Raw genomic sequence first — 57,671 nt, 5'->3', positions numbered from 1 at the left:
AACAGACCGCTAACGAACCCCAGGAGACGGGAAATCATAAGCCAGCGGCGGGAAATAACGCTTTGCTGTTTCAGCCAGCGTGTTAACTCTTGTTGACGGGTTTTTTCCATTGCGTACTTTGCAGGTGACGTTATTAGAAATTGGGCAGCGCAATGTTACAACGGGGAGACAATAAAGGCGACTTATCGCCGCCTTTATTTACGTTTGTTACTGACTTGTAAAGATTATTTGCCTTGTTCAGCCAGCCCGTCGAGGTAGCGTTCAGCGTCCAGCGCGGCCATGCAGCCGGTGCCCGCAGAGGTGATCGCCTGACGGTAGATATGGTCCATCACGTCGCCAGCCGCGAACACGCCTGGGATGCTGGTCTGGGTCGCGTTACCGTGAATGCCGGACTGCACTTTGATGTAGCCGTTTTCCAGCTCCAGCTGGCCGTCGAAGATGGCGGTGTTCGGGCTGTGGCCGATCGCCACAAACAGACCCGCCACGTCCAGCGTTTCGACCTTATCGGTGTTCTGGGTGTCACGGATGCGCAGACCGGCAACGCCCATCTGGTCGCCCGTCACCTCTTCCAGAGTACGGTTGGTGTGCAGCACGATGTTGCCGCTTGCCACTTTATCCATCAGACGCTTGATCAGGATCTTCTCCGCGCGGAAGGTCTCGCGGCGGTGGATCAGGTGCACCTCAGAGGCAATGTTCGCCAGGTAGAGCGCTTCTTCCACCGCGGTGTTACCGCCGCCGATCACCGCGACCTTCTGATTGCGGTAGAAGAAACCGTCGCAGGTGGCGCAGGCAGAGACGCCGCGGCCTTTGAACGCCTCTTCGGATGGCAGACCGAGGTAACGGGCAGAGGCGCCGGTGGCGATGATCAGCGCGTCGCAGGTGTATTCGCCGCTGTCGCCCGTCAGGCGGAACGGACGGTTCTGCAGATCGACCTTATTGATGTGGTCGAACAGAATTTCGGTTTCGAATTTCGCGGCATGCTCGTGCATACGCTCCATCAGCAGCGGCCCGGTCAGGTCATTCGGGTCCCCTGGCCAGTTTTCCACTTCGGTGGTGGTGGTCAGCTGACCGCCTTTTTCCATGCCGGTGATGAGTACCGGGTGCAGGTTAGCGCGTGCAGCGTAGACCGCTGCGGTGTATCCCGCAGGTCCAGAACCAAGGATTAGCAGCTTACTGTGTTTGGCCGTGCCCATGAGATCCCCATTGTTGTTGGCAGACATTTGGCTGGATTGTAGGGAATTTGTTGCCGTAAAAAAAGAGCACAGCAATTTTGATATCAATCCGTGTAATAGCCACAGACGATGAATGATGCGCTATAACATCACGTTTTCTCCTGAAAAGTGGTCGTTTGTAAGGCAATAAAATGAGGATTAATACCCCAGCGTAATGAATATCCGGCATGTTGTACTAAAAAACGATGTTTTGCTTTGACAATCCCCTGCGCTTTTGCGAAAACATTCAAGGAAGAAAAAAAACCGCGTTAACCGTATGCCGCATAGGCATGCACGTAAATGCCATTTTTACCGGGTCAGTGAAATCTACGCATGGCGTGGACAGACGCCATACGTGATGTCGGTGACGGCCTTCGGGCAACGGTCTTCTTACCAACAGAACCCGAATCCGCATCGCGTCTAATACAAAATCAGGCGATGTGATGACTAACGGGTACAGGCTCTGAACAGTGATGTGCACAGGGTCCAGGCAGGAGTAGGGAAGGAATACAGAGAGACAATAATAATGGTAGATAGCAAGAAGCGCCCTGGCAAAGATCTCGACCGTATCGATCGTAACATTCTTAATGAATTGCAAAAGGATGGGCGTATTTCCAACGTCGAGCTTTCAAAACGTGTGGGACTTTCCCCGACGCCGTGCCTTGAGCGTGTGCGCCGACTGGAAAGACAGGGTTTCATTCAGGGCTATACGGCTCTGCTGAACCCGCATTATCTGGATGCCTCACTTCTGGTATTTGTTGAGATTACTCTGAATCGTGGTGCGCCGGATGTGTTTGAGCAATTTAACGCCGCTGTACAAAAACTTGAAGAGATTCAAGAGTGTCACCTGGTTTCCGGTGATTTCGACTACCTGTTGAAAACCCGTGTGCCTGATATGTCCGCCTACCGTAAGCTGCTGGGTGAAACCCTGCTGCGTCTGCCAGGCGTGAACGACACCCGTACCTATGTGGTGATGGAAGAGGTCAAACAGAGCAATCGTCTGGTTATTAAGACGCGCTAACACGGAACAGGTGCAAAATCAGCGTAGTTTGATTACACTCCTGTTAATCCATACAGCAACAGTGCCGGGGAGCCCCGGCGCTGTTGTCCGTTTTAGCAAACAGGCAGGATATGCCTGATACCTGGAGAGCCTTTCTTGAGCCAGGAATACACTGAAGACAAAGAAGTCACACTATCGAAGCTAAGCAGCGGACGTCGTCTCCTCGAGGCTTTGCTGATTGTTATTGCCCTTTTTGCCGTCTGGCTGATGGCAGCCTTACTCAGTTTCAACCCCTCAGATCCCAGCTGGTCACAAACTGCATGGCATGAGCCTATCCATAATTTAGGCGGCGTCCCCGGTGCCTGGCTTGCGGACACGCTGTTTTTCATTTTCGGTGTGATGGCCTACACCCTTCCCGTCATTATCATAGGCGGATGCTGGTTTGCGTGGCGTCATCGTCAGAACGACGATTACATCGACTATTTCGCCGTGTCGCTGCGCCTGATTGGCGCGCTGGCGCTGATCCTCACCTCCTGCGGGCTGGCCGCAATCAATGCGGATGATATCTGGTACTTCGCATCAGGCGGGGTGATCGGCAGCTTATTAAGTTCCGCACTGCAACCGATGCTGCACAGCAGCGGCGGCACGCTGGCGCTGCTCTGCATCTGGGCGGCCGGTCTGACGCTGTTTACCGGCTGGTCCTGGGTGAGCATTGCCGAGAAAATTGGCAGCTTTATCCTCACCATTCTGACCTTCGCCAGCAACCGTACCCGCCGTGACGATACCTGGGTTGATGAAGAAGAGTACGAAGATGACGAGGAAGATGACGCGCCTGTGCAGCGTCGCGAGTCTCGTCGTGCCCGTATTCTGCGCGGCGCGCTGGCGCGCCGTCAGCGTGTTGCGGAGAAATTTGCCAACCCGCTGGGCCGTAAAACCGATGCGGCGCTCTTCTCCGGTAAACGCATGGATGAAGAGGAGCAGGTGGCGTATCGCGCTGCGGGTGTCGCCGTCGATCCTGACGATGTGCTCTTCTCCGGCAGCCGGGCCACGCCGGGTGATTTCGACGAATACGATCCGCTCTTAAACGGCCACTCGGTCACCGAACCGGTTGCCGCAGCCGCAGCCGCGACGACCGCTTCGCAGGCGTATGCTGCGCCTGTCGACGCCGTGACGCCATCCGCGCCGGTGTCGCCGCCGGAGTCCGTTATTCAGCAGCCTCAGGTTGACTGGCAGACCGCGCCAGGCGTTCACACGCCGGAGCCGGTTATCGCGCCTGAACCTGAAAGCTACATCCCAGTACAGCAGGAGCAGTGGCAGCAGCCTTATCAGCCGCCGCAGCCTGAGTATGAACCGCAGCCATATCAGCAGCCTGTTGCTCAGCCTTATCAGGAATATGTCCCTGAGCCGGTTGAGCCTGTGCAGCCTTATGCCGCACCGCAGCCTGAACCTGAGCCTGAAATCGTGGAAGAGGTGAAGCCTGCGCGTCCACCGCTGTACTATTTTGAAGAGGTCGAAGAGCGCCGTGCGCGTGAACGCGAGCAGCTGGCGGCCTGGTATCAGCCTGTGCCTGAACCGGTACAGGAGCCGGTGACGAGAACGTCTTCTGTTTCAGTGCCACCTAACGACCCGACGCCTGCCGTTGCCCCCGTAGCGGAAAGCGTGAAGCAGGCTACTGCGGCCGCTGCCGCGGCAGCACCTGTCTTTAGCCTGGCAACGGGCGGCGTGCCGCGTCCTCAGGTGAAGGAGGGCATTGGTCCACAGCTGCCTCGCCCTAACCGCGTTCGTGTGCCAACCCGTCGCGAGCTTGCTTCTTATGGTATCAAGCTGCCTTCCCAGCGTATGGCCGAAGAGAAAGCGCGCGAGTCTGAGTATGAAGACGACGCCGATGACATGCAGCAGGACGAGCTGGCCCGCCAGTTCGCCGCGCAGCAGAATCAACGCTACGGTGAAGACTATCAGCACGATGAACCTGCGGTGGAAGACGAAGATGACGCGGCAGAGGCCGAGTTAGCGCGCCAGTTTGCCGCCACCCAGCAGCAGCGCTATTCCGGTGAACAACCGGCTGGTGCAAATCCGTTCTCGCTGTCTGATTTCGAATTCTCGCCGATGAAGGATCTGGTGGATGATGGCCCGAGCGAGCCTTTATTTACCCCGAGCGTGATGCCGGAAGCAGAGCCGGTGCGCCAGCAGCCAGCGCCGCAGGCCTACGCGCAGCCGCAGCAGCCTGTTCAACAGCCGTATGCGCAACCGCAGCAGCCGCATCAGCAGGCGCCGCAGTTCCAGCAGCCTGCACCTCAGCCGCAGGAGAGCCTGATTCACCCGCTGCTGATGCGTAACGGCGACAGCCGTCCGCTGCAGCGTCCAAGCACGCCGCTGCCGTCTCTGGATCTGTTAACGCCGCCGCCGTCAGAAGTGGAACCCGTTGATACCTTCGCGCTGGAGCAGATGGCGCGTCTGGTGGAAGCCCGTCTGGCTGACTTCCGCATTAAGGCGGACGTGGTGAACTACTCGCCGGGTCCCGTTATCACCCGTTTCGAACTGAACCTGGCGCCGGGCGTTAAGGCCGCGCGCATTTCCAACCTGTCCCGCGACCTGGCGCGTTCGCTGTCGACCGTTGCGGTGCGCGTGGTGGAAGTGATACCGGGCAAACCGTACGTGGGTCTTGAGCTGCCGAACAAGAAACGTCAGACCGTCTACCTGCGTGAAGTGCTGGATAACACCAAATTCCGCGATAACCCATCTCCGCTGACCGTCGTGCTGGGTAAAGATATCGCCGGCGATCCGGTGGTGGCCGATCTCGCGAAAATGCCTCACCTGCTGGTGGCGGGTACCACTGGTTCCGGTAAATCCGTCGGCGTGAACGCCATGATACTCAGCATGCTCTACAAAGCGCAGCCGGAAGATGTGCGTTTCATCATGATCGACCCGAAAATGCTTGAACTGTCGGTCTACGAAGGCATCCCGCATCTGCTGACCGAAGTCGTGACCGACATGAAGGACGCTGCCAACGCGCTACGCTGGAGCGTCAACGAGATGGAGCGCCGCTACAAGCTGATGTCTGCGCTGGGCGTGCGTAACCTGGCCGGCTATAACGAGAAAATCGCCCAGGCGATGCGCATGGGGCGTCCGATTCCGGATCCTTACTGGAAGCCGGGCGACAGCATGGATGCCCAGCATCCGGTGCTGGAAAAACTGCCTTACATCGTCGTGCTGGTCGATGAATTCGCTGACCTGATGATGACCGTCGGTAAGAAAGTGGAAGAGCTGATTGCCCGTCTGGCGCAGAAAGCGCGTGCGGCCGGTATTCACCTTGTGCTGGCGACCCAGCGTCCTTCCGTGGACGTGATTACCGGCCTTATCAAAGCGAACATACCGACGCGTATCGCCTTTACCGTATCAAGTAAAATTGACTCCCGCACCATTCTTGACCAGGGCGGCGCTGAGTCGCTGCTGGGTATGGGTGACATGCTCTATTCCGGCCCGAACTCCACCTCTCCGGTGCGCGTCCACGGCGCGTTCGTTCGCGATGAGGAAGTTCACGCCGTCGTGCAGGACTGGAAGGCGCGCGGTCGTCCACAATACGTTGACGGCATTACCAGCGATACGGAAAGCGAAGGCGGCGGCGGTGGCTTCGACGGCGGTGAAGAGCTGGATCCGTTATTCGATCAGGCGGTTAACTTCGTTACCGAAAAGCGCAAAGCGTCTATTTCTGGCGTACAGCGCCAGTTCCGCATCGGCTATAACCGTGCAGCGCGCATCATCGAGCAGATGGAAGCGCAGGGCATCGTGAGCGAGCAGGGGCACAACGGCAACCGCGAGGTGCTGGCGCCGCCGCCGTTTGATTAACCTTCAGCGATTGCAAAGAAGGGTAAATCAGCCAAAATTAAGCATTTTCTTCTGTCGCCTGCCTGCGGGCAGGTCCAGAATAGAAGACGGAAACCCCATATCGGGAAGACGTATTTTAAGGAATAACAATGAAAAAAATCGCCATCGCCTGTGCATTACTCACCAGTTTTGTCGCCAGCAGCGTCTGGGCTGATGCGGCCAGCGACCTTAAAAGCCGACTGGATAAAGTAAGCAGCTTCCACGCCAGCTTCACGCAAAAAGTGACTGACGGCAGCGGCAACGCGGTGCAGGAAGGTCAGGGAGATTTGTGGGTTAAACGCCCGAATCTGTTCAACTGGCACATGACCCAGCCGGATGAAAGCATCCTGGTGTCAGACGGTAAAACCTTATGGTTCTTCAACCCGTTCGTTGAGCAGGCTACGGCGACCTGGCTGAAAGATGCCACCAGCAATACGCCGTTTATGCTGATTGCCCGTAACCAGGCCAGCGACTGGCAGCAGTACAATATTAAACAGACGGGTGACGAGTTTGTCCTGACGCCGAAAGGCAGCAACGGCAACCTGAAGCAGTTCACCATTAACGTAAGCACCAACGGTACTATTAATCAGTTCGGCGCGGTTGAGCAGGACGATCAGCGCAGCAGCTACCAGCTCAAGTCTCAGCAGAACGGCGCCGTGGATGCATCGAAATTCACCTTTACCCCGCCGCAGGGCGTAACGGTGGATGACCAACGCAATAAGTAAGAGGCGTGAGTGAGCAACCTGTCGCTCGATTTTTCGGATAACGCGTTTCAACCTCTGGCCGCTCGTATGCGGCCAGAAAATTTAGCGCAGTACATCGGCCAGCAGCACCTGCTGGCTGCCGGTAAGCCATTGCCCCGGGCCATTGAGGCCGGCCATCTTCACTCCATGATCCTCTGGGGGCCACCCGGCACCGGCAAGACCACGCTTGCAGAAGTGATTGCCCGCTATGCCAACGCGGACGTCGAACGCATCTCGGCGGTGACCTCCGGCGTGAAGGAGATCCGTGAAGCGATCGAGCGTGCGCGGCAGAACCGCAATGCCGGACGGCGCACCATCCTCTTCGTGGACGAAGTCCACCGCTTCAACAAAAGTCAGCAGGATGCCTTCCTGCCGCATATTGAAGACGGCACGATCTTCTTCATCGGTGCGACCACAGAAAACCCGTCGTTTGAGCTGAACTCGGCGCTGCTTTCCCGCGCGCGCGTTTACCTGCTTAAATCGCTGACGACCGAGGATATCGAAAAGGTTCTCACCCAGGCGATGGACGACAACGCGCGCGGCTACGGCGGGCAGGATATCGTTCTGCCTGACGAGACGCGTCGGGCGATTGCGGAACTGGTCAACGGCGATGCGCGTCGGGCGCTGAACACGCTGGAGATGATGGCCGATATGGCCGAAGTCGACGATGCCGGAAAGCGGGTGCTGAAACCGGAACTGCTCACCGAAATAGCCGGGGAACGCAGCGCGCGTTTCGATAACAAAGGCGACCGTTTTTACGACCTGATCTCGGCGCTGCATAAGTCCGTGCGCGGCAGCGCGCCGGATGCGGCGCTCTACTGGTACGCGCGTATTATCACGGCGGGTGGCGATCCGCTCTACGTCGCGCGTCGCTGTCTGGCGATAGCCTCAGAAGATGTCGGTAATGCCGATCCGCGCGCCATGCAGGTCGCGCTGTCGGCCTGGGACTGCTTCACCCGCGTTGGACCCGCGGAAGGCGAACGCGCCATTGCGCAGGCCATTGTCTATCTGGCCTGTGCACCGAAAAGCAATGCGGTTTATACCGCATTCAAAGCCGCAATGTCCGACGCCCGCGAACGGCCGGACTACGATGTGCCGGTTCACCTGCGTAACGCGCCGACCAAACTGATGAAAGAGATGGGGTATGGGCAGGAGTACCGTTACGCTCATGATGAACCCAATGCCTACGCCGCCGGGGAAGAATATTTCCCACAGGAGATGGCACAAACGCGCTATTATCGCCCCACAAACAGAGGTCTTGAAGGCAAGATTGGTGAAAAGCTCACCTGGCTCGCCGGACAGGATCAAAATAGCCCTATAAAACGCTACCGTTAGTTCAGTCGTTGCGGTAATGTTTGCAATTGTATCCTTGTGGCCGCAGGCTGTGGTCACATTTCCTATTTTAATTCGATAAGCACAGGATAAGCATGCTCGATCCCAATCTGCTGCGTAATGAGCCAGACGCAGTCGCTGAAAAACTGGCACGCCGGGGCTTTAAGCTGGATGTAGATAAGCTGCGCGCTCTTGAAGAGCGTCGTAAAGTTCTGCAGGTACAAACTGAAAATCTGCAGGCAGAGCGTAACTCTCGATCGAAATCCATCGGCCAGGCGAAAGCACGCGGGGAAGATATTGAGCCATTACGCCTGGAAGTGAACAAACTGGGTGAAGAACTGGATCAGGCGAAAGCCGAGCTGGACGTTCTTCAGGCCGAAATTCGCGATATTGCCCTGGCTATCCCGAACATTCCTGACGACAGCGTGCCTGCCGGTAAAGATGAAAACGACAACGTTGAAGTGAAACGCTGGGGCACGCCTCGCGAGTTTGACTTCGAGGTGCGCGATCACGTGACGCTGGGCGAAATGCACGCGGGGCTGGACTTTGCGGCCGCGGTTAAGCTGACCGGCTCCCGCTTCGTGGTGATGAAAGGCCAGATTGCCCACCTGCACCGCGCGCTGGCGCAGTTCATGATTGATCTGCACACCGAGCAGCACGGCTACAGCGAAACCTACGTGCCGTATCTGGTCAACCACGATACGCTGTACGGTACGGGCCAGCTGCCGAAATTTGCTGGCGATCTGTTCCATACCCGTCCGCTGGACGAGGAAGCTGACAGCAGCAACTACGCGCTGATCCCAACCGCGGAAGTGCCGTTGACTAACCTCGTGCGCGATGAGATCATCGACGAAGACGACCTGCCAATCAAGCTGACCGCGCACTCTCCGTGCTTCCGTTCTGAAGCCGGATCTTACGGTCGCGACACGCGCGGTCTGATCCGTATGCACCAGTTCGATAAAGTTGAAATGGTGCAGATCGTTCGTCCTGAAGAGTCCATGGACGCTCTGGAAGAGATGACCGGCCACGCTGAGAAAGTGCTGGAGCTGCTGGGTCTGCCGTACCGTCGTATGGCACTGTGCACCGGTGATATGGGCTTTAGCGCCTGCAAAACCTTCGATCTGGAAGTGTGGGTGCCTGCGCAGAACACCTACCGTGAGATCTCCTCCTGCTCTAACGTCTGGGATTTCCAGGCGCGCCGCATGCAGGCTCGCTGCCGCAGCAAGTCAGACAAGAAAACCCGTCTGGTGCATACCCTGAACGGTTCGGGTCTGGCCGTGGGACGTACGCTGGTTGCCGTGCTGGAAAACTATCAGCAGGCGGATGGCCGTATTGAGATCCCTGAAGTGCTGCGCCCATACATGAAAGGCCAGCAGTACATCGGCTAATAATTTGTCATAAAACAAAAAAGCGCCTCAGGGCGCTTTTTTTATGCCTTTGATTTGATACGAAGCAATAACCTCTCCCACTAAAGTAGTAATACTCCTCCGAATGAAAGCCAGCATAAAAAGCTGAAAACGAAGAAATTCGTTATATATAAAACTATATAGCGGTTTGCGCCGCCTCTCTTTTCTTTGTGAGCAACCAAAGTGAGTTTCTATGAAAATCAACGCGCCTGAAGAATTACTGGCTGCCGAGGTCACTCGCCGTGGGTTGATGAAAACCACGGCAATTGGCGGCCTGGCCGTCGCCAGCAGCGCCTTCACGCTCCCCTTTGCCCGACTGGCGTCAGCGGCGGATGCGTTATCTCCAGCCTCAGCACCGGAAAAAGTGGTCTGGAGCGCCTGTACGGTAAACTGCGGTAGCCGCTGCCCGCTGCGTATGCACGTGGTGGATGGCGAAATTAAATATGTCGAAACCGACAATACCGGAGACGATAATTACGAAGGGCTGCACCAGGTTCGCGCCTGCCTGCGCGGCCGCTCCATGCGTCGCCGCGTCTATAACCCGGATCGCCTGAAGTATCCGATGAAGCGCGTCGGTAAGCGTGGAGAAGGGAAGTTCGAGCGCATCAGCTGGGACGAAGCCTACGACATCATCGCTACCAACATGCAGCGTTTGATCAAAGAGTACGGCAACGAGTCCATCTACCTGAACTACGGCACCGGGACGCTCGGCGGCACGCTGACCCGCTCCTGGCCACCGGGAAAAACGCTGGTGGCGCGCCTGATGAACTGCTGCGGCGGTTATCTCAATCACTACGGCGACTACTCTTCCGCGCAGATTGCCGCTGGTCTGAACTATACCTACGGCGGCTGGGCGGATGGCAACAGCCCGTCCGATATCGAAAACAGCAAGCTGGTCGTCCTGTTCGGAAACAACCCGGGCGAGACGCGCATGAGCGGTGGCGGGGTGACCTACTACCTCGAACAGGCGCGCGCTAAATCCAATGCCCGCATGATCATTATCGATCCGCGCTATACCGACACCGGTGCAGGGCGCGAAGATGAGTGGATCCCCATCCGTCCCGGTACCGATGCGGCGCTGGTCTCCGCCCTGGCGTGGGTGATGATCACCGAAAACCTCGTCGATCAGCCTTTCCTGGATAAATACTGCGTCGGCTATGACGAGAAAACCCTGCCAGCCAGCGCGCCTGCCAACGGCCATTACAAGGCCTATATCCTTGGCCAGGGCAGCGACGGCGTGGCAAAAACGCCGGAGTGGGCCTCCACCATCACCGGCATCCCGGTCGAGCGTATTGTTCAGCTGGCGCGTGAGATTGGCTCCGCGAAACCGGCCTACATCAGCCAGGGCTGGGGCCCGCAGCGTCATGCGAACGGTGAAATCGCGACCCGCGCCATCTCCATGCTCTCCATTCTGACCGGTAACGTCGGCATTCACGGTGGTAACACCGGCGCGCGCGAAGGCTCATATGAGGTGCCGTTCGAACGTATGCCGACGCTGGATAATCCGGTTCAGACCAGCATCTCTATGTTTATGTGGACCGATGCGATTGAACGCGGCCCGGAAATGACCGCCCTGCGCGACGGCGTGCGCGGCAAGGATAAGCTGGACGTGCCGATCAAGATGATCTGGAACTATGCCGGTAACTGTCTGATCAACCAGCACTCAGAAATCAACCGTACCCATGAAATCCTGCAGGATGACAAGAAGTGCGAGATGATTGTGGTCATCGACTGCCACATGACCTCCTCGGCGAAATATGCCGATATCCTGCTGCCGGACTGCACCGCTTCTGAGCAGATGGATTTCGCGCTGGACGCCTCCTGCGGAAACATGTCCTACGTGATCTTTACCGACCAGGCGATCAAACCGCGCTTCGAGTGCAAAACCATCTATGAGATGACCTCCGAGCTGGCGAAACGTCTTGGCGTTGAGCAGCAGTTTACCGAGGGACGTACCCAGGAAGGGTGGATGCGCTATCTGCATGAACTCTCCCGCAAGGCGATCCCAGACCTGCCGGACTTTGACACCTTCCGCAAGCAGGGAATGTACAAACAGCGCGATCCGGAAGGGCACCACGTGGCGTATAAAGCGTTCCGTGAAGATCCGCAGGCGAACCCGCTGACCACGCCGTCGGGCAAAATCGAAATTTACTCCGAAGCGCTGGCAAAAATCGCGTCGACCTGGGAGCTGCCGGAAGGGGACGTCATCGATCCGCTGCCGATCTACACGCCGGGCTTTGAAAACTATAACGATCCGCTGACGGCGAAATTCCCGCTGCAGTTGACCGGCTTCCACTACAAAGCGCGCGTGCACTCTACCTACGGTAACGTCGACGTGCTGAAAGCCGCCTGCCGTCAGGAGATGTGGATCAACCCGATGGATGCCAAAGCGCGCGGTATCAGCAATGGCGATCGCGTACGTATCTTCAACGGACGCGGTGAGGTGCACATCGAAGCCAAAGTAACGCCGCGCATGATGCCGGGCGTCGTGGCGCTGGGGGAAGGGGCATGGTACAGCCCGGATGCCAACCGCATTGACCAGGCAGGCAGCATTAACGTGCTGACCACGCAGCGTCCGTCGCCGCTGGCGAAGGGCAACCCGTCTCACACAAACCTTGTTCAGGTTGAAAAGGTTTAAGGAGTAACCGATGACAACCCAGTATGGATTTTTCATTGATTCCAGCCGTTGCACCGGTTGCAAAACCTGCGAGCTGGCCTGTAAAGATTACAAAGATCTCACCCCGGACGTGAGCTTCCGCCGCATCTACGAATACGCCGGGGGCGACTGGCAGGAAGATAACGGCGTCTGGCATCAGAACGTCTTTGCCTATTACCTGTCGATTGCCTGTAACCACTGCGAAGATCCGGCCTGTACCAAGGTTTGCCCGAGCGGTGCGATGCACAAGCGCGAAGACGGTTTTGTGGTGGTGGATGAAGATGTCTGTATCGGCTGCCGCTACTGCCATATGGCCTGCCCATACGGCGCCCCGCAGTACAACGCCGCTAAAGGCCATATGACCAAGTGCGACGGTTGCCACACCCGCGTCGCGGACGGCAAAAAGCCGATCTGCGTCGAGTCCTGCCCGCTGCGCGCGCTGGACTTTGGTCCCATTGAAGAGCTGCGCCAAAAACACGGTCAGCTTGCCGCAGTGGCGCCGCTGCCGTCTGCGCACTTCACGAAGCCGAGTATTGTGATTAAACCTAACGCCAACAGCCGTCCTACAGGTGACACCACCGGCTACCTGGCAAACCCGAAGGAGGTGTGAGATGGGAAGTGGATGGCATGAATGGCCGCTGATGATCTTCACGGTCTTTGGTCAGTGCGTGGCGGGCGGCTTCATTGTGCTCGCGCTGGCGCTGTTAAAAGGGAACCTCAATGCCGAACAGCAGCAGCGTTTAGTGTTGAGCATGTTTGGCCTGTGGGTGCTGATGGGGATTGGCTTTATCGCTTCTACGCTGCACCTGGGTTCACCGATGCGCGCGTTTAACTCTCTGAACCGCGTGGGGGCATCGTCCCTCAGTAACGAGATTGCCAGCGGGGCAATTTTCTTTGCCGTCGGTGGGCTGGGCTGGCTGCTGGCCGCATTGAAGAAGCTGCCGGCGGGGCTGCGCAGCCTGTGGCTGATCGTAACCATGGTTCTGGGCGTGGTGTTCGTTTGGATGATGGTGCGCGTCTATAACACCATCGACACCGTTCCAACCTGGTACAGCGTCTGGACGCCGATGAGCTTCTTCCTGACGATGTTTATCGGCGGGCCGCTGCTTGGCTACCTGCTGCTGCGCGTGGCGGGAGTAGACGGCTGGGCAATGCGTTTGCTGCCCGCGGTTTCGCTGCTGGCGCTGGTGGTGAGTGCGATAGTCGCCCTGATGCAGGGGGCCGAGCTGGCAACCATTCACAGCTCTATCCAGCAGGCTTCTGCCCTGGTGCCGGACTACGGTGCTCTGATGGCCTGGCGCATCGTTTTGCTGGTCGCCGCGCTGGTATTCTGGATCGCTCCTCAGCTCAAGGGCTATCAGCCCGCGCTGCCGCTGCTGTCACTGGCTTTTGTGCTGGTCCTGGCGGGTGAGCTGATTGGCCGCGGCGTGTTCTACGGGTTGCATATGACTGTAGGTATGGCTGTCGCCAGCTAACGCTGCTTTTGGTTATATCAAGCCGGGCCTGAGTGCCCGGCTTTTTCTTTTTCGATCATGAAATTTTTCGACTGTCGTTTTGTTTTAATTTTACCCATTAATAAATGAAAACAGAGACATAATTAATATCTATAGCAGGCGTGGCATTAGCAGGATAAGTTTTTTAAATCGACAGGGAACATATTGTGCGAGGCGGCTAAATCCGTGGATTGACTTTGTTTTTGCCAGTGGCATGATGCGCACGAAATCTGAACTTCCGCACGGTTTTTAATCCATGACCACCTATACCCGGCCAGTGCTGCTGTTGCTCTGTGGCCTGCTTTTGTTGACCCTGGCGATCGCAGTGTTAAATACGCTCGTCCCGCTGTGGCTCGCCCATGAAAACTTACCGACCTGGCAGGTGGGTATGGTCAGCTCGTCCTTTTTTACCGGCAACCTGCTGGGTACGCTGGTGACCGGTAACCTGATTAAACGCTTTGGCTTTAATCGCAGCTATTATCTGGCTTCGCTGATTTTCGGCGCCGGATGTGCCGGGCTGGGACTGATGGTCGGCTTCTGGAGCTGGATGGCATGGCGCTTTATCGCTGGCGTAGGCTGCGCGATGATTTGGGTGGTGGTTGAAAGTGCGCTGATGTGCAGCGGTACTTCCCGCAACCGTGGACGCCTGCTGGCTGCCTATATGATGGTTTATTACGTCGGCACCGTGCTGGGTCAACTGATGGTCAGCAAGCTGCCAACCGACCTGATGAGCGTTCTGCCGTGGGTGACGGGCATGGTGCTGGCCGCGATCCTGCCGCTGCTCTTCACGCGCATTGTGAACCAGAACAGCGAGCACCAGGAAGCGACCCACGTCTGGCCGATGCTGAGACTGCGTCAGGCGCGTCTGGGCGTTAACGGCTGCATTATCTCCGGGATTGTACTCGGCTCGCTCTATGGCCTGATGCCGCTCTATCTGAATCATCAGGGCGTCAGCGATTCCGGCATCGGTTTCTGGATGGCGGTCATGGTGAGTGCGGGTATTGTCGGACAGTGGCCGATTGGCCGCCTGGCGGACCGCTTTGGCCGTCTGCTGGTGCTTCGCGTTCAGGTTTTCGTGGTGATCATGGGCTGTCTTGCCATGCTCAGCAACGCCGCGATGGCGCCTGCGCTGTTCATTCTCGGGGCGGCCGGCTTTACGCTCTATCCGGTGGCGATGGCCTGGGCCTGTGAGAAAGTCGAGCATCACCAGCTGGTGGCAATGAACCAGGCGCTGTTGCTGAGCTATACCATCGGCAGCTTATTAGGGCCGACGTTTACCGCGATGCTGATGCAGAATTACTCCGATAATTTACTGTTTATCATGATCGCCAGCGTGTCGTTTATTTATCTCTTAATGCTGCTGCGCAAAGCGGGCGAGCATCCAACGCCTGTGGCACATGCCTGATTAAATAAAAGCCTGTCAATGACAGGCTTTTTTGTCCCCATCACAACTAAGAGTTTTACTTATTGTTTGTTTATTGCGCCAGACGATAATTCATGTGAGTCCTACCACTTAAGGCAGCAATCATGTCTATTCGTCGTTTTTCCACTACCGCACTTGCCGTAGTGTTGTCTTTAACGTTTGCAACGGCTCCGGTCATGGCTAATCCTGGAAACGGGAATGGCAATGGTCACGGAAACGGTGGCGGACAGGGTAACAGCGGCAATCATGGTAACGGGAATTCTGGTAACCATGGTAGTAAGCAAAATAACGGTCAGGATAACCCTGGCAATTCGAATAAGAGCGTTAAAAACAGCAAAGATGTCGGTAACGATGTCGATGCTCGCGTGAGTTTCGATCGTGCCCGTCATCTGGCGCTGAATTACGGCTTAACGGGCTATAAGTCTCTGCCTCCGGGGATCGCAAAAAACCTGGCGCGCGGTAAACCACTGCCTCCGGGTATTGCGAAGAAAACCGTGCCGGCCTCTATGCTGGGTCAGCTTCCTTCCTATCCGGGCTATGAATGGCGGGTAGTGGGTGACGACCTGGTCTTAATTGCGCTGAGTACTGCGATTGTGACGTCCATTATTAACGGCGTCTTTAAATAGAATATAAAAAGGCCCGGTTCTCACCGGGCCTGTTCTTTAATACATGACCTTGTGGCCGTACTGCTCAAGAATACCTTTGACGCGTTCCATCGTCTCTTTTTTCGGCGGCTTCACGCCATCAAGCTTGTACTCTTCACCCATGGCCACCCATTTGTGTTTACCCAGCTCGTGATAGGGCAGAAGCTCAATTTTCTCGACGTTGCCCATGTCGCGGGTAAATTCACCCAGGCGGTGCGCGGAGTCATCGTCATCTGACCAGCCTGGCACCACCACGTAGCGGATCCAGGTTTTAATGCCTTTATCGGCAATATATTTGGCAAACTCCAGCGTACGGTGGTTTGACACGCCAACCAGGTTCTGGTGGATCTCATCGTTCATCTGTTTGAGGTCGAGCATCACCAGATCGGTCACTTCAAGCAGCTCGTCAATGACCGGATCGTAGCGGCGCACAAAGCCGTTGGTGTCGAGGCAGGTATGAATGCCTTCTTTGCGGCAGGCGCGGAACCAGTCGCGGACAAATTCAGCCTGAAGAATGGCTTCGCCACCGGAGGCGGTCACGCCGCCGCCGGACGCGTTCATAAAGTGACGGTAGGTCACCACCTCTTTCATCAGGTCTTCAACGGTGACTTCTTTACCGCCGTGGGTGTCCCAGGTGTCGCGGTTGTGGCAGTACAGGCAGCGCATCAGGCAGCCCTGGAAGAAGGTGATAAAGCGGATGCCCGGGCCATCGACGGTGCCACAGGATTCAAAGGAGTGAATGCGACCAATAGTTGACATTGCGGTGATATCTCCGAATTTGGCCCATCCGGGGCCTATGTAGATGCACAGCTCAAAGGCTATGTCGAGTCTGTTTTGGCTGTTATCCATTCAGTATAGATAGCGGACAAAAGAGACTGATAAAGCGAGGGTGTTAAAAAGGCCCCACTTGCGTGGAGCCTTTATTGTACGCCTTTTAACGCGTGATTTCAGTCAATTCCACTTACATGGACTGAGTGAAAGTACGGGTGATAACGTCCTGCTGCTGTTCTTTAGTCAGGGAGTTAAAACGTACTGCGTAGCCAGATACGCGGATGGTCAGCTGAGGATATTTCTCAGGGTGTTCCATCGCGTCGAGCAGCATTTCACGGTTCATGACGTTCACGTTCAGGTGCTGACCACCTTCGATGGACGCTTCGTGGTGGAAGTAACCATCCATCAGGCCTGCCAGGTTAGTCTTACGAACTTCGTCATCTTTACCCAGCGCGTTTGGCACGATAGAGAAGGTGTAAGAGATACCATCTTTCGCGTAAGCAAACGGCAGTTTAGCAACGGAAGTCAGAGAGGCAACTGCACCTTTCTGGTCACGACCGTGCATTGGGTTAGCACCTGGGCCGAATGGCGCGCCAGCACGACGACCGTCTGGGGTGTTACCGGTTTTCTTACCATACACCACGTTAGAGGTGATGGTCAGAACAGACTGAGTCGGGATAGCGTTACGGTAGGTAGTGAGTTTCTGAATTTTCTTCATGAAACGTTCTACCAGGTCAACCGCCATGTCATCAACGCGAGAATCGTTGTTACCAAACTGCGGATATTCGCCTTCGATTTCGAAGTCTACGGCCAGGCCGTCTTCGTCACGAATGGGTTTAACTTTCGCATATTTGATTGCAGACAGGGAGTCAGCAGCAACGGACAGACCTGCGATACCACACGCCATGGTGCGGATAACGTCACGGTCGTGCAGCGCCATCAGAGAAGCTTCGTAGCTGTACTTGTCGTGCATGTAGTGGATAACGTTCAGCGCAGTGACGTACTGTTTCGCCAGCCAGTCCATGAAGTGATCCATACGTTCCATGACTTCGTCATAGTTCAGCACGTCGCCTTTGATTGGCTCAGACTTAGGACCAACCTGCATTTTCAGTTTTTCATCAACGCCGCCGTTGATAGCGTACAGCATGGTTTTCGCCAGGTTTGCACGCGCACCGAAGAACTGCATTTGTTTACCAACAACCATTGGGCTTACGCAGCAAGCGATAGCGTAATCGTCGTTGTTGAAGTCCGGACGCATCAGGTCATCGTTCTCGTACTGCAGAGAAGAGGTGTCGATGGACACTTTAGCGGCGAATTTCTTGAAGTTCAGAGGCAGTTTTTCAGACCACAGAACGGTGATGTTCGGCTCCGGAGAAGGACCCATGGTGTACAGGGTATTCAGGAAGCGGAAGCTGTTTTTGGTTACCAGAGTACGGCCGTCAACGCCCATACCGCCGATAGATTCAGTAGCCCAGATTGGGTCACCGGAGAACAGCTCATCGTATTCTGGGGTACGCAGGAAGCGAACCATACGCAGTTTCATGACCAGGTGGTCAATCATTTCCTGAGCGTCTTGCTCGGTGATTTTGCCTGCTTTCAGGTCACGTTCGATGTAGGCATCCAGGAAGGTGGATACGCGACCGAAGGACATTGCTGCGCCGTTCTGAGACTTAACCGCGGCCAGGTAGCCGAAGTAGGTCCACTGGATAGCTTCCTGAGCGTTGGTAGCCGGACCAGAGATATCGCAGCCATATTTCGCCGCCATCTCTTTGATCTGACCCAGCGCACGGTGCTGTTCAGCAATCTCTTCACGCAGACGGATAGTCGCTTCCAGGTTTACGCCGTTTTCCAGATCGGACTGCAAGGAAACAAACTGCGCGTACTTGTCTTTCATCAGGAAGTCGATACCGTACAGCGCAACGCGACGGTAGTCACCGATGATACGGCCACGGCCATACGCATCTGGCAGACCGGTCAGAACGCCAGACTTACGGCAGTTCAGAATGTCTTTGGTGTAAACATCGAATACGCCCTGGTTGTGGGTTTTGCGGTATTCGGTGAAGATTTTTTTCAGCATTGGATCCAGCTCGCGGTTATACGCTTTGCAGGAACCTTCAACCATTTTGATACCACCGAACGGGATGATTGCGCGTTTCAGTGGTGCTTCAGTCTGCAGACCAACGATTTTCTCAAGGGCTTTGTTGATATAGCCAGCATCGTGAGAAGTGATGGTGGAAGCAACGGAGGTGTCAAAATCAACTGGCGCGTGAGTGCGGTTTTCCAGTTTAACGCCTTCCATTACGCTGTCCCACAGCTTGGTGGTCGCGTCAGTGGCGCCAGCCAGGAAGGATTCGTCACCTTCATACGGGGTATAGTTTTTCTGAATAAAGTCACGGACGTTGACTTCATTCTGCCAGTCACCTTTCGCAAAACCTTCCCAGGCTGTGGCTAACTTTTCATTAAGCTCGGACATGTAACACCTACCTTCTTAAGTGGATTTTTTATTTACTGCCTGAGAAAACCATCAATGATGATCGTCGCCACGCAGGTAAATGACCCAGTATGTCAACCCAACTAACAGACCCCCACCGATAATGTTCCCGATAGTGACAGGGATCAGGTTATCAGTAATGAAATTCATAATAGTCAGGTGAGAGAAACTTTCCGGGGATGAACCAACTGCGGTCCAGAACTCCGGGCTCGCAAAGTCGCGGATAACAATGCCCATTGGGATCATGAACATATTCGCGATACTGTGCTCAAAGCCGCTGGCAACAAACATCGCAACCGGCAGAACCATAATTAAGGCTTTGTCCATCAGGCTACGACCCGAGTAGCTCATCCATACAGCCAGGCAGACCATCAGGTTTGCGAGGATGCCAAGAGCAACGGCTTCGATAAATGTGTGGTGCATTTTGTGGTCGGCGGTTTGCAGGACGTTGAGGCCCCAGCCGCCGTTGGCGGTCATGTACTCGCCAGAAAGCCACATCAACAAAACAAAGAGAAGACAGCCAACCAGGTTACCCACGTAGACGTTAAGCCAGTTACGTGCCAGTTGACCCCAGGTAATCCTTCCGCTGGCCTTTGCCACGACAATCAGCACCGTTGAGGTGAAGAGGTCGGCGCCGCAGATGACGCAGAGAATCAGACCCAGTGAGAAGCAAATGCCGCCAATCAGTTTGGCCATGCCGAAAGGCATTCCGGCGGTACCGGTGGTGGCGGTGATGTAGAAGACGAAAGCGATAGAGATGAACACACCAGCCGTGATCGCCAGATAGAACGTCTTCATCGGGTGTTTCGTTGCTTTATAGACACCCGCTTCTTCGGCCACTTTGGCCATCGCGGCGGGGAGTAAAAGATCAAAAGGGTTGTCAGCTTTCACACTAACTCTCTCTTTATTAAGTCGGCGACGAGATACTAACAAAGCATTATAGAAGAGAAATTGATATAGATCATATCTCGCCTGGCTTATAGGCCCGCAGTGTGTATGGTTTTACGACAAATGCGGAGTAAGTATTTGATTATCCGTATAAAAATAAATTTTAAAAGTTATGAAAAGAGTTGAATTTTTTCGTTCAGCCACCTCTGAAACAGTTAATTAATATGGAGTATTAACCATAAAAAGTAACAGTAAAGCCCAGGTGAATATTATTATATTTACCCATGTTTAACTTTATTATTACAATCAACAGTCATTGCCGAAGAAAATAAAAAACGGGGCAATGAAATTGCCCCGTAATATAGCCCAGACGATTGAATACGCCTACTGCTGGTAATGTTATGTGCGCTTATTTTGACCAGTAAGCGGCTTTTGCTTTCTGCAGCTTCTCATAGGCTTTCAGCAACGACTGATGCGCCGGGAAGGCGTGAAGGTCGCTGTCGACAGCCTGCAAACCGTAGAATGGCTCTTCACCGCTCAGCGCCGCGCTGGCGGCTTCTACCGCCTCTGCGCCGTACATACGCACGAAGGCATTAAGATACTGCAGCGGCTCGCGGTCTTCTTCCTGAGAGAGCAGCAGCAGCGTCTGCAGGCAGCGGTAGTAGTTAGTGCGCTCGGCAGAGAAGACGGACTGGTTGAATTCCATCGTCCATTCCGTCCACGCAAGCGCCTGATCTAGGTCGCCGCCTGCCAGCGCCAGCATGGCCTTCAGCTCGCCAATGCGCAGGGTATACCAGCCGTTGTCTTTTCCGGTTGCCAGACCCAGCAGTTCACGCACGCGGGTGAAGTCATCGTCACCTTCTTCGTCCAGCTGGGCGATCAGGTTCAGATAATCTTCTTTCTCCCACTCGCTGCCCGGCAGGGACAGGAGCGTTTCGCGCAGGTGCGCACCCATGCTGTTATTCGCCAGCCACAGATCTTCGGCCGGATAGATGTCGGACATGCCCGGAACAATAATGCGGCACGCGTAGACGCCCAGGTGTTCGTAATCCGCGATGTAAACTTCCTGGTCTTCCGCTTCAAAGATGGCCATTAAGGTGGCGAACTCTTCTTCAGTGGTACCCGCAAAGCTCCAGTCCACGAACGGATAGTCCGCGTCCTGCTTGAACATATCCCAGGAGATCAGGCCGCTGGAATCGATGAAGTGCGTTTCGAGGTTGGTATGCTCGGCCACTTCTTCATCGTCAAACGTTGGCGGCGTAAACACGTCGAGATCTTTCAGGCTACGGCCCTGAAGCAGTTCGGTAACGGTACGCTCCAGCGCCACGCCGAAGTCCGGGTGCGCGCCGAAGGAGGCGAAGCAGGTGCCGTTGGTCGGGTTAAACAGCACGACGCAGATCACTGGATACTTGCCGCCCAGCGAGCCGTCATACGCAAAGATTGGGAAACCTTCTGCTTCCAGCTTGGCGATGGATTCCACCACGCCCGGGTAGCGCGCCAGCACCTCTGCCGGAATTTCAGGCAGGCTGATAGATTCGGCAATAATGCGGTTTTTAATATGGCGCTCAAACACTTCAGACAGTCCCTGAACGCGCGCTTCGTTACGGGTGTTTCCGGCGGACATCCCGTTGGATACGTACAGGTTGCCGACGATGTTCATCGGGATATAGACGGTCTGTTCATCCGACTGGCGGGTGAACGGCAGGGCGCAGATCCCCCGCTCTTCATTACCTGACTGCAGGTCGATCAGCATGCTGGCGGTCAGCTCGTTTTCCGGATCGTAAAAGGCGCGCAGGCGCGGATCCAGAATGCCCTCCGGCAGTTCGTCGTCTTCGGTCAGCGGGAACCATTTTTCGTTCGGATAGTGCACGAACGGGCCGTTCGCGATGGTTTCGCCCAGCCAGAAGTCAGCGAAGAAGTAGTTGGTGGACAGACGCTCAAAATACTCACCCAGCGCGGAGGCCAGTGCCGCTTTTTTTGTCGCGCCTTTACCGTTGGTAAAGCACAGGGCACAGTCTTTATCGCGAATATGCACGGACCAGACATGAGGCACCGGATTGAGCCAGGAGGCTTCTTCGATGTTAAAACCCAGGTCGGTCAATTTCTGCTGGAAGCGAGCGATGGAATCTTCCAGAGCGGCGTCTTTGCCGGGGATAAACGTTTGAGTCATGGCGTTCACTTTTATCGTACGTAAAGCGCGCAATGATACGGGTTTTGCGTGACGGGTGCTATCTTCGGCGAAAATAAATGGCTGGGCTATGCTTAGTGGCAGTAACTGACTGTTAAGGCATAGAAAAATGAAAGCATTTGATCTTCATCGGATGGCGTTTGATAAAGTTCCTCCTGAATTTCTGGGCGAAGTGGCGCTGCGCAGCCTGTATACCTTCGTACTCGTCTTCCTGTTTCTTAAAATCACCGGCCGTCGCGGCGTACGGCAAATGTCGCTCTTTGAGGTGTTGATCATCCTGACGCTGGGGTCAGCGGCGGGAGACGTCGCCTTTTATGACGATGTGCCGATGGTGCCGGTCTTCGTCGTTTTTGTTTCACTGGCGCTGCTTTATCGTCTTGTCATGTGGCTGATGTCGAAAAGCGAGAAGCTGGAAGATTTGCTTGAAGGGAAGCCGGTCGTGATCGTCGAGGACGGACAGCTGGCCTGGGATAATGTACGAAGCGCCAATATGACGGAGTTTGAGTTCTTTATGGAGCTCCGCCTGAACAGCGTTGAACAGCTCGGGCAGGTGCGTCTTGCGATCATGGAAACCAACGGGCAGATCAGCGTCTATTACTATTCTGACGACGAGGTGAAGCCGGGACTGTGTATCCTGCCGGATATGCTCATCGAGCGTTTCAGAACCGTACCGGAATCAGGCGAGTATGCTTGCGTAAGATGCAGCCATGTGGTTGCGATGCAGCCGGGGGAACGTCAATTATGCCCCCGCTGTGCAAATCCGGAATGGACGAAGGTTAGTCGGGCCAAACGTATCAGCTGACAGCCATTTTGTCGGTTTTGTCTTAGCGAGGCGGCAGATTGTTTTGTGTGACGCAGGGCACATTTCCCCGGTCATCAGTTTTAGACATTGCGGCGCGTGTCACTGAATGATAAAACCGATATCCACAGTTATAACTTATGGCTTTTAGCGTGGTGAGGGGAAATGGCTCAGGTCTTTAATTTCAGTTCAGGTCCGGCAATGTTACCGGCAGACGTGCTTAAACAGGCTCAACAGGAACTTTGTGACTGGAACGGTCTCGGTACGTCGGTGATGGAAATCAGCCACCGGGGTAAAGAGTTTATTCAGGTGGCGGAAGAGGCAGAAAAGGATTTTCGCGATCTGCTGAATATCCCCTCCAACTACAAAGTATTGTTCTGTCACGGTGGCGGGCGCGGCCAGTTTGCTGGCGTTCCGCTGAATATCCTCGGTGATAAAACAACGGCTGACTACGTTGACGCGGGCTACTGGGCGGCAAGCGCCATTAAAGAAGCGCATAAATACTGCGCGCCGAATGTGATCGACGCCAAAGTGACCGTTGACGGTCTGCGCGCCGTGAAGCCAATGCGCGAGTGGCAGCTCTCTGATAACGCAGCGTATCTGCACTACTGCCCGAACGAAACCATCGACGGGATCGCCATCGACGAAACGCCAGACTTCGGCAGCGATGTCGTGGTTGCCGCCGACTTCTCCTCCACCATACTCTCTGCGCCCATTGACGTCAGCCGCTACGGTGTGATCTATGCCGGCGCGCAGAAAAATATCGGTCCGGCCGGTTTGACTATCGTCGTCGTGCGTGAAGACCTGCTGGGTAAAGCGCATACATCCTGCCCGTCCATTCTCGATTACACCGTGCTGAACGATAATGACTCTATGTTCAACACCCCGCCGACGTTTGCGTGGTACCTCTCTGGACTGGTCTTCAAATGGCTGAAGCAAAACGGCGGCGTGGCGCAGATGGACAAGGTGAATCAGCAGAAAGCCGAACTGCTGTATGGCGTGATCGACAAGAGCGATTTCTACCGCAACGATGTGGCGAAAGCGAACCGTTCCCGCATGAACGTGCCGTTCCAGCTGGCGGACAGCAACCTGGATAAAGTGTTCCTGGAAGAGTCCTTCGCGGCAGGCCTGCACGCGCTTAAAGGTCACCGTGTTGTTGGCGGCATGCGTGCTTCCATCTATAACGCGATGCCGCTGGAAGGCGTTAAGGCCCTGACGGATTTCATGATCGACTTCGAACGTCGTCACGGTTAATGTGCTGTTTTTCACCCCCGCAGCATCCCTGCGGGGTTTTTATTATGTTGAGTTGAGAGTTTAGTTTTCATGGAATCCCTGACGTTACAACCTATCGCGCGGGTAGATGGCACCATTAATCTGCCTGGTTCAAAAAGTGTCTCGAACCGCGCTCTGCTGCTGGCAGCTCTGGCAAACGGCACCACCGTCCTTACAAACCTGCTGGACAGCGATGACGTGCGCCATATGCTCAATGCGCTGAAAGCGTTGGGCGTTCATTACACTCTCTCCGACGATCGTACCCGCTGTGAAGTGACCGGCAACGGCGGCGCGCTGCGCTCGGGCGAAGATCTTGAGCTGTTTCTGGGGAATGCGGGTACCGCGATGCGTCCGCTGGCGGCAGCGCTGTGTCTGGGCAGTAACAACATCGTGCTGACCGGCGAGCCGCGCATGAAAGAGCGTCCAATTGGTCACCTGGTGGATGCCCTGCGTCAGGGCGGCGCGCAGATTGCGTATCTGGAGCAGGAAAACTATCCGCCACTGCGTCTGCGCGGGGGCTTTACCGGCGGTCACGTCGAGGTTGACGGCAGCGTCTCCAGCCAGTTCCTCACGGCGCTGCTGATGACCGCGCCGCTGGCCCCGCAGGACACGGTTATCACGATTAAAGGCGAGCTGGTCTCCAAACCGTACATTGATATCACGCTGCACCTGATGAAAACCTTCGGCGTTGAGGTGGAAAACCAGTCTTATCAGCGCTTTATTGTGCGCGGGGCGCAGCAGTATCAGTCTCCGGGCAACTACCTTGTTGAAGGGGATGCCTCATCCGCGTCCTACTTCCTGGCCGCAGGGGCGATTAAAGGCGGCAAGGTTAAAGTGACCGGTATTGGCCGTAACAGCGTGCAGGGCGACATCCGTTTTGCGGACGTGCTGGAAAAAATGGGCGCCAAAGTCACCTGGGGCGACGACTTCATCTCCTGTACCCATGGCGAGCTGAACGCCATCGACATGGACATGAACCATATCCCGGATGCGGCGATGACCATTGCCACGGCGGCGCTGTTTGCCAAAGGCACGACCACGCTGCGTAACATCTACAACTGGCGCGTCAAAGAGACGGACCGCCTGTTCGCAATGGCCACCGAATTACGTAAGGTGGGTGCCGAGGTGGAAGAGGGCGAGGACTACATTCGCGTGACCCCTCCGAAAAAACTGCAGTTTGCGGAAATTGGCACCTACAACGATCACCGCATGGCAATGTGCTTCTCGCTGGTGGCGCTGTCGGACACGCCTGTCACCATTCTTGACCCGAAATGTACCGCGAAAACCTTCCCGGACTACTTCGAACAGCTGGCACGCATTAGCACGCTAGCCTGATAACGTATTGCCGCATCACCCGATGCGGCATTTGCTTACGCTTCATTACGCACGTCTCCGCTCATTTCTTCTACACTCTGCTTCAATCATTCCGTAATTTGCACGCAAAGGTAACAGTTGCGCACGTTGGCGCGTATAATGCGCGGCGTTCATGTAAACGGTATGCCTTATTTAAGGAGAAAAAGATGACGGCAGTTGCCCCGGTAATCACCATTGATGGGCCGAGTGGCGCAGGGAAAGGGACTCTGTGCAAAGCGATGGCGGAAGCATTGCAATGGCATCTTTTAGATTCGGGAGCAATCTATCGCGTGCTGGCGCTGGCTGCGCTGCATCATCATGTGGACGTGGCGTCTGAAGAAGCGCTGGTTCCGCTGGCTGCGCATCTGGATGTGCGTTTCGTGTCAACCAATGGCAACCTGGAAGTCATCCTTGAAGGGGAAGACGTGAGCGGGGAAATCCGTACTCAGGAAGTGGCCAATGCGGCCTCTCAGGTGGCGGCTTTCCCGCGCGTTCGTGAGGCGCTATTACGTCGTCAGCGCGCGTTCCGTGAAGCCCCGGGGTTGATTGCGGACGGACGCGATATGGGAACCGTGGTGTTCCCTGATGCACCGGTGAAAATTTTCCTTGACGCCTCTTCGGAAGAACGTGCTCAACGCCGCATGCTTCAGTTGCAGGAAAAGGGGTTTAGTGTTAACTTTGATCGCCTTTTATCCGAGATAAAAGAGCGCGATGACCGCGATCGTAACCGCGCCGTCGCCCCACTTGTTCCCGCAGAAGATGCGTTAGTTCTGGATTCAACCAGTTTAACTATTGAGCAAGTGATTGAAAAAGCGCTACAATATGCGCGCCAAAAACTGGCACTCGCGTAATCGCGACCGATTTAGCAGTACCCCCGCTGCAATGGATTGACGGCGGGTATGTGAAACAACCCCATCCGGCACGGAGCCAGGTGGACGTTAATATTAACCTGAAGATTAAACATGACTGAATCTTTTGCTCAACTGTTTGAAGAATCCTTAAAAGAAATCGAAACCCGCCCGGGTTCCATCGTTCGCGGTGTTGTTGTTGCTATCGACAAAGACGTAGTACTGGTTGACGCCGGTCTGAAATCTGAGTCCGCCATTCCGGCAGAGCAGTTCAAAAACGCCCAGGGCGAGCTGGAAATCCAGGTTGGTGACGAAGTTGACGTTGCGCTGGACGCAGTAGAAGACGGCTTCGGTGAAACCCTGCTTTCTCGTGAGAAAGCGAAACGTCACGAAGCATGGATCACCCTGGAAAAAGCTTACGAAGAAGCTGAAACTGTGGTCGGTGTTATCAACGGCAAAGTTAAAGGTGGCTTCACTGTTGAGCTGAATGGTATTCGTGCGTTCCTGCCAGGTTCACTGGTAGACGTTCGTCCAGTCCGTGACACTCTGCACCTGGAAGGCAAAGAGCTTGAGTTCAAAGTAATCAAGCTGGACCAGAAGCGTAACAACGTTGTTGTATCCCGTCGTGCCGTTATCGAATCCGAAAACAGCGCAGAACGCGATCAGCTGCTGGAAAACCTGCAGGAAGGCATGGAAGTCAAAGGTATCGTTAAGAACCTCACTGACTACGGCGCATTCGTTGACCTGGGCGGCGTTGATGGCCTGCTGCACATCACCGACATGGCGTGGAAACGCGTTAAGCACCCAAGCGAAATCGTGAACGTGGGCGACGAAATCACTGTTAAAGTGCTGAAGTTCGACCGCGAGCGTACTCGTGTATCCCTCGGCCTGAAACAACTGGGCGAAGATCCATGGGTAGCTATCGCTAAGCGTTACCCAGAAGGTACTAAACTGACTGGTCGCGTAACCAACCTGACTGACTACGGCTGCTTCGTTGAAATCGAAGAAGGCGTTGAAGGTCTGGTACACGTTTCCGAAATGGACTGGACCAACAAAAACATCCACCCATCCAAAGTTGTTAACGTTGGTGATGTAGTGGAAGTGATGGTTCTGGATATCGACGAAGAACGTCGTCGTATCTCCCTGGGCCTGAAACAGTGCAAAAACAACCCATGGCAGCAGTTCGCGGAAACCCACAACAAGGGTGACCGTGTTGAAGGTAAAATCAAGTCTATCACTGACTTCGGTATCTTCATCGGCCTGGACGGCGGCATCGATGGCCTGGTTCACCTGTCTGACATCTCCTGGAACGTTGCAGGCGAAGAAGCAGTTCGTGAATACAAAAAAGGCGACGAAATCGCTGCAGTTGTTCTGCAGGTTGACGCAGAGCGTGAGCGTATCTCCCTGGGCGTTAAACAGCTCGCAGAAGATCCGTTCAACAACTGGGTTGCACTGAACAAGAAAGGCGCAATCGTAAACGGTAAAGTGACTGCAGTTGACGCTAAAGGCGCAACCGTAGAACTGGCTGACGGCGTTGAAGGTTACCTGCGCGCTTCTGAAGCTTCCCGTGACCGCGTTGAAGATGCGACTCTGGTTCTGAACGTAGGCGACGATGTTGAAGCTAAGTTCACCGGTGTTGACCGTAAGAACCGCGCAATCAGCCTGTCTGTTCGTGCTAAAGACGAAGCTGATGAGAAAGATGCAATCGCAACTGTTAACAAACAGGAAGATGCAAACTTCTCTAACAACGCAATGGCTGAAGCTTTCAAAGCAGCTAAAGGCGAGTAATATCAGGTTCTCAGCATCATTTGCGCGGTAATGCATTTACAGCGTGAAGGATGAGGAGCAAACTTGACAGATTGCAGGATTCGTCCTGTAATCAATAACAAAGGGCGGCTACGGCCGCCCTTGTTTAATGAGCTGTTCAGCTAATTGGTTTGAAAGGAACCGGAGGAATCATGACCAAGTCAGAATTGATTGAAAGACTTGCCAGTCAGCAACCGCATATCCCTGCTAAGGCAGTGGAAGATGCCGTAAAAGAGATGCTGGAGCATATGGCTTCCACTCTTGCCCAGGGCGAGCGCATTGAAATCCGCGGTTTCGGTAGTTTTTCTCTGCACTATCGTGCTCCACGTACCGGGCGTAACCCGAAAACGGGTGATAAAGTCGAGCTGGAAGGTAAGTACGTTCCACACTTTAAACCGGGTAAAGAACTGCGCGATCGCGCCAATATTTACGGCAACTGAGTTTAACCAGCCGGTTAAACTGGGTTCGAAAGAAAGCACCTGCGGGTGCTTTTTTTGTGCCTGTCACTGTCATTCTGAAGATGCCCCGCATTTTTCGTTTCATTTTCTGCAAGGTAATAAAAACATCACAGCGCGCGCCGTAAAACACACTTTTGTCATCTGACAACCCGCACGGCCTGCTTTCATACTGCCCACCTGAACAGGGAGGTAGCAATGGGAATTCCCGCGCTGGGTGTCTGCGCCATTCTGGCGATAGCCCCGTTACTTTGGTTACCGGAACTGCCATCACGTCATACCGTATGGATAATGATTGTTGGCGGGATCGCGCTGGCCGCACGGCGAAACATGCGACTAAAGTATGTCGGTATCACACTGTTATTTTGCGTGTGGGGCGTTCTGGCCGCGCAGGAGAGCGTCTGGCCGATGCAGTATCTCACCACCGGCGCCGTGCAGGCTGAGGTAGCGATCGCTGCGACCGATGGCGCCACTCTGCATCAGGCACGGATTCTCAGCGTCGATGGCAAGCGCTGGTGGGCATCAACCGGCGTCACGCTGTATGGCAATTATCTCCCACAGAAAGCGTGTGCCGGTCAACGCTGGAACATGACGCTCAGGCTCAGGCCTGCCCACGGCGAACTGAACGACGGGGGTTATGATTCTCAGCGCAGCGCTTTTGCTCAGCATCAAACGCTGAGCGGGCGCTTCACCCGTGCTGAACTCGTCGACGGGCGCTGCAGCCTGCGCGCGCAATATCTCGCGTCATTGCAAACCCGCCTGTCAGCCTATCGATGGGGGGCGGTTATCCTCGGGCTGGGAATGGGTGAACGCCTGAATGTTCCCCGGGAGATAAAAGACCTGATGCGTGAAACCGGGACGCTGCATTTGATGGCGATTTCGGGTCTGCATATCGCGCTGGCGGCCTCCCTCGTCTGGCTACTCGCCCGTGGTTTCCAGTTTTTCTTGCCCAGCCAGCGTATCCACTGGCAAATGCCTCTCCTGGCCGGGCTGTGCTTTGCCGCCTTCTACGCCTGGCTTACCGGGCTGCAACCTCCTGCGCTACGAACGGTTATCGCGCTTGCTGTGATTGCAATGCTTCGGATCGCAGCCCGTCAATGGTCCCCCTGGCAGGTATGGGTTTGCTGTATTGCGGCGATCCTGATAAGCGATCCGCTGGCCGTACTCTCGCAAAGTCTGCTCTTGTCTGCCTTTGCTGTCGCCGCGCTGATTTTCTGGTTTCAGTGGTTGCCGCTTCCCGACTGGCACCGGGCGCGACGTATACGACCTTTACTGAACCTGATTTATCTGCAGGTCGGCATGTTGCTGCTGCTCATGCCGTTACAGGTTCTGATTTTTCATGGTTTCAGCCTCTCTTCCCTGGTAGCGAATCTCTTTGCCGTGCCCCTGGTGACGTTTGTCTCCGTGCCGCTGATCCTGCTCGGTATGCTGCTCCATCTGCTACCGCTAGCGACGCTGGAAAGCATCGTCTGGTTTGCAGCCGATAAGTCGCTTGCGGGACTCTTCTGGTTACTGATGCGCCTGCCTGACGGCTGGCAAAATGTCGATCAGCGCTGGCAATACATGGCGTTGCTGCCGTGGATGAGCATCATTGCCTGGCGTTTTCGTGCCTGGAAAATCCTTCCAGCCGTTTGTCTTGCAGGCAGCGTCTTGCTGACATTTCCCCTCTTGCGCACGGCAAAAAACGAGAGCTGGACCCTGCATATGCTGGACGTGGGGCAGGGGCTGGCAATGGTCATTGAGCGGCAGGGGAAAGCCATACTCTATGATACCGGGCTTGCCTGGCCGGACGGGGACAGCGCGCAGCGGCTGATTATCCCGTGGCTTCGCTGGCATCACCTCCGCCCGGAAGGCGTGATCCTCAGTCATGAGCATCTCGACCATGCGGGAGGCCTCGCGTCGTTGCAAAAAGCATGGCCTGAGGTATGGGTAAGAAGCCCATTGCGCCTGGCGGGACATCGCCCCTGTTTTCGCGGGCAGAACTGGAGATGGCAGGGGCTCACCTTCACCGTCCACTGGCCCCCTGCAAATTACCCGGCCCAGGGAAATAACCGCTCCTGCGTGGTTAAAATTGACGACGGTGAACAGAGTGTTCTGCTTACCGGAGACATTGAAGCGCAAGCGGAACAGGCTATGCTTAGCCATTACTGGCGTTATCTCACGTCCACGCTCACCCAGGTGCCCCATCATGGCAGCAATACCTCGTCTTCACTGCCGCTGGTACAGCGGGTAGAAGGTCAGATCGCCCTGGATTCAGCGGCGCGCTATAACGCCTGGCATTTCCCGTCGGCAAAGGTTGTCCGACGCTATCGAAAAGAGGGGTATATCTGGCACGATACCCCTCACTCTGGACAAATATCGGTGACATTCTCGCAACATCACTGGCAAATCCGGCGCTTGCGAGAGCAAATTTTATCCGTTTGGTATCATCAGTGGTTTGGCGCGCCCGTCGATAACGGGTAGAATATGCGGCTATTTCAACGAATGCTGGTTTTTTGAATGCATAACGATAAAGATCTCTCCACGTGGCAAACCTTCCGCCGACTCTGGCCGATGATTGCACCTTTTAAAGCAGGCTTGATCGTGGCGGGCGTAGCGTTAATCCTCAACGCAGCCAGCGATACTTTTATGTTATCGCTCCTCAAACCGTTACTGGATGACGGTTTTGGTAAAACGGATCGCTCAGTGCTGCTATGGATGCCGCTGGTGGTTATCGGGCTGATGATCTTACGCGGCATCACCAGCTATATTTCCAGCTACTGTATTTCCTGGGTATCCGGGAAAGTGGTGATGACCATGCGCCGTCGGCTGTTCAGCCACATGATGGGCATGCCGGTCTCATTCTTTGACAAGCAGTCTACCGGGACGCTGCTCTCCCGTATTACCTACGACTCCGAGCAGGTTGCCTCCTCGTCCTCAAGCGCGCTGATCACCGTTGTGCGTGAAGGTGCGTCAATCATCGGCCTGTTTGCGATGATGTTCTACTACAGCTGGCAGCTGTCGATCATCCTTATCGTTCTGGCACCGATCGTTTCTATTGCCATCCGTGTCGTCTCCAAGCGCTTCCGCAATATCAGTAAGAATATGCAGAACACCATGGGACAGGTGACGACCAGTGCGGAACAGATGCTGAAAGGGCATAAGGAAGTGCTGATCTTCGGCGGTCAGGACGTCGAAACCAAACGCTTTGATAAAGTCAGCAACAAGATGCGTCTGCAGGGGATGAAAATGGTCTCGGCCTCGTCCATCTCTGACCCGATTATTCAGCTGATTGCATCCCTGGCGCTGGCGTTCGTTCTCTATGCGGCAAGCTTCCCGAGCGTGATGGAGACCCTGACGGCGGGGACCATCACCGTGGTCTTCTCCTCGATGATCGCCCTGATGCGTCCGCTGAAATCTCTGACGAACGTGAACGCCCAGTTCCAGCGCGGGATGGCCGCCTGCCAGACCTTGTTCAGCATTCTGGATTCCGAGCAAGAGAAAGACGAAGGTACGCGTGAAATTGAACGTGCCCGTGGCGATGTTGAATTCCGCAACGTCACTTTCGCCTATCCTGGTCGCGAAACCCCTGCGCTGCGCAATATCAACCTGTCTATTCCGGCGGGTAAAACCGTTGCGCTGGTAGGCCGTTCCGGCTCCGGTAAATCGACCATTGCCAGCCTGATCACCCGTTTCTACGATATTAACGAAGGTGAGATCCTGTTAGACGGTCACGACCTGCGGGAGTATACCCTGCAGTCGCTGCGTAACCAGGTGGCGCTGGTCTCCCAGAACGTGCACCTGTTCAACGATACGGTGGCCAACAACATTGCCTATGCGCGCACGGATGAGTACAGCCGCGAGCAGATTGAGAACGCGGCGCGTATGGCCTATGCGATGGACTTTATCAACAAGATGGATAACGGTCTGGACACCATTATCGGTGAGAACGGGGTGCTGCTCTCCGGTGGTCAGCGTCAGCGTATTGCCATAGCGCGTGCGCTGCTGCGCGACAGCCCGATTCTGATTCTGGACGAAGCGACCTCTGCGCTGGATACCGAATCTGAACGCGCCATTCAGTCCGCGCTGGATGAGCTGCAAAAGAACCGTACCTCGCTGGTGATTGCCCACCGCCTGTCGACTATCGAGCAGGCCGATGAAATCGTTGTGGTTGAGGATGGCATCATCGTTGAACGCGGAAGCCATGCTGATTTGCTGGAGCACCGCGGGGTTTACGCCCAGCTTCATAAGATGCAGTTCGGCCAATGATTGCACGCATCTGGTCCGGTGAATCCCCGCTGTGGCTGCTGCTTTTGCCGCTCTCCTGGCTCTACGGCCTGGTGAGCGGCATTATCCGCCTGCTTTACCGTCTGGGGATCAAGCGTGCCTGGCGCGCGCCGGTACCGGTTGTGGTTGTCGGTAATCTTACGGCGGGTGGCAACGGTAAAACGCCGGTCGTCATCTGGCTGGTGGAGCAGTTGCAAAAACGCGGTATTCGCCCCGGGGTGGTTTCGCGCGGATATGGCGGTAAAGCGGCGCATTACCCGCTGCTGCTGACGGCGGAAACCACGACCGCCGAAGCGGGTGATGAACCGGTACTTATTTTCCAGCGTACGGGTGCGCCAGTTGCGGTCTCCCCGGCGCGCAGCGGCGCCGTTCAGGCGCTGCTTGCCGAACACGCGGTACAAATCATTATCACTGACGATGGCCTGCAGCATTACGCCCTGGCGCGTGACAAAGAGATTGTCGTCATCGACGGCGTTCGCCGTTTGGGTAACGGCTGGTGGCTGCCGGCTGGCCCCATGCGCGAACGCGCTTCGCGTCTTAACTCCGTCGATGCGGTGATTGTGAACGGCGGTGAGGCAAGCGCGGGTGAAATCCCGATGCAGCTGCGGCCGGGTCTGGCGATCAACCTGGTGACGGGCGAACGCCGGTCGGTTGCAGAACTGCCTTCACTGGTGGCGATGGCGGGGATTGGTCACCCGCCGCGCTTTTTCGCGACGCTGGAACAGTGTGGTGCCCGGCCAGAAAAATGCGTTCCGCTGGCCGACCACCAGGCGCTGATGGAAGAGCAGGTAGACGCCCTGACCCTACCCGGGCAGACGCTGATTATGACCGAAAAAGATGCGGTGAAATGCCGCGCCTTTGCGAAAGATAGCTGGTGGTATCTGCCGGTTGACGCTGAACTTAGCGGCGAGCAGCCGGAACATTTGCTCAAGGAACTGATTGCGTTAGTGCAGTAAAGGCTTACGCGGTTCTGGTGGCGCTCTGACTGACAGGAAAACGCATGTCTTTACCGCACCTCTCGCTAACAGCTGCACGTCATTTACACCTTGCCGCGCAGGGGCTGCTCAAAAAGCCCCGCCGCCGCGCGCAGCCTGCCGATATTCTCTCTACCGTCCAGCGCATGTCGCTGCTTCAAATCGACACCATTAACATTGTGGCGCGCAGCCCTTACCTGGTGCTGTTTAGCCGTCTCGGGAATTATCCTTCGCAGTGGCTGGACGAGGCGCTCAGCAAGGGGGAGTTGATGGAGTACTGGGCGCACGAAGCCTGTTTCCTGCCCCGCAGCGATTTTGCTCTGGTGCGTCACCGCATGCTTGCCCCGGAAAAGATGGGCTGGAAATACCGGCAGGCGTGGATGCAGGAACATGCGGCTGAAATTGAGCAGCTTATCGCGCATATTCAGGAAAACGGTCCTGTACGCTCCGCCGATTTTGAACACCCGCGCAAGGGCACCAGCGGCTGGTGGGAGTGGAAACCGCATAAGCGTCATCTCGAAGGGCTGTTCACCTCGGGCAAGGTCATGGTGATTGAGCGACGTAATTTTCAGCGAGTCTACGACCTGACGCATCGCGTGATGCCGCACTGGGACGACGCGCGTGACCTGCTTACCCAGGAGGTGGCCGAGGCCATCATGCTGGAGAACAGCGCCCGCAGCCTGGGGATTTTCCGCCCTCAGTGGCTGGCTGATTATTATCGCCTTCGCCAGCCCGCGCTGAAACCGCTGCTGGAGATATGGCAACGTGAACAGCGCGTCATCCCCGTTACGGTAGAAACCCTGGGCGAAATGTGGCTGCATGCGGATCTCCTCCCGCTACTGCCTCAGGCCCTGGAGGGGAAACTTCAGGCAACCCACAGCGCGGTGTTGTCGCCTTTCGACCCGGTCGTCTGGGACAGAAAACGCGCCGAGCAGCTCTTTGATTTCAGCTACCGGCTGGAATGTTACACCCCGGCACCGAAGCGCCAGTATGGCTACTTTGTTTTACCTTTGCTGCATAAGGGGCAATTGGTCGGGCGGATGGATGCCAAAATGCACCGCAAGACCGGCACGCTTGAAGTCATTGCGCTTTATCTGGAAGAGGGCGTCAGGGTGACGGCGAGCCTGGAAAAAGGGTTAACGACCGCCATTAGCGAATTCGCGCGCTGGCAGGGTGCTCGCGACGTGACGCTGGGTCGGGTACCCGACGGACTGTTTACATCCTGTCGAAGTGGCTGGGAAACAGGCACGCCCTGAAAAGGGAATGTGTTAAGCTTTAGCGATTACCCATACGGAGGAACTATGGATCACCGTTTACTTGAAATAATTGCCTGCCCGGTGTGCAACGGCAAACTCTACTACAGCCAGGACAAACAGGAGCTGATTTGCAAGCTGGACAGCCTCGCTTTCCCGCTGCGCGACGGCATTCCGGTACTGCTGGAAAATGAAGCCCGTTCCCTGGTGGCAGAAGAGAGCAAACCATGAGTTTTGTTGTCATTATTCCTGCGCGTTATGCCTCAACGCGCCTGCCGGGTAAACCGCTGGTGGATATCAACGGCAAGCCGATGATTGTGCACGTCCTTGAGCGTGCGCGTGAATCCGGCGCCGACCGCGTGATTGTCGCGACCGATCATCCTGACGTCGCCCGTGCGGTTGAGGCGGCAGGCGGTGAGGTGTGCATGACCCGCGCCGATCACCAGTCCGGCACCGAGCGTCTGGCGGAAGTGGTTGAGAAATGTGGCTTCAGTGACGATACGGTCATCGTAAACGTGCAGGGTGACGAGCCGATGATCCCGGCGGTGATTATCCGTCAGGTGGCAGAAAACCTGGCTCAGCGTCAGGTCGGAATGGCGACGCTCGCGGTGCCCATTCACCACGCGGAAGAGGCATTCAACCCGAATGCGGTGAAGGTGGTCATGGATGCCGAAGGCTATGCGCTCTATTTCTCCCGCGCCACGATCCCGTGGGATCGCGATCGCTTTGCGCTCTCTAAAGAGACCATCGGTGAAACCTTCCTGCGTCACATTGGGATCTACGGCTATCGGGCCGGTTTTATTCGTCGGTATGTGACCTGGGCGCCGAGTCCGCTTGAACATATCGAAATGCTGGAGCAGCTTCGCGTGCTCTGGTATGGCGAAAAAATTCACGTTGCCGTTGCCAGCGAAGTCCCCGGAACGGGCGTTGATACGCCGGAAGATCTTGAGCGCGTCCGCGCCGAACTGCGCTAATTTCGCCTGCATCCCTCCTGTCGGGGGGATGTTCTCTCTCTTTTCCCCCTTTCTTTCCCCTAATTGATCGCTTCCGGGTGACATCTTCCTTCAGGACGCTCATTATAAAAGCAGTAGTCTTAATGGGGGTAATCTCATATGGAACAGCTGCGTGCCGAACTTAGCCATCTGCTGGGTGAGAAATTAAGCCGGGTCGAATGCGTGAGCGAAAAGGCCGATACCGCGCTTTGGTCGTTATATGACAGTCAGGGCAACCCGATGCCGCTGATGGCCAGAAGCTTCACGTCACCCGGCGTTGCCAGGCAGCTTGCGTGGAAAATGTCGATGCTGGCGAGGGAGGGGACCGTCCGAATGCCGACGGTGTACGGCGTGATGACCCACGAGGAACACCCCGGTCCGGACGTACTGCTGATTGAGCGTTTACGCGGCGTGCCCGTTGAAGCGCCCGCGCGCACGCCGGAGCGCTGGGAGCAGTTGAAAGATCAGATTGTTGAGGCGCTGCTGGCCTGGCACCGTCAGGATAGCCGCGGGCTTGTCGGCCCGGTCGACAGCACGCAGGAAAACCTGTGGCCGCTGTGGTATCGCCAGCGGGTGGAGGTCCTGTGGGGAACGCTAAACCAGTTCAACAATACCGGTTTGACCATGCAGGATAAACGCATTCTGTTTCGCACCCGCGAGTGCTTACCGGCGCTGTTCGACGGTTTTAATGACAACTGCGTTCTAATCCACGGTAATTTCACCCTGCGCAGCATGCTCAAAGACTCCCGCAGCGATCAGCTTCTGGCGATGTTAGGGCCGGGCATCATGCTGTGGGCGCCGCGCGAATATGAGCTGTTCAGGCTCAGCGACAGCGGGGCGGCGGAAGGTCTGCTGTGGCATTACCTTCAACGCGCCCCCGTTGCAGAAGCATTTCTCTGGCGGCGCTGGCTTTACCTGCTCTGGGACGAAGTCGCGCAGCTGGTAAACACCGGACGTTTTAACCGCGCAAACTTCGATCTGGCAGCAAAATCACTCCTGCCCTGGCTCGCCTGACGATCCTTTCAGCCACTGCCAGAGGCGTCCGAGCGTCTCGTAGCCGACGCGATCGCTATGCATCAGCCATGCCGGGGAGGGGATCGCCCGCTCCCACGGGTTGAGCGGCGCGTCGATGGCCATCTGGTTTGCCGGTGCCGGAAACGGGTGCAGGCCCTGCTTCTCAAAGAAAATCATCGCGCGCGGCAGGTGCGAGGCGGAAGTGACCAGCAAGAACGGAACATCGCCAATCGCCTGCTTCACCGCAGCGGCCTCTTCTTCGGTATCTTTTGGGCTGTCCAGGGTGATAATCGAGGAGCGCGGTACGCCGAGGGATTCCGCGACCCTGGCACCCGCTTCAGCCGTGCTCACCGGGTTCGTTTTGGCCGCCGCGCCGGTGAAGATCATTTTTGATCCCGGGTTCGCCAGCCACAGGCGAATCCCTTCGTTTAGCCGCGGCAGGCTGTTATTGATCAGGTTCGAACTGGGCGCCCAGTCAGGGTCCCAGGTATATCCGCCGCCCAGCACCACGATGTACGCCACCTTCTGATTGCCCTGCCATGTCGGGTACTTATTTTCGATGGGGCGTAACAGGCCATCCGCGACCGGTTGCAGGCTCAACAGCAGCAACACAAGCCAGCCGAGCGTGATAAGCGTTTTACCACTTCTCTGAAAGCGGCTGAACCACACCAGCACCAGCCCCAGCGCGATGATAATGAGCAGCAGCGGAAGGGGAAGCATCATCCCTCCAATGTATTTCTTAAGGGTAAAAAGCATCCTTTTTGGTTCCTTTTTTGACCATATAGCAGGTGATTACCCGTGATATTACACCAGAGAGGTTCATTCTCCGCGCGGGTATGACAAAATAGCGGTTTTGCAGTTAGCGAGTGGAACTCTCCCAATGCGGGATCGCAATTTTGATGACATCGCGGAAAAGTTTTCGCGCAACATTTATGGCACCACGAAAGGGCAGCTCCGTCAGACGATCCTCTGGCAGGATCTGGACACCATTCTGGCCACCTTTGGCGGCCAGACGTTGCGCGTGCTGGACGCCGGTGGCGGTGAAGGGCAGACGGCGATAAAAATGGCCGAGCGCGGTCATCACGTCACGCTTTGCGATCTTTCTGCTGAAATGGTCGCCCGCGCGACGCGTGCGGCAGAAGAGAAAGGTGTGAGCGACAACATGCATTTTATACAATGCGCCGCTCAGGACATCGCCCAGCATTTGGAAACCCAGGTTGATCTGATATTGTTTCATGCGGTGCTGGAGTGGGTTGCCGATCCGCAAAGCGTGTTACAAACCCTGTGGTCGATGCTGCGCCCGGGCGGCACGCTGTCGCTGATGTTCTACAATGCTAACGGCTTCCTGATGCACAACATGGTTGCAGGAAACTTCGACTATGTTCAGGTCGGGATGCCCAAAAAGAAAAAGCGCACGCTTTCCCCGGACTATCCGCGCGATCCGCAGCAGGTTTACGGCTGGCTGGAAGCGATTGGCTGGCAGATTGTCGGGAAAACGGGCGTCAGGGTGTTTCATGATTATCTGCGTGAAAAACACAAACAGCGTGACTGTTTTGACACCTTAACAGAATTAGAAACGCGGTATTGCCGTCAGGAGCCTTTTATCAGCCTTGGCCGCTATATTCACGTCACCGCGCACAAGCCGCAGATGCAAGGATAACCTATGAGTGAATTTTCCCAGACAGTCCCCGAACTGGTTGCCTGGGCCAGGAAAAACGATTTCTCCATCTCGCTGCCGGTAGACAGACTCTCTTTCCTGCTGGCGGTTGCCACGCTGAACGGCGAACGGCTGGATGGCGAAATGAGCGAGGGTGAACTGGTGGATGCGTTCCGCCACGTCAGTGATGCGTTTGAGCAAACCAGCGAAACCATTAGCGTGCGTGCCAACAACGCGATCAACGATATGGTGCGTCAACGTCTGCTGAACCGCTTTACCAGCGAGCAGGCGGAAGGAAACGCCATCTATCGCCTGACGCCGCTGGGCATCGGCATCACCGATTACTATATTCGCCAGCGTGAATTTTCCACGCTGCGTCTTTCCATGCAGCTGTCGATCGTGGCGGGTGAGCTTAAGCGCGCCGCCGACGCGGCGGATGAAAACGGTGACGAATTCCACTGGCACCGTAACGTCTATGCCCCGCTGAAATATTCGGTGGCGGAAATCTTCGACAGCATCGATCTCACCCAGCGCCTGATGGACGAACAGCAGCAGCAGGTGAAAGACGATATCGCCCAGCTGCTGAACAAAGACTGGCGAGCGGCCATCTCCAGCTGTGAGCTTCTGCTGTCAGAAACATCCGGCACGCTGCGTGAGCTCCAGGATACGCTGGAAGCCGCAGGAGACAAGCTGCAGGCGAACCTGCTGCGCATTCAGGACGCGACGCTGGCGCATGACGATCTGCATTTTATCGACCGCCTGGTGTTCGATCTGCAGAGTAAACTCGACCGCATCATCAGCTGGGGCCAGCAGTCTATCGATCTGTGGATCGGCTATGACCGACACGTGCATAAATTTATCCGTACCGCGATCGATATGGATAAAAACCGCGTCTTTGCCCAGCGTCTGCGCCAGTCGGTACAGACCTACTTCGATGCGCCGTGGGCGCTGACCTACGCCAACGCCGATCGTCTGCTGGATATGCGCGACGAAGAGATGGCGCTGCGCGATGAAGAGGTGACCGGTGAACTGCCGCCGGATCTGGAGTACGAAGAATTTAACGAAATTCGCGAGCAGCTTGCGGCGATGATCGAAGAACAGCTCGCGGTCTACAAAACCAGACAAGCGCCGCTGGATCTTGGGCTCGTGGTGCGCGACTATCTGGCGCAATATCCTCGCGCGCGCCACTTCGACGTTGCCCGCATTGTGGTAGACCAGGCGGTTCGCCTGGGTATCGCGCAAGCAGATTTCACCGGACTGCCGCCGAAGTGGCAGCCAATTAACGATTACGGAGCCAAGGTACAGGCGCATGTCATTGACAAATATTGAACAAGTGATGCCGGTTAAGCTGGCACAGGCGCTGGCGAACCCGTTATTTCCGGCGCTGGACAGCCAGCTGCGTGCCGGTCGTCACATTGGCTTAGACGAGCTGGATAATCACGCCTTTTTGATGGACTTCCAGGAGTACCTGGAAGAGTTTTACGCCCGCTACAACGTGGAGCTGATCCGCGCGCCGGAAGGCTTTTTCTACCTGCGCCCGCGCTCCACGACGCTGATCCCGCGTTCCGTGCTCTCCGAGCTGGATATGATGGTCGGCAAAATTCTTTGCTACCTCTACCTCAGCCCGGAACGTCTGGCGAATGAAGGCATCTTCACCCAGCAGGAACTTTACGACGAGCTGCTGACGCTGGCGGATGAGAGCAAGCTGCTCAAGCTGGTGAACAACCGCTCCACGGGGTCGGATCTTGACCGTCAGAAATTACAGGAAAAGGTGCGCTCTTCCCTGAACCGTCTGCGTCGCCTGGGGATGGTCTGGTTTATGGGCCACGACAGCAGCAAATTCCGCATCACGGAATCTGTCTTCCGCTTCGGCGCGGACGTGCGTGCGGGCGATGACGCGCGTGAAGCGCAGCTTCGCATGATCCGCGACGGTGAAGCGATGCCGGTGGAAAACCATTTGCAGCTCAATGATGAGCATGAAGAGAATCTGCCGGATAGCGGGGAGGAAGAGTAATGATTGAACGCGGTAAATTTCGCTCACTGACGCTGATTAACTGGAACGGCTTCTTCGCCCGAACGTTCGATCTGGACGAGCTGGTGACAACCCTCTCCGGCGGTAACGGTGCGGGTAAATCCACCACCATGGCGGCGTTTGTCACGGCGCTGATCCCTGACCTGACGCTGCTTCACTTCCGTAACACCACCGAAGCGGGCGCGACAAGCGGCTCTCGCGATAAGGGCCTGCACGGTAAACTGAAAGCGGGCGTCTGTTATTCGGTTCTGGACGTCATTAACTCCCGTCATCAGCGCGTGGTCGTGGGCGTGCGCCTGCAGCAGGTTGCCGGTCGTGACCGTAAAGTGGATATCAAACCGTTTGCCATTCAGGGGCTGCCAACATCCGTGCAGCCGACGGCGCTGCTGACGGAAACCCTGAACGAACGTCAGGCGCGCGTGCTGACGCTGCAGGAGCTGAAAGATAAGCTTGAAGCGATCGAAGGCGTGCAGTTCAAACAGTTCAACTCGATTACCGACTACCACTCGCTGATGTTCGATCTGGGCGTGGTGGCGCGTCGCCTGCGCACGGCATCAGACCGTAGCAAATACTACCGCCTGATCGAAGCGTCCCTGTACGGCGGGATCTCCAGCGCCATTACCCGCTCCCTGCGCGACTACCTGCTGCCGGAAAACAGCGGCGTGCGTAAGGCCTTCCAGGATATGGAAGCGGCGCTGCGTGAAAACCGCATGACGCTGGAAGCGATCCGCGTGACCCAGTCGGACCGTGACCTCTTTAAACACCTGATCAGCGAAGCCACCAACTACGTGGCCGCAGACTACATGCGCCACGCCAACGAGCGCCGCGTGCATCTCGATCAGGCATTAGAATACCGGCGCGAGCTGTTTACCTCCCGCAAACAGCTGGTGGCCGAGCAGTACAAGCACGTCGAAATGGCGCGCGAGCTGGGCGAGCACAACGGTGCCGAGGGCGATCTGGAAGCCGACTATCAGGCCGCCAGCGATCACCTGAACCTGGTGCAGACCGCGCTGCGTCAGCAGGAAAAAATCGAGCGCTATGAAGCGGACCTCGATGAGCTGCAGATCCGTCTCGAAGAGCAGAATGAAGTGGTGGCCGAAGCCGCCGAGATGCAGGAAGAGAACGAAGCCCGCGCCGAAGCCGCCGAGCTGGAAGTGGATGAGCTGAAAAGCCAGCTTGCCGATTACCAGCAGGCGCTGGACGTGCAGCAGACGCGAGCGATTCAGTACAATCAGGCACTGCAGGCGTTACAGCGCGCGAAAGAGCTGTGCCATCTGCCTGACCTGACGCCGGAAAGCGCCGACGAGTGGCTGGACACCTTCCATGCCAAAGAGCAGGAAGCGACCGAGAAACTGCTGTCCCTCGAACAGAAAATGAGCGTTGCGCAAACGGCGCACAGCCAGTTTGAGCAGGCCTATCAGCTGGTGGTGGCGATTAACGGCCCGCTGGCGCGTAACGAAGCCTGGGACGTTGCCCGTGAACTTCTGCGCGACGGCGTCAACCAGCGCCATCTGGCGGAACAGGTTCAGCCGCTGCGCATGCGTCTGAACGAGCTGGAGCAGCGCCTGCGCGAGCAGCAGGAAGCCGAGCGTCTGCTGGCGGAATTCTGCAAGCGTCAGGGAAAACATTACGATTTCGACGAGCTCGAAGCCCTGCATCAGGAACTCGAGGCGCGTATTGCGGCCCTGTCCGATACCGTTTCAAACGCCAGCGAACAGCGCATGACGCTGCGTCAGGAGCTGGAGCAGATTCAGGCTCGTTCGAAGAGGCTCCTGGAGCGTGCGCCGGTCTGGCTGGCAGCGCAAAGCAGCCTGAACCAGCTTGGCGAACAGTGTGGCGAGCAGTTCGAATCCAGTCAGGAAGTGACCGAATACCTTCAGCAGCTGCTGGAGCGCGAGCGCGAGGCCATCGTTGAGCGTGACGAGGTGGGCGCCCGCAAGCGCGACGTTGACGACGAAATTGAACGCTTAAGCCAGCCGGGTGGCTCGGAAGATCCGCGCCTGAATGCGCTGGCCGAGCGTTTTGGCGGCGTGCTGCTGTCCGAAATTTATGACGATGTTGGCCTTGACGATGCGCCGTACTTCTCCGCGCTGTACGGTCCATCCCGTAACGCGATTGTGGTTCCGGATCTGTCGCTGATTTCCGAGCAGCTTGCCGGTCTGGAAGATTGCCCGGAAGATCTCTACCTGATCGAAGGGGATCCGCAGTCGTTCGATGACAGCGTATTCAGCGTCGACGAGCTGGAAAAAGCGGTGGTAGTGAAAATCGCCGACCGTCAGTGGCGTTACTCCCGCTTCCCCGAGCTGCCGCTGTTTGGCCGCGCCGCGCGCGAAAGCCGCATCGAAAGCCTCCACGCCGAGCGTGAAACGCTGTCGGAACGTTTTGCGACCCTGTCGTTTGACGTGCAGAAAACCCAGCGCCTGCATCAGGCGTTTAGCCGCTTTATCGGCAGCCATCTTGCCGTAGCGTTTGAAGCAGACCCGGAAGCCGAAATCCGCAAGCTCAACACCCGCCGTGGCGAGCTGGAACGGGCCATTGCCAGCCATGAAAGTGATAACCAGCAGAGCCGCGTTCAGTTTGAACAGGCGAAAGAGGGCGTCGCTGCCCTTAACCGCATCCTGCCGCGCCTGAATCTGCTGGCGGATGATACGCTGGCCGATCGCGTGGATGAAATTCAGGAGCGTCTGGATGAAGCGCAGGAAGCCGCGCGCTTCGTCCAGCAGCACGGCAATCAACTGGCGAAGCTGGAGCCCGTCGTCTCTGTTCTGCAGAGCGACCCGGAACAGTTCGAGCAGTTAAAAGAGGATTACGCCTGGTCGCAGCAGGTGCAGCGTGAAGCGCGTCAGCAGGCGTTTGCCCTGACGGAAGTGGTGCAGCGTCGGGCCCACTTTGGCTACTCCGATTCGGCTGAAATGCTGAGCGGTAACAGCGACCTGAACGAAAAACTGCGTCAGCGTCTTGAGCAGGCGGAAGCGGAACGTACTCGCGCCCGAGAAGCAATGCGCAGCCATTCGGCGCAATTGAACCAGTACAACCAGGTGCTGGCCTCGCTGAAAAGCTCCTTCGACACCAAGAAAGAGCTGTTAAACGACCTGCAGAAAGAGCTTCAGGATATCGGCGTCCGTGCCGACAGCGGGGCGGAAGAGCGCGCGCGTATTCGTCGTGACGAGCTGCATTCACAGCTCAGCAATAACCGTGCGCGTCGTAATCAGCTGGAAAAAGCGTTGACCTTCTGCGAAGCGGAAATGGATAACCTGACCCGTCGCCTGCGCAAGCTGGAGCGCGATTATCACGAAATGCGCGAGCAGGTCGTGACCGCGAAGGCGGGCTGGTGCGCGGTGATGCGCATGGTGAAAGACAACAACGTGGAACGTCGCCTGCACCGTCGCGAGCTGGCGTATCTCTCCGCCGATGAGCTGCGCTCCATGTCGGATAAGGCGCTGGGTGCGCTGCGTCTGGCGGTGGCGGATAATGAACATCTGCGCGATGTGCTGCGCATGTCGGAAGATCCAAAACGTCCGGAACGTAAAATTCAGTTCTTTGTGGCGGTTTATCAGCACCTGCGCGAGCGTATTCGTCAGGACATCATCCGTACCGACGATCCGGTTGAAGCCATCGAACAGATGGAAATCGAGCTGGGGCGTCTGACGGAAGAGCTGACCTCCCGCGAGCAGAAGCTGGCGATCAGCTCCCGCAGCGTGGCGAACATCATTCGCAAAACCATTCAGCGCGAGCAGAACCGTATCCGCCAGCTGAACCAGGGGCTGCAGAGCGTCTCGTTTGGCCAGGTGAACAGCGTGCGCCTTAACGTCAACGTGCGCGAAGCCCACGCGACGCTGCTGGACGTGCTTTCTGAACAGCACGAGCAGCATCAGGACCTGTTCAACAGCAACCGCCTGACCTTCTCCGAAGCGCTGGCGAAGCTATATCAGCGCCTGAACCCGCAGATTGATATGGGGCAGCGTACGCCGCAAACCATCGGTGAAGAGCTGCTGGACTACCGTAACTACCTGGAAATGGAAGTTGAGGTAAACCGCGGCTCTGACGGCTGGCTGCGGGCGGAATCCGGGGCGCTCTCTACCGGTGAAGCGATCGGTACCGGGATGTCCATTCTGGTGATGGTCGTGCAGAGCTGGGAAGATGAAGCGCGCCGCCTGCGCGGGAAAGACATCTCCCCATGCCGACTGCTGTTCCTGGATGAGGCGGCGCGTCTTGACGCCCGCTCCATTGCCACGCTGTTCGAGCTGTGCGAACGTCTCGATATGCAGCTCATTATCGCGGCGCCGGAAAACATCAGCCCCGAGAAGGGCACCACCTACAAACTGGTACGTAAAGTGTTCCAGAACAGCGAACACGTTCACGTTGTGGGGCTGCGTGGCTTCGCGCCGCAGCCGCCAGAATCATTGCCGGAAACCACGGCTGACGCTTCCTGAAGCGTCTTCTGACCCTAAGCGGCGCTCTGGCGCCGCTTTTTTTTAAACTTAACTTGTGCTTAGGGCTGCGTTATCTTTAAACTTCTTTACATAAGGTAAGGCAACAGCTTAGCCGTCTACCTATAATGAAAGAAAGCCCCAACGTGATGGGCATGTCGTGAAAACAGGGGGCAAGGGATGTTGCTTAAGAAAAAATGTGGTCGTCAGCTGTCTGCGCTGAGCTTATGCCTGGCAGTGACGTTTGCTCCACTGTTAACCGCCCAGGCCGACGAGCCTGAAATTGTGCCGACTGACAGCTCGGCAACGACTGGCGCGCAGCCAACGTCGTTGTCCCAGCCGCTGGAGCAGTCTCCGGCGACGGCCATTATGGCCGGGATTAAGCCGCTGCCGGAAGGCATCGACGCCGAATCGCTCAGCCAGCAGCTGCAGTCAGGGCTGCCGTCAGGCTACACGCCTGTCTATATCAATCCGCTCACGCTCCTTTATGCTGCCCGCGATATGAAGCCGATGTGGGAAAACCGTGATGCCGTGCGCGCCTTCCAGCAGCAGCTGGCGGAGGTTGCGATCGCAGGGTTCCAGCCGCAGTTTACAAAGTGGGTTGAGCTGTTAACCGATCCTGCCGTTACCGGGCAGGCGCGGGACGTGGTGCTTTCCGATGCCATGATGGGCTATCTGCAGTTCGTGTCGGGCATTCCGGTCAACGGCAACCGCTGGCTCTACAGCGATAGGCCGTACAAGCTGGCGACGCCCGCGCTGTCGGTGATTAACCAGTGGCAGTTAGCTCTGGACAATGGCGATCTGCCGCGCTTTATTGCCAGCCTCGCACCGGCGCATCCACACTATGCTACCCTTCACCAGTCGCTCCTCGCGCTGGTGGGCGACTCGCGTCCGTGGCCGCAAATGCGCGGCACCGCGACGCTGCGTCCGGGACAGTGGAGCAGCGACGTGCCAGCCCTGCGCGAGATCCTGACGCGCTCCGGTCTTCTTGATGGCGGGCCGCATATCGCCTTACCCGGCGACGATCCGCAAAGCGCGGTGGTGAGTCCGTCAGCCCCCGTGAAAGAGAAAAAAGCGATTGCCGTCAGCAATAAACCTGCGGCATACGATCGCGAGCTGGTTGCGGCGGTTAAAAAATTCCAGGCGGCCCAGGGGCTGGGTGCCGATGGCGTCATTGGCCAGACGACGCGCGACTGGCTGAACGTATCGCCTGCGCAGCGGGCAGGGGTGCTGGCACTCAATATCCAGCGTTTGCGCCTGCTGCCGGGAACGCTCTCTACCGGGATTATGGTTAACATTCCGGCGTATTCCCTGGTTTATTATCAGGATGGTAGCGAAAAGCTGGCGTCACGCGTGATTGTCGGGCGTCCGGATCGTAAAACACCGATGATGAGCAGCGCGTTAAATAACGTGGTGGTTAACCCGCCGTGGAACGTGCCGCCGACCCTGGCGCGTAAAGACATTCTGCCGAAGGTCTGGAACGATCCGGGATACCTGGAGCGTCATGGCTATACGGTGATGCGCGGCTGGAACAGCAAAGAGGCCATCGATCCTTATATGGTTGACTGGTCGACGATCACCGCGTCGAATCTGCCGTTCCGCTTCCAGCAGGCTCCCGGGGCGCATAACTCGTTAGGGCGCTACAAATTCAATATGCCGAGTTCAGATGCTATCTATCTGCACGATACGCCGAACCACAACCTGTTCCAGAAAGATACGCGCGCGCTGAGCTCTGGCTGCGTGCGCGTGAACAAAGCCTCGGAGCTGGCCAATATGCTGTTGCAGGATGCAGGCTGGAACGATACGCGCATCTCGGATGCCCTGAAGCAGGGGGACACGCGTTACGTTAATATTCGCCACAATATTCCGGTCAATCTTTACTATCTGACGGCGTTTGTGGGCGAAGACGGGCGCACCCAGTATCGTACAGATATTTACAATTATGATCTCACCGCGCGATCCGGCGCACAAATTTTGCCAAAAGCGGAACAATTAATCAGGTAAATGAAGTAGTTCGGGAAAAATGATTGTCGTAAGTTATGGTGAATAAGGGGCGATAACGCTGCAAGCCGCGTATTCACTGGGGTTGGGCGCCTTGACGTACCTGGTTTTGCCAGTTAAGGTGCCCTTCGTGCGCTAAGCATATTACGATTTCTTTTACCTGTAGACCTGATTATCATGGACAAATTTGACGCTAATCGCCGCAAACTGCTGGCGTTAGGTGGTGTTGCGCTTGGCGCAGCGGCCATCTTGCCGACGCCAGCATTTGCCACCCTCTCGACACCTCGTCCGCGAATTTTAACGCTCAACAATCTGCATACCGGTGAGTCGTTAAAAGCGGAGTTTTTCGATGGCAGAGGCTATATTCAGGATGAATTAGCAAGACTTAACCATTTTTTCCGTGATTTCCGCGCGAATAAAATAAAAGCCATCGATCCAGGACTGTTTGATCAGCTTTTCCGCCTTCAGGGCCTGCTGGGCACCAGCAAGCCGGTGCAGCTCATTTCTGGCTATCGCTCGATTGATACCAATAATGAACTGCGCGCCCGTAGCCGTGGGGTAGCAAAACAAAGCTATCACACGAAGGGACAGGCAATGGATTTCCATATTGAAGGCGTTTCGTTAGCCAATATTCGCAAAGCCGCGTTATCTATGCGCGCAGGTGGTGTAGGATATTACCCCAGCAGCAACTTTGTGCATATTGATACCGGTCCGGTTCGGCACTGGTAATAACGAAACACAGGAGCAGTATGAACTATCGTATTATTCCGGTTACCGCGTTCTCCCAGAATTGTTCACTCATCTGGTGCGAACAGACTAAACTGGCCGCGCTTGTCGATCCCGGCGGTGACGCTGAGAAAATCAAGCAGGAAGTCGCCGACAGCGGCGTGACGCTCATGCAGATTCTACTGACGCATGGCCATCTCGACCATGTAGGCGCAGCGGCTGAACTGGCTGCACACTACGGCGTGCCGATTATCGGTCCGGAAAAAGAAGATGAGTTCTGGCTGCAGGGGTTACCTGCTCAAAGCCGCATGTTTGGCCTGGATGAGTGTCAGCCGCTGACGCCCGATCGCTGGCTGAATGAGGGAGAGCGTATTAACGTAGGGAATGTGACTTTACAGGTGTTGCATTGTCCTGGGCATACGCCAGGCCATATCGTCTTCTTTGATGACCAGTCCCGTCTGCTGATTTCCGGCGATGTGATTTTCAAAGGTGGCGTAGGACGCAGCGATTTCCCGCGCGGCGACCACGGGCAGCTGATACAGTCGATCAAACAGACGTTGTTGCCGCTGGGCGATGATGTGACGTTTATCCCTGGGCACGGCCCGATGTCGACGCTGGGCTATGAACGGCTCCATAATCCGTTCCTTCAGGATGAAATGCCTGTCTGGTAACCAGAATAAAAAAAGCCTGCATAACGCAGGCTTTTTTATGAGCGCAAATTACAGTACGGCGACAATCGCTTCGCACAGTGGCGCCATGTTGTCAGGCGTCATGCCTGCCACGTTCACGCGCCCAGACGCCACGGCGTAAACGCCAAACTCTTCACGCAGACGCAGAACCTGCTCTTTGGTCAGGCCGCTGAAAGAGAACATGCCGTTCTGTTTGATGATAAAGCTGAAGTCGCGGTTCGCGCCTTTCTCAGCCAGGGTGTTCACAAACAGCAGGCGCATGCGCTGAATACGCTGACGCATATCGTTCAGCTCTTGTTCCCAGATCGCGCGCAGCGCATCGTTGCTCAGGATAGTGGCAACAACCGACGCACCGTGTGCCGGTGGGTTAGAGTAGTTCGCACGGATAACCGATTTCATCTGGCTGAACGCGCGGTCAACGGTCTCTTCGTTAGCGGCAACCAGCGTACAGGCACCCACACGCTCGTTGTACAGACCGAAGTTCTTGGAATAGGAGCTGGCAACGATCAGCTCCTGATGCACAGCGGCGAACGCGCGCAGGCCTTCAGCATCTTCTTCCAGACCGCGGGCGAAGCCCTGATAGGCGAAGTCAAACAGCGGCAGCCAGCCTTTTTCTACGGACAGCTTCGCCAGGTGTTCCCACTGCTCAAGCGTAGGATCGATACCGGTTGGGTTGTGGCAGCAGCCGTGGAACAGCACCACGTCGCCCGCCTGCGCTTCGCTCAGGCTTGCCAGCAGGCCGTCAAAGTCGAGAGCGTGGTTTGCCGCGTCGTAGTAGGCATATTCACGCACGTCCAGACCCGCAGAGTTAAACACGCTCTTGTGGTTTGGCCAGCTTGGGTTGCTTACCCAGACACGCTTAACCGAGGTGTTTTTCGCCAGGAAATCCGCCGCCACGCGCAGCGCACCGGTACCGCCTGGGGTCTGTGCTGTACGGGCACGTTTGTCACTCACAATTGCGCTACCTTTACCGAACAGCAGCTCCTGAGTGCAGCGACCAAATTCAGGGATACCATCAATACCGAGGTAGTTTTTGGTGGTTTCGTTTTCCAGCAGATACTGCTCGGCTTTCTTAACGCTGGTCAGTACCGGAGTTTTGCCGGTTTCATCTTTATATACACCAATACCCAGGTTGATTTTGCCAGGGCGGTCGTCGGCACGAAACAGATCGGCCAGGCCCAGAATCGGGTCGGCAGGAGCGGCGGTAATGTTCTCAAACATGACGAAGTTCCATTGTGATTACAGAAGTGAAATCCGCTATCAGGTTAACGGTAGATTTACAAAATGCCAACCGTTTGCGACGAAAAGCGTGCGGCTTTTCAAAAGTCGCCATTATTTTCTGTCACGCATAAAAAAACAGGGCCGAAGCCCTGTTCATTAAGCATATAACATCGTGGTGTACGGATTAGAACTGGTAGGTCACGCCCACAGCAGCCATGTCGTCGTTGCCGTTCAGGCCGCCAACGGTTTGCGCGTAGTCGGAGTCTTTATCCAGCAGGTTGATGTAGTAGTCAGCCCACACGTTGAAGTTTTTGTTGAAGTAGTAAGTTGCGCCAACCTGGATAAATTTAGCCAGATCCGCATCGCCACCTTTGAAGGTGCCTTTAGAGTTGGTCACGCCAGCCAGGTCTTTACCCTTGGACTGAACGTAGGAGATTGCTGGACGCAGGCCGAAGTCGAACTGGTACTGAGCAACCACTTCGAAGTTCTGCGTTTTGTTAGCAAAGCCAGCATCGCCATCAGACCCGGTACGAGTGGTGTTACGGGTTTCAGCATAGGTGGTAGCCAGGTAGATGTTGTTGGCGTCGTATTTCAGGCCCAGACCCCATGCTTCTGCTTTATCGCCTTCACCGTCAGCTTTCTGTTTCACGGTACGGTTTGCGTTGCTATAAGATGCGATTGCACCGAAGCCTTCGCCGAAGTCGTAACCCAGAGAGTAGCCTACGCCGTCACCGTTAGAGGTTTTAACGTCAGTACGGTCGTTTTTGCCCTGGTACTGAACGCCCAGGCTCAGGCCGTCAACCAGACCGAAGAAGTTGCTGTTACGGTAGGTAAGCAGACCGGTGCTGCGGCTGGTCATAAAGTTATCAACATAGTTACCGCCCCAGGTCATACCAGAGAAGGACGGCGCCATATCGGTGTAGGATTCTACGTCGTAAACGATACCGTAGTTACGACCGTAGTCGATGCTGCCAGCGTCGCCCGCTTTCAGACCAGCGAATGCCAGGCGGTTTTTGTTAGTCTGAGTACCATTTTCAGCCTGGTTGGCCAGGAAACGGTATTCCCACTGGCCGTAACCGGTCAGCTGGTCGTTGATCTGAGTTTCGCCTTTGAAACCGATCTGCGCATAGGTAGCGTCGTTATTGTTAGTGCTATCACCGGACGTCACGAAATCGTGCTCGGCGTTAACTTTCCCGTAGAAGTCCAGTTTGTTGCCGTTCTTGTTATAGATTTCTGCAGCGTTTGCTGCACCGGCTACCAGCAGGGCAGGGATTACCACTGCCAGAATATTGCGCTTCATCATTATTTATTACCCTCATTGGTTTTTTTATGACACTCGCCACTGCCGTCAATAAATTCTGTCAATAAATATTTCCGGAACTATTGATGAGAGTTAGGTGTCTTTATGTATCTGACAGGCATCTTTCCATTCGCCGAAGCGTTTCGCTGGCCTGAAAGTGCTACAATTCTCAAGATTAAGTAACTGAAAGAAAATATGTGTAACTAAATGTGTAATTTTGGGAACTTTGTGAAGCACCTCAAACTTCAGAGCGACCTGGTGAATTAAACGACAAAACCTATCCTATATATATGAATTGCTTATGATTAATTGAGATAAAGGCGATTCGTATAAACAGACGGTAAACGACTCTGTTTTTCTTATGGCCTCAAAAAGACTTCTGGATGGCTGTAAAAGTGGTTGAAATTTGTGCTATTGCTTGAGCGTGTAATAATCGCAATAAGAATGGGGTTTATTTTTTGTCTCTGGATATTTCACGGAAACAAAACGTAACAGGTAGAGGTTGTGACGGGGTGAAGGTTTAAAGACGCTGACTTTGCACTGACGAAAACTGACAATACAGCATAAAATAATGGCCAGCATTTGCTGGCCATTTTAGCGTTTTACCGATTAGAAGCTGGCGTTACGTGGCGTACGTGGGAACGGAATCACGTCGCGGACGTTCTGAACACCGGTCACGTAAGCGATCAGACGCTCGAAGCCCAGACCAAAACCGGCGTGCGGTACGGTACCGTAACGACGCAGATCGCGGTACCAGCTGTAGTCAGCCGGGTTGAGCCCCATCTCTTCCATACGCGCGTCCAGCACGTCCAGACGCTCTTCACGCTGAGAGCCACCGATGATTTCACCGATGCCTGGCGCCAGGACGTCCATCGCTGCCACGGTTTTACCGTCTTCGTTAAGGCGCATATAGAAGGCCTTAATGTCTTTCGGATAGTTTTTAACGACAACCGGCGCTTTGAAGTGTTTTTCGGCCAGATAGCGCTCGTGCTCGGACGCCAGGTCAACGCCCCAGTAAACCGGGTTCTCGAATTTCTCACCGCATTTCTCGAGGATCGCCACCGCGTCGGTATAGTCCACCTGCGCAAAGTCGGCAGAGACGAAGCGTTCCAGACGCGCCACCGCGTCGCTGTCTACGCGCTCGGCGAAGAATTTCATGTCGTCAGGACGTTCTTCCAGCACCGCTTTGAAGACATATTTCAGCATCGCTTCCGCCAGACCCGCAACATCGTCCAGGTCGGCGAAGGCCACTTCCGGCTCCAGCATCCAGAATTCCGCCAGGTGACGGCTGGTGTTGGAGTTTTCGGCGCGGAAGGTTGGGCCAAAGGTGTAGATCTTAGACAGCGCGCAGGCGTACGTTTCGCCGTTGAGCTGGCCGGATACGGTCAGGAAAGCCTCTTTACCAAAGAAGTCTTTGTCATAGTCCACTTTACCTTCCGGCGTGCGCGGCAGGTTTTCCATGTCCAGCGTGGAAACGCGGAACATCTCACCCGCACCTTCCGTATCGGACGCGGTGATAAGCGGAGTAGACACCCAGAAGTAACCCTGCTCATCGAAGAAACGATGCAGCGCCTGCGCCAGCGTGTGACGCACGCGCGCCACCGCACCAATCAGGTTGGTACGCGGACGCAGGTGGGCAACTTCACGCAGATATTCGATGCTGTGACGTTTTGCCGCCATCGGATAGGTGTCCGGATCTTCAACCCAGCCGGTGACTTCAACGGCAGTAGCCTGAATTTCGAAACTCTGGCCCTGGCCCGGGGAGGCCACGACCACGCCGGTGACAATAACGGAACAGCCCGTCGTCAGGTGCAGAACGTCATCATTGTAATTGGGCAGAGAATTATTAATGACGGCCTGTACAGGATCAAAGCAGGAACCGTCATAGACGGCGAGGAAGGAGATGCCAGCTTTAGAATCTCGGCGGGTACGCACCCATCCGCGCACGGTGACTTGTTGGTCAACGGCGACACGGCCCTGGAGTACGTCGGCTACAGGCACAACGCTCATAATATTCTCTCTGTTAATAGTCGGAAAAAATAAACACTTGTCCACCCTTATGGGGGATATCTATGTTACCTGCCATCCGCCATCAGACAAGTAAATTTCGCAGTCAAAAGAGAAGAATTGAGAAATAAATAAGAAGAGGGGAGCCATTAAGGCTCCCGTAAGCGCTTAACTGGCTTTTTTAATCTGCGGAAGATCGAACGCCTTGCGCAGCGCGCGAACAAACGCTTTGTCATGGCAGATGGTTTTGCCCGGACTGTCGGAGAGTTTCGCTACCGGCTTGCCGTTACATTCCACCAGCTTTATCACGATATTCAGAGGTTTTACCTGAGGAATATCGCAGGTCAAACGGGTACCAATCCCGAAGCTCAGGTTCACCCGGGTACTGAAATGGCGATAGAGTTCGACCGCTTTCGCCAGGTCGAGATTATCCGAGAAGACCAGCATCTTGCTCATTGGGTCAATGCCGAGCTTCTGGTAATGGGCAATCGCCTTTTCGCCCCACTCAACCGGATCCCCGGAATCGTGGCGTAACCCCTGGTAACGTTCCGCGAACTCTGGACCAAAGTCGCGCAGGAAGGCATCCATCGTAATACAGTCGGTGAGGGCGATCCCGAGTTGATTCGGGTACTCCTCAAGCCAGGCGGCAAGCGCCGCGCGCTGGCTGTTGGCCAGATCGGGGCTGATCTGCTGATGTGCCTGGAACCACTCGTGCGCCTGGGTGCCCATTGGCGTCAGGCTGAGGCGGCGGGCCAGATCGTAGTTACTGGTGCCGACGAACCACGGCTCCTGCTGCAGACGTTTAACGATGGCCTCCTGAACGTCGCGCGAGAAGCGGCGACGGGTGCCAAAGTCCATCAGTCGGAAGCGGGACATGTCCAGCCCTGCGGTCAGCGTGGAGAAGTCGGCGAGTTTATTTTCCAGCGCGGCAACCGCCTGCGCGACGCCCGTTTCCGGTGAACGGTAGCGGTGAGCCAGCTCGCTGATTACCGCCAGAAGCGGCACTTCCCACATGATCACTTCCCGCCACGGACCTTCAAGGCGAATATCCAGCTTGCCGTTATCGTTAACCACCGTGACCTGCTCCGGCTTATAGCGGAAGTCGCGGAGCCAGTTAAGGTAGTCGGTTTTGAAGAAAGGCAGGCCAGAAAGCCACTGGTATTCCGCGTCCTGCAGCGTCAGATGCTGCATCGCATCGACCTGTTCACGAATGGTGTCTGCGTAAATACCGAGCAGGTCGTCGCCACGACAGCGGAATTCCGCCGCGACATGCACGTCATAGTAGTGGTGGAAAACGGCTTGCTGCATATGCAGTTTATACGCGTCGGTATCCAGCAACGTATGCAGAACTGGAGAAGCGAATTGAGTCATAGGTGCGCAGTAGCATCCTCTCACAGGAGCGTTTAGTACAATAAACAACTCCGGAGTATACCTTGTTTAGTGATTTATTGAACCCCGATCACAACATAAGCGCGTTTTAGGGTCGAGGGCATTTTGTGCCCCGTGTTATACAAATGTAGCAAAAAAGGGTTTTGCCCCTGAAAAGATGAACATTCTGCATAGCGCGTTTTGCGCAACAGGAATATATTGAAACGTTACTCGACAAACGATGCATAAGGTTTTCTATGACACAACAGCCACAAGCCAAATACCGCCACGACTACCGTGCGCCGGATTACCTGATTAGCGAAATCGATCTGACTTTTGACCTGGATGCCACTAAAACCGTTGTCACGGCGGTGAGCCAGGTGACGCGCCACAGCGCAACGGCGGTGCCGCTGCGTCTGGACGGTGAAGACCTGACCCTGGTCTCCCTGCATATTAATGGTGAAGCCTGGTCGGACTATAAAGAAGAAAACAACCAGCTGGTCATCGACAACCTGCCGGAACAGTTTACGCTGCGCATCGTGAATGAAATCAGCCCGGCCGCCAACACCGCGCTGGAAGGGCTTTACCAGTCCGGCGTGGCGCTGTGTACCCAATGTGAAGCGGAAGGGTTCCGCCACATTACCTGGTATCTTGATCGTCCGGACGTCCTGGCGCGCTTCACCACTAAAATCATTGCCGATAAAACCCTGTATCCGTTCCTGCTCTCCAACGGTAACCGCGTAGGCGAAGGCGAGCTTGAGAATGGCCGTCACTGGGTGCAGTGGCAGGATCCCTTCCCGAAACCGTGCTACCTGTTTGCGCTGGTGGCGGGGGACTTCGACGTGCTGCGCGACACCTTCAAAACCCGCTCAGGCCGCGAGGTGGCGCTGGAGCTGTTTGTTGACCGCGGCAACCTCGACCGCGCGCCGTGGGCGATGACTTCGCTAATCAACTCCATGAAGTGGGACGAAGAGCGTTTCGGCCTCGAATACGATCTCGACATCTATATGATCGTTGCCGTCGATTTCTTCAACATGGGCGCCATGGAGAATAAGGGCCTGAACGTCTTTAACTCCAAGTACGTGCTGGCGCGTACCGATACCGCCACCGATAAAGACTATCTCGATATCGAACGCGTCATCGGCCACGAGTATTTCCACAACTGGACCGGTAACCGCGTCACCTGCCGCGACTGGTTCCAGCTGAGCCTGAAAGAGGGCCTGACCGTCTTCCGTGACCAGGAGTTCAGCTCCGATCTGGGCTCACGCGCGGTGAACCGCATCAATAACGTGCGCACCATGCGCGGCCTGCAGTTTGCAGAAGATGCCAGCCCGATGGCGCACCCGATCCGTCCGGATAAAGTCATTGAGATGAACAACTTCTACACCCTGACGGTGTACGAGAAAGGCGCTGAAATTATCCGCATGATCCACACCCTGCTGGGTGAGGAGAACTTCCAGAAAGGGATGCAGCTCTACTTCGAGCGTCACGACGGCAGCGCGGCCACCTGCGACGATTTTGTCCAGGCAATGGAAGATGCCTCTAACGTCGATCTTTCCCACTTCCGCCGCTGGTACAGCCAGGCCGGTACGCCGATTGTTACCGTCAAAGACGACTACAATCCGGAAACCGAGCAGTACACCCTGACCATCAGCCAGCGCACGCCGCCGACGGCAGAGCAGGAAGAGAAATACCCGCTGCATATTCCGTTCAGCATTGAGCTGTACGATAACGAAGGCAACGTCATCCCGCTGCAGAAGGGCGGCCACCCGGTACACCACGTGCTGAACGTGACCCAGGCCGAGCAGACCTTTATCTTTGATAACGTCTACTTCCAGCCGGTGCCTGCGCTGCTGTGTGAATTCTCCGCGCCGGTGAAGCTGGAGTACAAGTGGAGCGATCAGCAGCTGACGTTCCTGATGCGCCACGCGCGCAACGACTTCTCCCGCTGGGATGCGGCGCAGAGCCTGCTGGCGACCTACATCAAGCTTAACGTAAACCGTCATCAGCAGGGCCAGCCGCTGTCGCTGCCTGTTCACGTAGCTGACGCGTTCCGCGCGATCCTGCTGGATGAGAAGATTGACCCGGCGCTGGCCGCTGAAATTCTGACCCTGCCGTCAGCCACTGAAATCGCCGAGTTGTTCGAAATTATCGATCCGATTGCGATCGTGGCGGTACGTGAAGCGCTGACCCGTACCCTGGCGGCCGAGCTGGCGGACGAGTTCCTCGCCATCTACAACGCCAACAAGCTTGACGCCTATCGCGTTGAGCACGCGGATATTGGTAAACGTTCTCTGCGCAATACCTGCCTGCGCTATCTGGCGTTTGGTGAAACCGAGCTGGCAAACACCCTGGTGAGCAAGCAGTATCACGAAGCGGATAACATGACCGACGCGCTGGCGGCGCTGGGCGCAAGCGTTGCCGCCGAACTGCCGTGCCGCGATGCGCTAATGCAGGAGTACGACGACAAGTGGCATCAGGATGGCCTGGTGATGGACAAGTGGTTCATCCTGCAGGCAACCAGCCCGGCGGCCGATGCGCTCAGCAAGGTGCGTAGCCTGCTGAAGCATCGCTCCTTTACCCTGAGCAACCCAAACCGCGTGCGTTCTCTGATTGGCGCGTTTGCCAGCAGCAACCCGGCGGCGTTCCACGCCGAAGACGGCAGCGGTTATCAGTTCATGGTGGAAATGCTGACCGAGCTGAACAGCCGTAACCCGCAGGTGGCGTCGCGTCTGATTGAGCCGCTGATCCGTCTGAAACGCTACGATGCGAAGCGTCAGGCGAAAATGCGCGCCGCGCTTGAGCAGCTGAAAGGGCTGGAAAATCTGTCTGGCGATCTGTACGAGAAGATTGCTAAGGCACTGGCCTGATGTAAAAAAAGCCCGGTGGCGCTGCGCTTACCGGGCCTACGTATGGTTTTCTCCCTCTCCCCGTGGGCTGAGAAATCCCCAGTAATTTTCAAACCTAAAGCAATGTATGTGCCATCAGGGTTATAAATGCCTTACAGCGATGCCCCGGTCCGGCTGTAAATCGCCGAAGCGTTTCCGTAAGGCCGGGGCGAGGCGCAGGGATGCGCCGAGAGGGCGTGGCCTGCAGGG

At 55.9% G+C, this 57,671-nt stretch carries 42 protein-coding genes (1 of these 42 running past the window's edge); 31 read left to right on the top strand and 11 right to left on the bottom strand.

Going from position 1 to position 57,671, the window contains the following annotated elements:
• On the bottom strand, positions 1-110 hold the beginning of the coding sequence (locus tag ACJBF3_RS12655) for a heme ABC transporter permease/ATP-binding protein CydD (protein WP_045327272.1). It extends 1,657 nt beyond the left edge of the window; only the first 110 of its 1,767 coding nucleotides appear in the window; it begins with the start codon at positions 108-110; the stop codon falls past the left edge of the window.
• A gap of 114 nt (positions 111-224) precedes the next feature.
• Entirely contained in the window at positions 225-1,193 is a 969-nt protein-coding gene (trxB, locus tag ACJBF3_RS12650) for a thioredoxin-disulfide reductase (RefSeq protein WP_045327271.1), read from the bottom strand.
• 544 nt (positions 1,194-1,737) lie between these two features.
• Between trxB and lrp the strand changes: the two genes are divergently transcribed.
• From lrp to ACJBF3_RS12600, 10 genes are all read left to right on the top strand, one after another.
• The gene (gene lrp / locus ACJBF3_RS12645) at positions 1,738-2,232 is read left to right on the top strand and encodes a leucine-responsive transcriptional regulator Lrp (RefSeq protein ID WP_000228469.1); all 495 of its coding nucleotides are present in this window, start codon (positions 1,738-1,740) and stop codon (positions 2,230-2,232) included.
• Between the two features lie 135 nt (positions 2,233-2,367).
• Positions 2,368-6,057 carry a DNA translocase FtsK 4TM domain-containing protein gene (locus ACJBF3_RS12640; protein WP_045327270.1) on the top strand — a complete coding sequence of 1,230 codons (3,690 nt, stop codon included), beginning with the start codon at positions 2,368-2,370 and terminating at the stop codon, positions 6,055-6,057.
• Positions 6,058-6,185: 128 nt separating this feature from the next.
• Positions 6,186-6,800, top strand: a complete 615-nt coding sequence (lolA, locus tag ACJBF3_RS12635; protein WP_032639238.1) for an outer membrane lipoprotein chaperone LolA — start codon at positions 6,186-6,188, stop codon at positions 6,798-6,800.
• 9 nt (positions 6,801-6,809) lie between these two features.
• On the top strand, positions 6,810-8,153 hold the full coding sequence (gene rarA, locus ACJBF3_RS12630) for a replication-associated recombination protein RarA (protein ID WP_045327269.1): 1,344 nt from the start codon (positions 6,810-6,812) through the stop codon (positions 8,151-8,153).
• 92 nt (positions 8,154-8,245) lie between these two features.
• The gene (serS, locus tag ACJBF3_RS12625) at positions 8,246-9,538 is read left to right on the top strand and encodes a serine--tRNA ligase (RefSeq protein WP_045327268.1); all 1,293 of its coding nucleotides are present in this window, start codon (positions 8,246-8,248) and stop codon (positions 9,536-9,538) included.
• A 211-nt stretch (positions 9,539-9,749) separates the two neighbouring features.
• Positions 9,750-12,194 carry a dimethylsulfoxide reductase subunit A gene (gene dmsA / locus ACJBF3_RS12620; RefSeq protein WP_045327267.1) on the top strand — a complete coding sequence of 815 codons (2,445 nt, stop codon included), beginning with the start codon at positions 9,750-9,752 and terminating at the stop codon, positions 12,192-12,194.
• Positions 12,195-12,204: 10 nt separating this feature from the next.
• Entirely contained in the window at positions 12,205-12,822 is a 618-nt protein-coding gene (locus tag ACJBF3_RS12615) for a DMSO/selenate family reductase complex B subunit (RefSeq protein WP_021240882.1), read from the top strand.
• 1 nt (position 12,823) lies between these two features.
• Positions 12,824-13,687, top strand: a complete 864-nt coding sequence (locus ACJBF3_RS12610; protein ID WP_045327260.1) for a dimethyl sulfoxide reductase anchor subunit family protein — start codon at positions 12,824-12,826, stop codon at positions 13,685-13,687.
• A 274-nt stretch (positions 13,688-13,961) separates the two neighbouring features.
• Positions 13,962-15,110, top strand: coding sequence for an MFS transporter (locus ACJBF3_RS12605; protein ID WP_045327258.1), 1,149 nt, complete (start codon positions 13,962-13,964; stop codon positions 15,108-15,110).
• 122 nt (positions 15,111-15,232) lie between these two features.
• On the top strand, positions 15,233-15,754 hold the full coding sequence (locus tag ACJBF3_RS12600; protein WP_045327257.1) for an anti-virulence regulator CigR family protein: 522 nt from the start codon (positions 15,233-15,235) through the stop codon (positions 15,752-15,754).
• 36 nt (positions 15,755-15,790) lie between these two features.
• Here ACJBF3_RS12600 and pflA read toward each other — a convergent pair whose 3' ends face one another.
• The 4 genes from pflA to ycaO form a co-directional block, all read right to left on the bottom strand.
• The gene (pflA, locus tag ACJBF3_RS12595; protein ID WP_014883212.1) at positions 15,791-16,531 is read right to left on the bottom strand and encodes a pyruvate formate lyase 1-activating protein; all 741 of its coding nucleotides are present in this window, start codon (positions 16,529-16,531) and stop codon (positions 15,791-15,793) included.
• A 202-nt stretch (positions 16,532-16,733) separates the two neighbouring features.
• On the bottom strand, positions 16,734-19,016 hold the full coding sequence (pflB, locus tag ACJBF3_RS12590; RefSeq protein ID WP_023332542.1) for a formate C-acetyltransferase: 2,283 nt from the start codon (positions 19,014-19,016) through the stop codon (positions 16,734-16,736).
• Positions 19,017-19,067: 51 nt separating this feature from the next.
• The gene (gene focA / locus ACJBF3_RS12585; protein ID WP_008499974.1) at positions 19,068-19,925 is read right to left on the bottom strand and encodes a formate transporter FocA; all 858 of its coding nucleotides are present in this window, start codon (positions 19,923-19,925) and stop codon (positions 19,068-19,070) included.
• Positions 19,926-20,331: 406 nt separating this feature from the next.
• Complete coding sequence (ycaO, locus tag ACJBF3_RS12580) at positions 20,332-22,092, bottom strand: 30S ribosomal protein S12 methylthiotransferase accessory factor YcaO (protein WP_045327254.1); 1,761 nt, start codon at positions 22,090-22,092, stop codon at positions 20,332-20,334.
• Between the two features lie 127 nt (positions 22,093-22,219).
• Here ycaO and ACJBF3_RS12575 point away from each other — a divergent pair, with 127 nt between their 5' ends.
• From ACJBF3_RS12575 to ACJBF3_RS12515, 13 genes are all read left to right on the top strand, one after another.
• Positions 22,220-22,912 carry a DUF421 domain-containing protein gene (locus tag ACJBF3_RS12575; protein ID WP_045327252.1) on the top strand — a complete coding sequence of 231 codons (693 nt, stop codon included), beginning with the start codon at positions 22,220-22,222 and terminating at the stop codon, positions 22,910-22,912.
• A 162-nt stretch (positions 22,913-23,074) separates the two neighbouring features.
• On the top strand, positions 23,075-24,163 hold the full coding sequence (gene serC, locus ACJBF3_RS12570; protein ID WP_045327250.1) for a 3-phosphoserine/phosphohydroxythreonine transaminase: 1,089 nt from the start codon (positions 23,075-23,077) through the stop codon (positions 24,161-24,163).
• A 69-nt stretch (positions 24,164-24,232) separates the two neighbouring features.
• Positions 24,233-25,516 (top strand): 3-phosphoshikimate 1-carboxyvinyltransferase, encoded by a 1,284-nt coding sequence (gene aroA, locus ACJBF3_RS12565; protein WP_045327248.1) that lies wholly within the window; start codon positions 24,233-24,235, stop codon positions 25,514-25,516.
• A 185-nt stretch (positions 25,517-25,701) separates the two neighbouring features.
• Entirely contained in the window at positions 25,702-26,385 is a 684-nt protein-coding gene (cmk, locus tag ACJBF3_RS12560) for a (d)CMP kinase (RefSeq protein ID WP_045327246.1), read from the top strand.
• Between the two features lie 111 nt (positions 26,386-26,496).
• Positions 26,497-28,170, top strand: a complete 1,674-nt coding sequence (gene rpsA / locus ACJBF3_RS12555) for a 30S ribosomal protein S1 (RefSeq protein WP_008499966.1) — start codon at positions 26,497-26,499, stop codon at positions 28,168-28,170.
• 170 nt (positions 28,171-28,340) lie between these two features.
• Positions 28,341-28,628, top strand: a complete 288-nt coding sequence (gene ihfB, locus ACJBF3_RS12550) for an integration host factor subunit beta (protein WP_008499965.1) — start codon at positions 28,341-28,343, stop codon at positions 28,626-28,628.
• A 213-nt stretch (positions 28,629-28,841) separates the two neighbouring features.
• Positions 28,842-31,106: a ComEC family protein gene (locus tag ACJBF3_RS12545; protein WP_045327244.1), complete on the top strand. Its 2,265-nt coding sequence runs from the start codon at positions 28,842-28,844 to the stop codon at positions 31,104-31,106.
• 36 nt (positions 31,107-31,142) lie between these two features.
• Positions 31,143-32,891, top strand: coding sequence for a lipid A ABC transporter ATP-binding protein/permease MsbA (msbA, locus tag ACJBF3_RS12540; protein WP_045327241.1), 1,749 nt, complete (start codon positions 31,143-31,145; stop codon positions 32,889-32,891).
• Complete coding sequence (gene lpxK / locus ACJBF3_RS12535) at positions 32,888-33,865, top strand: tetraacyldisaccharide 4'-kinase (RefSeq protein WP_045327240.1); 978 nt, start codon at positions 32,888-32,890, stop codon at positions 33,863-33,865. Before msbA ends, lpxK begins: the two co-directional genes overlap by 4 nt.
• A 44-nt stretch (positions 33,866-33,909) precedes the next feature.
• Positions 33,910-35,139: a winged helix-turn-helix domain-containing protein gene (locus ACJBF3_RS12530; protein WP_045327238.1), complete on the top strand. Its 1,230-nt coding sequence runs from the start codon at positions 33,910-33,912 to the stop codon at positions 35,137-35,139.
• A 45-nt stretch (positions 35,140-35,184) separates the two neighbouring features.
• On the top strand, positions 35,185-35,367 hold the full coding sequence (ycaR, locus tag ACJBF3_RS12525; protein ID WP_006174474.1) for a protein YcaR: 183 nt from the start codon (positions 35,185-35,187) through the stop codon (positions 35,365-35,367).
• Entirely contained in the window at positions 35,364-36,110 is a 747-nt protein-coding gene (kdsB, locus tag ACJBF3_RS12520) for a 3-deoxy-manno-octulosonate cytidylyltransferase (RefSeq protein WP_045327236.1), read from the top strand. The genes ycaR and kdsB overlap by 4 nt, the downstream gene beginning before the upstream one ends.
• 138 nt (positions 36,111-36,248) lie before the next feature.
• Positions 36,249-37,142: a YcbJ family phosphotransferase gene (locus tag ACJBF3_RS12515; RefSeq protein WP_045327234.1), complete on the top strand. Its 894-nt coding sequence runs from the start codon at positions 36,249-36,251 to the stop codon at positions 37,140-37,142.
• On the opposite strand, the gene elyC is transcribed toward ACJBF3_RS12515, so the two are convergent.
• Positions 37,119-37,898, bottom strand: a complete 780-nt coding sequence (elyC, locus tag ACJBF3_RS12510; RefSeq protein WP_045327231.1) for an envelope biogenesis factor ElyC — start codon at positions 37,896-37,898, stop codon at positions 37,119-37,121. The two genes, ACJBF3_RS12515 and elyC, sit on opposite strands and share 24 nt — an antisense overlap.
• A 124-nt stretch (positions 37,899-38,022) precedes the next feature.
• On the opposite strand from elyC, the gene cmoM reads away from it, so the two are divergent.
• The 7 genes from cmoM to ACJBF3_RS12475 all read left to right on the top strand — a co-directional run bounded on the left by cmoM (position 38,023) and on the right by ACJBF3_RS12475 (position 48,659).
• Complete coding sequence (gene cmoM / locus ACJBF3_RS12505; protein WP_023311004.1) at positions 38,023-38,802, top strand: tRNA uridine 5-oxyacetic acid(34) methyltransferase CmoM; 780 nt, start codon at positions 38,023-38,025, stop codon at positions 38,800-38,802.
• 3 nt (positions 38,803-38,805) lie between these two features.
• Positions 38,806-40,128 (top strand): chromosome partition protein MukF, encoded by a 1,323-nt coding sequence (gene mukF / locus ACJBF3_RS12500; RefSeq protein ID WP_041910621.1) that lies wholly within the window; start codon positions 38,806-38,808, stop codon positions 40,126-40,128.
• Entirely contained in the window at positions 40,109-40,813 is a 705-nt protein-coding gene (mukE, locus tag ACJBF3_RS12495) for a chromosome partition protein MukE (RefSeq protein WP_008499954.1), read from the top strand. Before mukF ends, mukE begins: the two co-directional genes overlap by 20 nt.
• The gene (mukB, locus tag ACJBF3_RS12490) at positions 40,813-45,264 is read left to right on the top strand and encodes a chromosome partition protein MukB (RefSeq protein WP_045327228.1); all 4,452 of its coding nucleotides are present in this window, start codon (positions 40,813-40,815) and stop codon (positions 45,262-45,264) included. Before mukE ends, mukB begins: the two co-directional genes overlap by 1 nt.
• Before the next feature lie 177 nt (positions 45,265-45,441).
• Positions 45,442-47,265, top strand: coding sequence for a L,D-transpeptidase (gene ldtD, locus ACJBF3_RS12485; RefSeq protein WP_045327225.1), 1,824 nt, complete (start codon positions 45,442-45,444; stop codon positions 47,263-47,265).
• A 174-nt stretch (positions 47,266-47,439) separates the two neighbouring features.
• Positions 47,440-47,991: a YcbK family protein gene (locus ACJBF3_RS12480; protein WP_045327223.1), complete on the top strand. Its 552-nt coding sequence runs from the start codon at positions 47,440-47,442 to the stop codon at positions 47,989-47,991.
• A 20-nt stretch (positions 47,992-48,011) separates the two neighbouring features.
• Positions 48,012-48,659, top strand: a complete 648-nt coding sequence (locus ACJBF3_RS12475) for an MBL fold metallo-hydrolase (RefSeq protein WP_045327221.1) — start codon at positions 48,012-48,014, stop codon at positions 48,657-48,659.
• Between the two features lie 48 nt (positions 48,660-48,707).
• Here the strand turns inward: ACJBF3_RS12475 and aspC are convergent, their stop codons facing one another.
• The 4 genes from aspC to pncB all read right to left on the bottom strand — a co-directional run bounded on the left by aspC (position 48,708) and on the right by pncB (position 54,576).
• Positions 48,708-49,898, bottom strand: coding sequence for an aspartate transaminase (gene aspC / locus ACJBF3_RS12470; protein ID WP_045327220.1), 1,191 nt, complete (start codon positions 49,896-49,898; stop codon positions 48,708-48,710).
• Between the two features lie 184 nt (positions 49,899-50,082).
• Positions 50,083-51,201 (bottom strand): porin, encoded by a 1,119-nt coding sequence (locus ACJBF3_RS12465; protein WP_047717644.1) that lies wholly within the window; start codon positions 51,199-51,201, stop codon positions 50,083-50,085.
• Positions 51,202-51,807: 606 nt separating this feature from the next.
• Complete coding sequence (gene asnS, locus ACJBF3_RS12460) at positions 51,808-53,208, bottom strand: asparagine--tRNA ligase (RefSeq protein WP_045327217.1); 1,401 nt, start codon at positions 53,206-53,208, stop codon at positions 51,808-51,810.
• A gap of 165 nt (positions 53,209-53,373) precedes the next feature.
• On the bottom strand, positions 53,374-54,576 hold the full coding sequence (gene pncB, locus ACJBF3_RS12455; RefSeq protein WP_045327215.1) for a nicotinate phosphoribosyltransferase: 1,203 nt from the start codon (positions 54,574-54,576) through the stop codon (positions 53,374-53,376).
• Between the two features lie 254 nt (positions 54,577-54,830).
• On the opposite strand from pncB, the gene pepN reads away from it, so the two are divergent.
• Complete coding sequence (gene pepN, locus ACJBF3_RS12450; RefSeq protein WP_045327213.1) at positions 54,831-57,443, top strand: aminopeptidase N; 2,613 nt, start codon at positions 54,831-54,833, stop codon at positions 57,441-57,443.
• Positions 57,444-57,671: the final 228 nt, after the last annotated feature.

The organism is Enterobacter sp. PP-008-ECC_S150 (assembly GCF_045257065.1).
In the GTDB taxonomy this organism is placed as follows: Bacteria; Pseudomonadota; Gammaproteobacteria; order Enterobacterales; family Enterobacteriaceae; genus Enterobacter; species Enterobacter chengduensis.
The sequence above is the reverse complement of the archived record's forward strand: the minus strand, read 5'-3'. Positions and strand labels throughout refer to the sequence as shown.

What these genes read in the sequence shown, in the direction of transcription:
- trxB (WP_045327271.1), bottom strand. Translation starts at nt 1,193, where the DNA reads ATGGGCACGGCCAAACACAGTAAGCTGCTAATCCTTGGTTCTGGACCT.
- lrp (WP_000228469.1), top strand. Translation starts at nt 1,738, where the DNA reads ATGGTAGATAGCAAGAAGCGCCCTGGCAAAGATCTCGACCGTATCGAT.
- lolA (WP_032639238.1), top strand. Translation starts at nt 6,186, where the DNA reads ATGAAAAAAATCGCCATCGCCTGTGCATTACTCACCAGTTTTGTCGCC.
- serS (WP_045327268.1), top strand. Translation starts at nt 8,246, where the DNA reads ATGCTCGATCCCAATCTGCTGCGTAATGAGCCAGACGCAGTCGCTGAA.
- dmsA (WP_045327267.1), top strand. Translation starts at nt 9,750, where the DNA reads ATGAAAATCAACGCGCCTGAAGAATTACTGGCTGCCGAGGTCACTCGC.
- ACJBF3_RS12615 (WP_021240882.1), top strand. Translation starts at nt 12,205, where the DNA reads ATGACAACCCAGTATGGATTTTTCATTGATTCCAGCCGTTGCACCGGT.
- ACJBF3_RS12610 (WP_045327260.1), top strand. Translation starts at nt 12,824, where the DNA reads ATGGGAAGTGGATGGCATGAATGGCCGCTGATGATCTTCACGGTCTTT.
- ACJBF3_RS12605 (WP_045327258.1), top strand. Translation starts at nt 13,962, where the DNA reads ATGACCACCTATACCCGGCCAGTGCTGCTGTTGCTCTGTGGCCTGCTT.
- ACJBF3_RS12600 (WP_045327257.1), top strand. Translation starts at nt 15,233, where the DNA reads ATGTCTATTCGTCGTTTTTCCACTACCGCACTTGCCGTAGTGTTGTCT.
- pflA (WP_014883212.1), bottom strand. Translation starts at nt 16,531, where the DNA reads ATGTCAACTATTGGTCGCATTCACTCCTTTGAATCCTGTGGCACCGTC.
- pflB (WP_023332542.1), bottom strand. Translation starts at nt 19,016, where the DNA reads ATGTCCGAGCTTAATGAAAAGTTAGCCACAGCCTGGGAAGGTTTTGCG.
- ycaO (WP_045327254.1), bottom strand. Translation starts at nt 22,092, where the DNA reads ATGACTCAAACGTTTATCCCCGGCAAAGACGCCGCTCTGGAAGATTCC.
- ACJBF3_RS12575 (WP_045327252.1), top strand. Translation starts at nt 22,220, where the DNA reads ATGAAAGCATTTGATCTTCATCGGATGGCGTTTGATAAAGTTCCTCCT.
- serC (WP_045327250.1), top strand. Translation starts at nt 23,075, where the DNA reads ATGGCTCAGGTCTTTAATTTCAGTTCAGGTCCGGCAATGTTACCGGCA.
- aroA (WP_045327248.1), top strand. Translation starts at nt 24,233, where the DNA reads ATGGAATCCCTGACGTTACAACCTATCGCGCGGGTAGATGGCACCATT.
- cmk (WP_045327246.1), top strand. Translation starts at nt 25,702, where the DNA reads ATGACGGCAGTTGCCCCGGTAATCACCATTGATGGGCCGAGTGGCGCA.
- rpsA (WP_008499966.1), top strand. Translation starts at nt 26,497, where the DNA reads ATGACTGAATCTTTTGCTCAACTGTTTGAAGAATCCTTAAAAGAAATC.
- ihfB (WP_008499965.1), top strand. Translation starts at nt 28,341, where the DNA reads ATGACCAAGTCAGAATTGATTGAAAGACTTGCCAGTCAGCAACCGCAT.
- ACJBF3_RS12545 (WP_045327244.1), top strand. Translation starts at nt 28,842, where the DNA reads ATGGGAATTCCCGCGCTGGGTGTCTGCGCCATTCTGGCGATAGCCCCG.
- msbA (WP_045327241.1), top strand. Translation starts at nt 31,143, where the DNA reads ATGCATAACGATAAAGATCTCTCCACGTGGCAAACCTTCCGCCGACTC.
- lpxK (WP_045327240.1), top strand. Translation starts at nt 32,888, where the DNA reads ATGATTGCACGCATCTGGTCCGGTGAATCCCCGCTGTGGCTGCTGCTT.
- ACJBF3_RS12530 (WP_045327238.1), top strand. Translation starts at nt 33,910, where the DNA reads ATGTCTTTACCGCACCTCTCGCTAACAGCTGCACGTCATTTACACCTT.
- ycaR (WP_006174474.1), top strand. Translation starts at nt 35,185, where the DNA reads ATGGATCACCGTTTACTTGAAATAATTGCCTGCCCGGTGTGCAACGGC.
- kdsB (WP_045327236.1), top strand. Translation starts at nt 35,364, where the DNA reads ATGAGTTTTGTTGTCATTATTCCTGCGCGTTATGCCTCAACGCGCCTG.
- ACJBF3_RS12515 (WP_045327234.1), top strand. Translation starts at nt 36,249, where the DNA reads ATGGAACAGCTGCGTGCCGAACTTAGCCATCTGCTGGGTGAGAAATTA.
- elyC (WP_045327231.1), bottom strand. Translation starts at nt 37,898, where the DNA reads ATGCTTTTTACCCTTAAGAAATACATTGGAGGGATGATGCTTCCCCTT.
- cmoM (WP_023311004.1), top strand. Translation starts at nt 38,023, where the DNA reads ATGCGGGATCGCAATTTTGATGACATCGCGGAAAAGTTTTCGCGCAAC.
- mukF (WP_041910621.1), top strand. Translation starts at nt 38,806, where the DNA reads ATGAGTGAATTTTCCCAGACAGTCCCCGAACTGGTTGCCTGGGCCAGG.
- mukE (WP_008499954.1), top strand. Translation starts at nt 40,109, where the DNA reads ATGTCATTGACAAATATTGAACAAGTGATGCCGGTTAAGCTGGCACAG.
- mukB (WP_045327228.1), top strand. Translation starts at nt 40,813, where the DNA reads ATGATTGAACGCGGTAAATTTCGCTCACTGACGCTGATTAACTGGAAC.
- ldtD (WP_045327225.1), top strand. Translation starts at nt 45,442, where the DNA reads ATGTTGCTTAAGAAAAAATGTGGTCGTCAGCTGTCTGCGCTGAGCTTA.
- ACJBF3_RS12480 (WP_045327223.1), top strand. Translation starts at nt 47,440, where the DNA reads ATGGACAAATTTGACGCTAATCGCCGCAAACTGCTGGCGTTAGGTGGT.
- ACJBF3_RS12475 (WP_045327221.1), top strand. Translation starts at nt 48,012, where the DNA reads ATGAACTATCGTATTATTCCGGTTACCGCGTTCTCCCAGAATTGTTCA.
- aspC (WP_045327220.1), bottom strand. Translation starts at nt 49,898, where the DNA reads ATGTTTGAGAACATTACCGCCGCTCCTGCCGACCCGATTCTGGGCCTG.
- ACJBF3_RS12465 (WP_047717644.1), bottom strand. Translation starts at nt 51,201, where the DNA reads ATGATGAAGCGCAATATTCTGGCAGTGGTAATCCCTGCCCTGCTGGTA.
- asnS (WP_045327217.1), bottom strand. Translation starts at nt 53,208, where the DNA reads ATGAGCGTTGTGCCTGTAGCCGACGTACTCCAGGGCCGTGTCGCCGTT.
- pncB (WP_045327215.1), bottom strand. Translation starts at nt 54,576, where the DNA reads ATGACTCAATTCGCTTCTCCAGTTCTGCATACGTTGCTGGATACCGAC.
- pepN (WP_045327213.1), top strand. Translation starts at nt 54,831, where the DNA reads ATGACACAACAGCCACAAGCCAAATACCGCCACGACTACCGTGCGCCG.